This window comes from Pseudomonas anatoliensis (assembly GCF_017976235.1).
Taxonomy (GTDB): domain Bacteria; phylum Pseudomonadota; class Gammaproteobacteria; order Pseudomonadales; family Pseudomonadaceae; genus Aquipseudomonas; species Aquipseudomonas anatoliensis.
This window is the reverse complement of record NZ_JACVHC010000008.1, coordinates 284,598-325,845: the sequence shown is the minus strand read 5'-3', so window position 1 is coordinate 325,845 and position 41,248 is coordinate 284,598. Positions and strand designations below refer to the sequence as shown.

The following is a 41,248-nucleotide window of genomic DNA, read 5'->3' as shown; positions in this document are numbered from 1 at the left end:
AGGCTTCGATGAACTGAAGCGCCCCGCTCTCGAAACCTACTTAACTCATTGAATCTCAAGGAGTTTTCCGTTTCGGCTGCGCCGGAAGTGGGGCGAATTATAGACGTCTGGAATCTGCCGTCAACCGTTAATTTCACTTTTGTTGCAGAACCTGCTTTTTGGGCACTAAACGCGGGATTCGACGAGCCACCGGAGGGACACGCAGCAATAGAAGCAGCCCACCTATAAAGGCATAGATCGCCCATTCCTTAAGATCAGCACGCGCGATCCACAGCATATGCAGAAGACCCAACCCAAGAATCACATAGACCAGCCGATGCAGCTTCTTCCAGCGAACACCTAAACGGCGCTGACTGTAGCGATTGGAGGTCACCGCTAACGCCAACAATCCGAGGAACCCCAGCGCACCGACAATAATGTAAGGCCGCTTGCGCAACTCGACACCCAGTTGAGACCAGTCGAACCCCAGGATGAAAGCCATATAGCTGCAAAGGTGCAAAACCACATAGGCAAAACACCAAAGGCCCAACTGTCGCCGAACAGCAATCCACCCCGCCCAACCGGTCAGTTTCTGCAAAGGCGTCATGCTCAAGGTGATCAACAGCAACACCAACGTGCCAAGGCCCAGCCTATCAACCAGCACCTTGCCAGGATCCGGCCCAAGCAGATCTGCGAAAGCCTGATAAAACCACAGCAATGGCCAGATCGCTGCGGCAATGAAAACACCCACCCGCCAGACCGGATATCGCATCAGTAGTTCTTCCGTAGATCGAGCCCTGTATATAAAGAAGCGACTTCATCCGAGTAGCCGTTGAACATCTGTGTATCGCGCACATTCGGCTTGAACAGACTGTTCGGCAGCCTCCGCTCGCGCGCTTGCGTCCAGCGCGGATGATCGACTGTCGGGTTCACATTTGCATAGAAGCCGTATTCGTCCGCCGCAATGCTTTGCCACGTCGTTTTCGGCTGCTCACTGACCAGACTGATACGCACGATGGATTTGACGCTTTTGAAGCCATACTTCCATGGCACCACCAGCCGCAGAGGTGCTCCGTTCTGATTCGGTAGCTCGCGCCCATACATGCCCACCGCGAGGATCGCCAACGGATTCATCGCCTCATCCAGACGCAAGCCTTCTATATAAGGCCAGTCGATCAGTGCGAAGCCGGAGCGCTGCCCGGGCATGCTTTTCGGATCCTGCAGGGTTTCAAACCGAATGTACTTGGCATTGGAGGTCGGCTCGACCTGCTTGAGCAGCGCCGCGATGGGAAACCCGATCCACGGAATGACCATCGACCAGGCCTCGACACAGCGCAGACGATAGATACGCTCCTCCAACTGGTACGGTTTCATGAAGTCTTCCAGCGCATAACGCCCCGGCTTACCCACCTCCCCGTCCACCACCACACTCCACGGCTCGGTTTTCAGCGAACCGGCATTAGCGGCCGGGTCGCCCTTGTCAGTACCGAACTCATAGAAGTTGTTGTAGTGAGTCGCGTCCTTAAAAGGCGTGATCGCCTCATCCTTGACGTTTACCGCCCCCCATTTAGTAGAGGGGAGTTTTTCGGTAAACCAGGCGGGCGCCTTGCCAGGTTCGACATCGGCATATCGCGCCGCATCGTCAGCACTGGCCCAGCGCGGAAGACTGCTCACGGCGATGCCGGCCGCGGTGGCTCCGAGCAGCTGGCGGCGAGACAGATAGATGGATTCAGACGTGACGTCCGACTCATGGCAGTCAGACGCTTTGGGGATTTTGATGAGCATGGCAACTCCGCAGCTTTGGAGGACAGATGCACCCATAGACTGCGGAGTATGCTGGAAATTACATCACTCGGCGTTTTTGTGACGACGAAGATGCAACAGATACTGGATTGGGCCGGAAGCCGCATAAGCGAGGAACACCAGCAGCAGAATGCGCGGTGGATCGCTGAATACGACAGCGAACACCAGCACTACCGCGAGGATCGCCACGAAAGGCACGCGACCTTTCAAATCCAGCTCCTTGAAGCTGTTGTACTTGATGTTGCTGACCATCAGCATGCCGGCAGCCGCCACCATCAGTGCGACCAGAAACGACATCTTCGAACCCTGGATGCCGTAATCGCTGAACGCCCAGACAATGCCTGCCACCACACCGGCAGCTGCCGGACTGGCCAGACCGATGAAGTAGCGTTTGTCCGCTGTCCCCACCTGAGTGTTGAAACGCGCCAAACGCAACGCTGCGCCCGCTACATAGATGAAGGCGACCATCCAGCCGACCTTGCCCATGTCACCTAGCGCCCAGCCGAAGGCCAGCAACGCAGGCGCTACACCGAAGGCGACCATGTCGGACAGCGAGTCATACTCGGCGCCGAAGGCACTTTGCGTGTTGGTCATGCGCGCGACACGACCATCGAGGCCGTCCAGCACCATCGCGACAAAAATCGCGATTGCGGCGAACGCGAAATACTTGCTCGCGTTGACGGAATCGCCAGCGCTCAAGGCCGCCTGAGCGCTCATCGAGTTGATGATGGAGTAAAACCCGGCAAACAGGTTTGCGGTGGTGAACAGATTCGGCAGCAGATAGATACCACGATGCCGGACTTTACGACCTTCTGCGTCATGCCCTTCTTCGATGTGCTCATCGATGGGCAGCAGGCTTTCGGCGTCTGAAGCCTTGTTCGGCTCTTCGGGACGTTCGCTCATGGACATTACCTTGCAACGGTTTGGAAAAATTCGACAGATGCCTGTGGACGACGGTTCGGCCACAAACGATGCAGCTTTATACCAGAACCACCGACCCAAACGAAAAAACGCGGCCGAGGCCGCGTTTTTCGTACAAGGGACGACGACTTAGTTTTTGGCTTTGTCGACGATCTTGTTGGCACCGATCCACGGCATCATGGAGCGCAGTTGCTCGCCGATGATTTCGATACCGTGAGCGGCGTTGTTACGACGCTTGGCGGTCATCGAAGGGTAGCCGGTTGCGCCTTCGCTGATGAACATTTTGGCGTATTCGCCGTCCTGAATACGTTTCAGGGCGTTGCGCATGGCCTGACGGGATTCGGCGTTGATCACTTCCGGGCCGGTCACGTACTCGCCGTATTCGGCGTTGTTGGAGATCGAGTAGTTCATGTTGGCGATACCGCCTTCGTACATGAGGTCAACGATCAGTTTCAGTTCGTGCAGGCACTCGAAGTAGGCCATTTCCGGCGCGTAGCCAGCTTCAACCAGAGTTTCGAAACCGGCTTTTACCAGTTCAACGGTACCGCCACACAGAACGGCCTGCTCGCCGAACAGGTCGGTTTCAGTCTCGTCCTTGAAGGTGGTTTCGATGATGCCGGTACGACCGCCACCAACGCCTGCAGCGTAGGACAGAGCCACGTTTTTGGCGTTGCCGGAAGCGTCCTGGTAGATCGCGATCAGGTCAGGAATACCGCCGCCTTTCACGAACTCGGAACGTACGGTGTGGCCCGGGGCCTTCGGCGCGATCATGATCACGTCGAGGTCGGCGCGCGGAATAACCTGGTTGTAGTGGATCGCGAAGCCGTGGGAGAAGGCCAGGGTGGCGCCTTTCTTGATGTTCGGCTCGATTTCGTTCTTGTACAGAGCAGACTGGAACTCGTCCGGGGTCAGAATCATGACCAAGTCGGCAGCAGCAACAGCGGAAGCAACGTCGGTCACTTTCAGGCCGTGAGCTTCGGCTTTGGCAACGGTGGCCGAACCTTTACGCAGACCGACGGTAACGTCGACACCGGAGTCTTTCAGGTTGCACGCCTGGGCGTGGCCTTGGGAACCGTAACCGATGATGGCAACTTTCTTGCCCTGGATGATCGACAGGTCGCAGTCTTTTTCGTAATAAACTTTCATGAAATTCCCCTATATATCCAGGCCGTTCAGGCCATTCACTAATTTGGTTTAGATGCTGAGTACTTTGTCGCCGCGGGCAATACCGGTTACGCCACTACGGACGGTCTCCAGAATCGATGCGGTGCCGATGGACTGAATGAAGCTGTCGAGCTTGTCGCTGGTACCGGTCAATTGAACGGTATACACGCTCGCGCTGACATCGACGATCTGTCCACGGTAAATATCGGTGGTGCGTTTGATCTCGGCGCGCTGGGCGCCAGTGGCCTTGACCTTGACCAGCATCAGTTCGCGCTCGATGTGAGCACTTTCCGACAGGTCCACCAGCTTGACCACTTCGATCAGCTTGTTCAGGTTTTTGGTGATCTGCTCGATGACTTCATCATGACCCACAGTGGTCAGCGTCAGACGCGACAGGGTCGGGTCTTCGGTCGGGGCCACGGTCAGGCTTTCGATGTTGTAGTTGCGCTGCGAGAACAGGCCGACTACGCGAGACAAAGCGCCGGGTTCGTTTTCCAGAAGCAAGGAAATAATGTGCCGCATGATTAAGTACGCTCCGTCTTGCTCAGCCACATATCGCGCATGGAGCCGTCTTTGATCTGCATCGGGTAGACGTGCTCGCTGGTATCAACCGAAACATCGATGATCACCAGACGATCTTTCATGGCGAACGCTTCTGCCATCTTCGACTTCAGATCTTTCGATTCGGTGATGCGTACGCCGACGTGGCCATACGCTTCAGCCAGCTTGACGAAGTCAGGCAGCGATTCCATGTAGGAGTGCGAGTGACGGCTGCCATAGCTCATGTCCTGCCACTGACGAACCATACCCAGAACACCGTTGTTCAGGATGACGATTTTCACTGGCAAGCCATATTGCAGGCAGGTCGACAGTTCCTGGATGTTCATCTGGATACTGCCTTCGCCGGTGACGCAGGCAACGTCGTCGTCCGGGAAGCTCAACTTGATGCCCATGGCTGCGGGGAAACCGAAGCCCATGGTGCCCAGACCACCGGAGTTGATCCAGCGATTCGGCTTGTTGAACGTGTAGTACTGCGCAGCGAACATCTGGTGCTGACCCACATCGGAGGTGATATAGGCATCGCCCTTGGTCACTTCGCACAGGGTTTCGATAACGGTCTGCGGCTTGATTTGGCTGCCGTCGCCCTTGTCGTAAGGGAACAGGCCGCGATCACCGCGCCATTCATCAACCTGCTTCCACCAACTGGCCACGGACTCCTTGTTCGGGGTCTCGCCGATTTCCTTGAGGATCGCGACCATTTCGGTCAGGACGCTTTCCACCGGACCAACGATAGGCACGTCGGCCTTGATGGTCTTGGAAATCGAAGCCGGGTCGATGTCGATGTGAATGATCTTGGCATTCGGGCAGAACTTCGCCGGGCCATTGATCACTCGGTCATCGAAACGTGCGCCAACCGCCAGGATCACGTCGGCATGGTGCATCGCCAGGTTGGCGGTGTAGCTGCCGTGCATGCCGAGCATGCCGATGAACTGACGATCGGTGCCTGGGAAACCACCCAGGCCCATCAACGTGTTGGTCACCGGCAGGTTGAGCATTTTCGCCAGTTCGGTCAGCGGAGCGGAACCGTTGCCCAGAATGACGCCGCCGCCGGAGTACAACACCGGGCGCTTGGCCGCCAGAAGCATTTCTGCTGCCTTGCGGATTTGCCCGGAGTGGCCACGAACGGCCGGGCTGTAGGAACGCAGCTTGGCTTTTTTCGGGAAGATGTATTCGAACTTCTCGGCCGGGTTGGTCATGTCTTTCGGGATATCGACCACGACCGGGCCCGGTCGACCGGATTGCGCCAGGTAGAAGGCCTTCTTCATGACTTCCGGGATTTCCGAAGCGTGCTTGATCATGAAGCTGTGCTTCACGATCGGCCGGGAGATACCGATCATGTCGGTTTCCTGGAACGCGTCGGTGCCGACCATGGTGCTTGGCACCTGACCGGAAATGATCACCATTGGAATCGAGTCCATATAGGCAGTGGCAATACCGGTGATGGCGTTTGTGGCGCCTGGACCGGAAGTCACCAATACCACGCCGGCTTTACCGGTGGCACGGGCGTAGCCGTCAGCCATATGGGTTGCCGCTTGTTCGTGACGAACCAGGATGTGAGTCACTTCCGGTTCTTTGAACAGGGCATCGTAAACATGCAGGAGAGCACCACCCGGGTACCCGTAGATATATTTGACGCCTTCGTCACGCAAGAAGCGGACGAGCATCTCACCGCCAGATAAAAGCTCCACGTTGTTCACCTCTAAAACGCCAGAATACCGCCCACGAAAAATGGGACGGGTCTTAATAGGTTTACTTCTCGGCAGAGCATGAGCGACGGTGGTCGCCGACTACGTCAGCACTGACTGAGCAAGTATTGGGATCGTCCCAAGTGTTGCGGGCCTTTCCCACCCAGCGCGAGGTAACGCGTTGCGGGTGTAACAGGTCGGCGCGGGTGTGCGCCTCATGATCTACCGAGTGGGTCTGCTTCTGGCAGTCCCTCTACAGCGGACTTTGGATTCTTCTGTTTCGCCCTCTCCAAGTCAAGTCGTCTGTGTGGTTAATTGTGGGTAAGCACATGAGAACGCAAGAAAAAACCTGAAAACGGCTACTCTGTTAGCGTCAATTGCGCAATTTTGCCAAGGAATCAGCATGCGAATGCTTCTGTTAACCCTGCTGATCGGCCTCAGCCCATGGTGCACAGCCGCTCAGATCTACAAATGGGTCGATGCCCAAGGTGTTACGCACTTCGATGCGCAACCTCCGCCGGGCCAACCATCCACCACCGTACAGACGCACTCGTCACCACCCGCAAAACCTGCAGCAATGCCAGGCAGCGGTGTGCTGGGCGATCAGAAAGCCATCGACGACAAGGTTAAAAAGCAGGTCGACGACCAACAGGCGCAGCTCAAGGCATTTTGTGAGCAGGCGAGGACGAACCTTGCGCAATTGCAGAACAATCCGCGTTTGCGAGAGGAAGTCGGGGGGAAATTGCGGCGGCTGGATGATGCACAACGGCAGGAGCGCACTATCGAAGCGCAGAAACAAATTGCGGAGAACTGCCAGTAGAAAACTGTAGGAGCATTCGAGTGAAACGAGGCTGCGATCTTTTGATCTTGAGTTTAAAGATCAAAGGATCGCAGCCTGCGGCAGCTCCTGCAGGGAGCCGGTGTCAGCGTTCAAGAGCACCGTTCCAGCAAAGGACAGCGTAAGCGTTCTTCAGCGAGAAGCGGTGATCAGCAGGTCAAACTCTTTGAGCAGCACCTGCAGTTGACGATCCCGTCCCTGAACGTTGCGCTGAGCGAAGACCATTTCCGCCATTTCCTGAATACCCGAGGCGTTCGGCAGCGGCAGATCCTGTTCAAGGATCATCTTCATGCGGGGCAGGAAGATCCATTGCAGCCACTGCTCGAAATCGAGCGTGTCGACCGAAAACGGCTCGACACTGCTCAAGGCCTCGGCCGACGGCGAGACCTCATCCCACCAGCCCTGCGTACGCAGCTCACGCTCGATCAGCAATAACTGATCGGCGATTTTCGGGAAACGTGCATCCATCACAGCGTTACCTTGGCCTTTTGACGGGCCAGGGCAGCGCCGGCGGAATCACCTTGTTTCTCACGGGACTGAGCGATGATTTCCCACAGATTGGCCTGCAAATCCGGACGACCATTGGCCATGGTCAACGCACGACGGGCGAACTGCTCGGCCTGCGGCGCATCGCCTTGAGCCATGCGCACCTGAGCCAGACGATAGAGCACTTGCGGCTCACGCGGGGCAACACGCTGCGCGCGCTCAAGGCTCGACGACGCACCGTTGAGGTCGCCACCAGCCTGTTGCTGTTGAGCAGTCGTCAACAAGGCGAGTACCGGACCATCCAGTTGCTCGTCCGCCGACAAACCACCGCCACTGCTGGCCGAAGGAATGCCGCTCGGTGTCGAAGGCATGCTGTAGCTGCCGGAGTTGATCGGCGCCGACTCGACTGGCGACGGGTTGTATGGCCCCGACGTAATGCCGCCGGATGCCGGGCCCGGCACAATTGGCGAAGCGCTGATCGGTGCCGACGTTGTCGCGCCACCGCCCGGCACCATTACTACGACACCGGTATCGCCTTGCGGGATGGCTTGAGGCTGGCCCTGCACAGGACGCTTGACCGTCGTCTGACGGAAACCGCCATTGGCGGAAATGCGTTCGCTGTTGGACACGGCTGAGCCCGAATCCACCACTGGGATCGAACCACGCTGAACGGTAGAGCAGCCGCTGAGCAAAGCCACGGCGGTCACCGCTGGAATCAACCACTTGTTCACTTGAAACCCTCTTTGCTTAATTCATCCAGCCCTTGACCCAATCCATCACCGACTCGCCAGATGCAGGCGTCTCGCTTGCACACGCAGCGCCGGGTGGTGGTTCGCTGCCGCGAATATACGGCATCTGCACCGCACCCGGGCAGTTGGCGTCAGAACCTTGCCCGGTACGCGAATCAACCCATGCCTGCACGACGTTGTCCGGCTGCGGCATGTCCAGCGGCAGCGGATCGGCCTTGCGCATGAAACTGCTCCAGACCTGCAACGCACCGGTCGCACCGGTGAACGGCGTCTTGCCGTTGTCATCACGGCCCAGCCAGACCACTGCCAGCAAGTCCTGACTGAAACCTGCGAACCAGCTGTCGCGCGAATCGTTACTGGTACCGGTCTTGCCGGCCAGCGTCAAAGTCTTCGGCAACACGTTGTAAACCGAGCTGCCGGTACCCTCGCGCATCACACGCTGCATGGCGTTCTGGATCAGATAGATCGACGCCGGATCAAACCGCTGCTCGATCTGGAACGGATAGCGCTTGAGCGGCTCGCCTTCGGCAGTCAGTACGCTGCGAATGCCGCGCATCGGCGTATTGAAGCCACCGTTGGCCAGCGTCTGGTACATGGTCGCCACTTCCATCGGCGTCATCGCGCCCGCCCCCAGCAACATCGACGGGAACGCCGGGAACTCGCGGGTCACACCCAGACGGGCCAGCGTCTTGAGGACATTCGGCACGCCCACTTCCAGACCCAGGCGCGAGGTCGAGAGGTTGTAGGAATGCGCCAGCCCCTGATACAGGAACACGGTGCCGTGGGAACGACGATCATAGTTCTGCGGCTTCCAGACTTGACCGTTCGCGCCTTTGACCGACAACGGATCATCCGACAGCCAACTGGTCAGTGTGTACTGGCTCGGTTTCTCCAGCGCGGTCAGATAAACCGCCGGTTTGATCAACGAGCCGATCGGCCGCACGGCATCCAGTGCCCGGTTGAAACCGGCATAACTGGCCTGGCGGCTGCCGATCATGGCCTGGACTTCGCCGGTCTCCGGATTGGTCACGACCATCGCCGCTTCGACGTCATCGGAGCCCTTGCGACCGGCCAGACGCTTGAAGGTGTCGTTGACCGACGCCTCGGCCTTCATCTGCAGGATGGGGTCAAAACTTGTGAAGATCCGCAGGCCTTCTTCAGTCAAGTCTTCGTCGCGATAGTCTTCGCGCAGTTGACGTTTGACCAGGTCGATAAAGCCCGGGAAGGAGCTATCGGCCAGTTTGCCGCGAGTGGTTACACCCAGAGGCATGTTCTTCGCCGCGGCAACTTGCTCGGCAGTCGCTACGCCTTGCTGCTCAAGCACGTCGAGCACCAGATTGCGACGTTCCAGCGCACGCTCAGGATTGCGACGCGGGTTGTAATAGGACGGGCCTTTGACCATGCCGACCAGCATCGCGACCTGATGCAGTTTCAGCTCGGACAATGGCTGACCGAAGAAGAACTGACTGGCCAGACCAAAACCGTGCACGGCGCGCTGACCATCCTGACCGACAAAGACTTCGTTGAGGTACGCCTCAAGGATTTCCTTCTTGTCGTAATGCAGTTCCAGCAACATCGCCATCATTGCTTCAGTGAGCTTGCGGCTCAGGCTGCGTTCGTTGGTCAGGTAGAAGTTTTTCACCAACTGCTGGGTCAGCGTACTGCCGCCCTGAGTCATCTTGCCGCCAGAGGTGTTGACCCAGATCGCCCGGGCAATCGACTTCGGCGACACGCCCCAGTGGCTGTAGAAGTCCCGGTCTTCGACGGCGACCAAGGTTTCCAGCAGATACGGCGGCACCTGATCCAGTTTGATCAGGATGCGGTCTTCGAGGTTCTTCGGATAAATCCCGCCGATCAGAACCGGCTCCAGACGTACCACGGACAGTTTCGAACCGTTGGTCGCCGACAACTCGGCCACGTAATCGCCCGAGAAGCGCACACGCACAGGTTGTGCCTTCTCAAGCCCTTCATAGAACTGGAAGCCACGGGTATTCAGGTCGACGGTGTTTCCGGAAACTGCGGCAGCGCCGGGGCCATTGCTCACGGCTTCGCGGCGATAGCCGAGTGCGTCGAGTTCGGTGAGGAAATCTTCCTTGCTGAGCTTCTGTCCGACGAACAGCTCAAGCGGGCGCGCGTATACCTTGGCCGGGATGGTCCAGCGCTTGCCGGAGAACTTCTCCTGCACCACGGCATCGAGGTAAACGGCAAAGCCGGCCAGCACTACAAGGCCGACCAGACTGAGTTTAATGGCCCAACCCATCCATGGGCGCAGGCCCTTGGAAGGTGGTTTTTTCTTGGTACGGGGAGATCGAGTTCGAGTCATGGCGGCGGATTATACGCACTTTATTCAGACTCAACAGGCGCGCTCCGAGGTTTGCGTCAAGCGGGCGAGCGGCCATAATGGCGACCTCGAATTTCCCCCAGTCTCTGAAGGATCGCCCGTGAGCCAGTCTCTGATCGCTGCCCTGCAAAACCCGGCCCTGTATCCGCACCCCGTCGAAGGGTTCCAGGTCATCGAAACCCATATTTCGTGGGTGATCCTCACCGGCCCCTATGCTTATAAAGTGAAGAAGCCGGTGAATTTCGGCTTCCTCGACTTCACCGGTCTCGATCAACGCGAACACTTTTGCGCTGAAGAGCTGCGTCTGAACCAGCGTTTGACCGACGATTTGTATCTGGAAGTGTTGCCGGTGACGGGCAGCGTCGACACCCCGCAACTGGGCGGCGACGGCCCGGCAATCGAATATGTGCTGAAAATGCGTCAGTTCCCTCAGACCGGTTTGCTCAGCACCCTGCAAGCCAACGGCGAGCTGACCACCCAACACATCGATGAAATGGCCGAGCAGATCGCGCACTTCCATCTCACCGCGCCGAAAGTCCCGGCCGAACACGACGCCGGCACCCCGGACAGCGTGATGGCGCCGGTCCGCCAGAACTTCGAACAGATTCTGCCGTTCCTCAGTGACAAGAACGACCTGCTGCAACTCGACGCTCTGCAAGCGTGGGCCGAAAGCAGCTTCGAGCGCCTCAAGCCTCTGCTGGCTCAGCGCAAGGCCGACGGTTTCACCCGCGAATGCCACGGTGACATTCACTTGGGCAACGCCACCGTCATCGACGGCAAAGTGGTGATCTTCGACTGCATCGAATTCAACGAGCCGTTCCGCTTCACCGACGTTTACGCCGACACCGGTTTCCTCGCGATGGACCTGGAAGACCGCGGCCTGAAGTCGCTGGCTCGCCGCTTCATCAGCCAATACCTGGAACTGACCGGCGACTATCAAGGCCTGGAAGTGCTGAACTTCTATAAAGCCTACCGCGCACTGGTTCGCGCCAAAGTGGCCCTGTTCAGCATGCCGGCAGACGCGACTCCGGTGCAGCGCGCCACCACCCTGCGCCAGTACCGCAACTACGCCAACCTGGCGGAAAGCTACAGCACCATTCCTTCGCGCTTCATGGCCATTACCCACGGCGTTTCCGCTGTCGGCAAGAGCCACGTGGCCATGCGCCTGGTCGAAGCACTGGGTGCCATTCGCCTGCGCTCGGACGTTGAACGCAAGCGCTTGTTCGGCGAACAAACCGTCGCAAATGATGTACAGGCCGGCATTTATAGTGCCGAGGCCAGCACCAAGACCTACGCGCGTCTGCATGAAATTGCTGAAGTGATCCTGCACGCCGGTTTCCCGGTGGTGATCGACGCGACTTACCTCAAGCGTGAGCAGCGCGACAACGCCGCGAAAATCGCTGAAGCCACTGGCACACCGTTCCTGATCCTCGACTGCAACGCGCCGCAAGCAGTGATCGAGAGCTGGCTGTCGATTCGTCAGGCCGATAAACAGGATCCGTCCGACGCCACGTTGGCTGTGATCGAAGCGCAACAGGCCAATCGCGAAGCGCTGACGCCGGAAGAGATTCTGCGCAGCAAACGCGTTCAGACCAATGAGTCCGGGACGCTGGACACCGTCGTCGCGCAGATCCGTCAACGCCTTCCAGGCCTGTAAGAAACTATTTCGGCCGTGAAGCCCTCGCTCGCTTCACGGCCGCTAAATAGTGGCACTATACTGGCGTCATAAAACCAACAGGTGATGTGACATGAGCCAGCCGAAACTTCTCGACACCCCGCTGTACGCCTTGCTGCATAAAGATGACATCACAGGTTTCAACAAGGAGCGCCCACAAGACGGCCCGATCGACATGGTCGGTGGCGACTTCCGTGGTCTCGATTTGCGCGAATTGAACGCCGATGGCGTGGATTTCCGGGACGCGTACTTCCGTTCTGCCGATCTGCGTGGCATTGATTTCCGCAAAGCGTCGCTTGAAGGCGCCAGCCTGGCCCACGCGCAAATTTCCGGGGCGTACTTCCCGCCGGAACTGAGCGCTGACGAGATACTGATGTCGATGAATTTCGGCACACGCCTGCGTTATCGCACTCGCTGATTGCTTCATTATTCCCTGATACAACACCATCCCTGTAGGAGTAAGCCTGCTCGCGATAGCGGTTTAACTTTCAACACATGTGTGCCTGCCAGTCCGCTATCGCGAGCAGGCTCACTCCTACATTGATATGTGTGTTCCCCCCTCTTTTCTGCGCTCGCAGGCCGTTCCAGTCCCCTTTCTTAGAAGCGTTTGCGTTGAATCCAACCAAACAACCACGCTTTTCCTACTGATGGCTACACTCCTGAGAAGCTCGCCCACGCACCATTCGGCCGTCGCAAGGAGGCTTGATGAATGATGAACTGCAGCACCTGAAGAATCTTGGCAAGACGTCGGCGCAATGGCTGCATGCCGTGGGCATCCACAGCGCCTCGGACTTGCGTCGCCTGGGCGCGGTGGACGCCTACAGGGCCGTGCGAACCCGCGGGTTTCGCGCATCGAAGGTGTTGCTGTATGCGATCGAAGGAGCGTTGATGGATGTGCACTGGAACGACATCCCCGCCGAACGCAAGGACGCCCTGAACAAGCAGCTCGAAGCCATTTCCACACGCCACAAAAACTGAACGGGCGCTGACTGCCATGTACCTGCTTGGGGAACAATCGGCATTGGCCGACGCATTGATCAACCGTTTGCAGAGTCTGCCTGCACAGTGGCTGGAAGGCCTTTTATCGTGCGGGCCGGCAATTGAGCTGGAAGCGACTGATGACCTGTCGGCGCAGTTGCCCGGCGATCAAGTGTTTCTACTGGCAGAAGGGGTGGTCAACGGTTTCATCGGTTCGCGCGCGCTGTTCTATTGGCAGGAAGGCGACTTGATCGGCCTCCAGCAGAGTGACGCCTGGGCCGATTGCCGCTTGCGCAGTGACGGGCCGTTACGTTTGCTGCCTTATCGGCGCAGTGACGTTTTCCAGCATTTATTGGCGGACGCCAGCCGTGCGGAGCAATTTCTCGAGTATCTGCTGGGACAAATGGCCCTCCTCGCCCACGCCGTAGCCGAACTGAAACCGCGGGAGTTTCGCAGTACCAACGGTTTCAAACGGGTCGAGGCCGGGGAAACCCTGATTCACCAGGGCGACCCCGCCGATCACGTGTTCGTAATCATCGACGGGCATGCCGAAGCCTTTGTCGATGGACACAAGGTCGGTGAGGTTCCCAAGGACGAGATCTTCGGCGCCATGGCGCTGTTCACCGGGGAGCCGCGCAACGCTACGGTGGTCACGCGAGAACCTTGCACAGTCATGCTGATTCCCGGTGATCAATTTTTGAGCATGACTCGCAGCAATCCGAAGATCGCCCACAGCCTGATCGAGAGCATGGCGCGGCGCATCGGCCAACTGAACAAACAGATCGCCCAACTGACGACTGACAAAGGGTAGCTCCAACCCTTTATTTACGGGGCATTCCGGCCATTGCAGAGACTAAATCAAATAAATGCAGAATCAGCGATTGACTTGGTAATGAGAATCGCTATGATTATCACAACTGGTCGCGAGATCAGTCGATATTCTGAAAAGCCCTTGGTTCGGACTCTCAGATTATCTCCTCATCAGGCTAATCACGGTTATTTGACCCGGTTTTTACCGGGTCTTTTTTTGCCTGTGGAAAAGTCATTTGCCGAACTGTTTACGCATCTCTTCACAGTAATCGCGCTTCGGCGTGGCGGGGGTGTACCAGACGTAATCGGCCATCGCCTCAGTTACTTCATCGCCCTGCTCTGCCAGCATCAGCACCGTCGGTGCTCGGGACTCGCCCACATCCACGACGTGCAGCGGCACCCCGACATCCTTGCGCGCATGCCAGCCGCCGGCCAACAGCAAGGACGGAGTCGGCGCCGAGAGCAAACGCTCTGCCATGCGTCGATCCCGTTGCTGCTGAACCGCCAGCATCGCCGGCATCTGTGAATCTGGCAGCAGACCACAGTGAGAATCGCCGATCTGCCCCAGCAAAGTTGCTTTCACTGCTTCAGCATTGCTGCGTTCGCCGCTCAAAACGGGCGGACTGCGATAGAAGGCACGGATTTCGCCGTTATCCAGGTTGGCGGCCAGCAGCGGATACGGTTGCGCGAGGGCGAAGCGGACAATTGGTCCGTAGAGATTCCAGTCCCAACCCTCCTGCCAGGCCAATGCGCCGGGAAGGTCAGAGGGAGACGACGCGGACTGGCGAACCGCAGTAACTTTGGCCTGTTGATCCGGCGTGAGCATTTCCAGCAGCAGGCTGCCCTGCGGCCGTAGTTCGCCAAGCGACTGTAAAAGCCATAACTGCGCAGCGTGATGGTCGGCGTTGTCATGCTGCTCACCGACGATCACCCGATCAGGTTCGGCGAGGCGTGTGAGCAATTGCTGCGCGGTCAGCACCTGACCGCTGTGCAGATCACGAATCTGACCACCGATAGGCGGCGCAGCAACATGCTGACACCCGGCGAGCAACAACACAGCCAACAGCCACATCCCACGCATGCGATCACCTTGATAAGAAAGTCAGCGGGCGATGATCAGCGGATGCCCACGCTCCGGGTGCGGCTGCACCAATACCTCAAGGCCGAACACGGCTTTGAGCGTATCCGGCTGCAATACCTGTTGCGGCGTATCCAGTGCTACCGGACGCCCACCTTCAAGCAGCAACACGCGATCACAATAACGTGCTGCCAGATTCAGATCATGCAGGATCACCAGCACGGCGGCGCCACGATCGGCAAACTCGCGCACCGCTTGCAGTGTGGTGTGTTGATGCAGCGGGTCGAGCATCGAGGTCGGCTCATCCAGCAACAGCGTTTGCCCCGCCTGCCCCGGCCAGAGTTGCGCGAGCACCCGCGCCAGATGCACGCGCTGCCGTTCGCCACCGGACAACGCCAGATAACTGCGACCGCTCAGATGCCCGGCGTCTGCGGCCGCCAGTGCCGCGGCGACAATCTCGTCATCGCGCACCCGGCCACTTTGATAAGGCAAACGCCCCATGCCGACCACTTCTTCGACGCGAAAGGCAAAATCCAGCGTCGACACCTGCGGTAACACGGCCAGGCGTTGCGCGCGCTGGGTGCCGGTCCAATGGCTCAACACGTGCGCGTCAAGCGAGACTTCTCCCTCACTGGCCGTCAATTCACCGCACAAAGCGCCGAGCAAGGTGCTTTTACCGGCGCCATTCGGGCCGAGCACACCGAGTACTTCACCCGGTTCAAGCTCAAGGGTGATACCGCTGAGCACGTTTTTACGACCACGGAGGATGTGCAGATTGTGCGCACGCAACATCAGGCACGCCCTCGCAGCAGCAGATATAGAAAGAACGGTGCACCGATAAACGCCGTGACGATACCGATCGGCAATTCCGCCGGCGCCAGGGCCAGTCGAGCCACCAGATCAGCCAGCAACAACAGGCTCGCCCCGGCCAACACCGAGGCCGGCAGCAAGACCCGGTGATCCGGCCCTGCCAGCAATCGCACCAAATGTGGCACCACCAGCCCGACAAACCCGATCATCCCCGCCGCCGCCACTGCCGCACCGACACCCAGCGCCGTACAGAACACCAATTCCCGCTTGAGCCGTTCGACATCGATACCCAAATGCCCGGCTTCGGATTCACCCAGTAACAAGGCGTTCAGTGCTTTCGCCCGACGCGGCAACCACAACGCCACACCGGCACTGATGATCAGCAATGGCCACAACCGCGCATAACTGGCGCCATTGAGGCTGCCGAGATTCCAGAACGTCAGCGTGCGCAGGGTCGCGTCGTCCGCCAGATAAGTGAACAGGCCAACCGCCGAACCGGCGAGTGCCGTCAGCGCGATCCCCGCCAGCAACATGGTCGCGACATTGGTTTGCCCATTGCGCCGACCGAGCCGATAAACCAGTGCCGTAACACCGAGCCCCCCAAGAAACGCGCACGCCGACAACAGATAAGGCCCGAACCATTCCGGCAAGCCGCCAAAAAACGAGCCGCCGACAATCGCAACCGCCGCCCCCAGCGCCGCGCCACTGGAAACGCCAACCAGCCCCGGATCTGCCAACGGGTTGCGAAACAACCCTTGCATTGCCACACCCGACAACGCCAGCACGCCGCCGACCGCGAGCCCGAGCAAGGTTCGCGGCAGCCGAATCTGCCCGAGAATCAGCTCAGCCTGCTCCAGACCTTCCGGTGCCAGCGGTACGCCGATCATGCGCAACGCCGCACGCAGGGTATCGAAGAGCGGCAAGCTGACCGGCCCCAACGCCAACGACAACCAGATCGCCAGCAAACACAGAAGTGTCAGGCCAATGAACAGGCTGCGGGGTTTTACCAGTGTGGTCATTGGCCGCTCTTGGCCGGGTAAAAACCGTCAGACAGGGTTTTCAGCGCTGCCGGCAAACGTGGTCCGAGCCCGCCGACCAAGAGGGTCGGATCGAGCTCCAGCACCCGTCCGGCCTTGGCCGCGCGGCTGGCGTTGAGAATCGGATTTTCCTTGAACAACGCAACCTTGGCCGCTTCACCGGTTAACGCTCGGTCGGAGAACACCAGCACTTCAGGATCGAGGCTGGCGAGGGATTCCACAGAAAACGGCTTGTACCCGGTGTGGGTGGCGAGATTACGCCCGCCTGCCTGTTCCAGCAGCCAGTCAGCGGCGGTGTCCTTGCCAGCAATCAGCGGCTTGCCACCGGCATGCCCGAGCAACAGCAGCACGCCCGGCGCCTTTTGTCTGGATTGCGCGTCAGTCACCCGCGTTTTTTGCGCGTCGAGTTGCTGTTGATAACTCTGCAGCAGTTGCGTGGCCTGTTTTTCCGCTCCAAGTAGCTGGCCCAGATGGGAGACGTTTTTTTCCAGTGTCGGCAGATCCGGTTGGGCCGAGAACAATTCCACTCGAACGTTGGCCGCTTTCACCTGCGCCAGCACTGGTGGCGGGCCCATTTCCTCGGTACCGATCAGAATGTCCGGACGCAAGCTGAGGATGCCTTCCGCAGACAGACTGCGCTGATAGCCGATGCTCGGCAGGGCCTTCAAGGCTTGCGGATGCTGACTGGTGGTATCGACGCCGACCAGTTTCGACTCGCCGCCCAGCGCACTGACCCATTCCGACAGCGCACCGCCGGCACTGACCCAACGTTGCGGCAAATCAGCCGCTGCAGCCTGGTGACTGACCAGAAGTCCGACACACAGCACAGCAACGCGGGTACTCAGGCGCATACACAGCTTCCTTGAACAAGGTTTTCCCGGGCGTCAGGATGTCAGGCCAAGTATCCTCGGCATCTGGCCGGCGCCTTCGGGTGAAGGCCGCCATTTGATAATTGTTTGCATTTAAACGTCAAGCTCGGACATATCCCGACACGACACTAGAGGATAGCCATGAAGTTTCTCTGCGCCGGCACCGATCTGGCCGAGGCCGGCAGTCGCGGTTTTGATGTCGATGGGCAAAAACTGTTTGCCGTGCGTCGCAACGGTCAGGCGTATGTCTACCTCAACCGCTGCCCGCACCGCGGTGTAGGGCTGGAATGGCATCCCGATCAGTTTCTCGATCAGAGCAACAGCCTGATCCAGTGCGCCACCCACGGTGCACTGTTTCTGATCGAGGACGGTGAATGCGTTTCCGGACCGTGTGCCGGGCAATCGCTGACGGCCATACCCTGCCGCGAAGATGCGCAAGGCCTGTGGATAGATGTTTAACCGTTGAGCAGCACGTCGAGGCGGCGGTCGATCACCATTTCTTCATGGCTCAAGCGAACGCCGTAAGCCAAAACCTCAACACCGCAGGCGACCGCTTCACGCAAAGCCTCGGCGTAGGCCGAATCGATTTCTTCGGCCGGACGCACCGCTTCAATCCCGCTGAGATTCACGCAATACAGCTGCACTGCACGAATCCCGTCCCGCGCCAGGTGCGCCAACTCACGCAAATGCTTGGCGCCACGCTGGGTCACGGCATCTGGAAACGCCGCCACGTTCGTGCCATCGAAACCCAGCGTGACGCTTTTCACTTCGACATAGGCCGGGCCGCTCGGGTATTCGAGGCGGAAATCAATGCGGCTTTTTTCCTGTCCGTAAGCCACTTCGCGCTTCAACGCGGTAAAGCCGTTCAACTCGGTAATGACGCCGGCCTGCAACGCCTCTTCAACCAATCCATTGGCTCGTGCGGTGTTCACGCAGAACAACCGTCCCTGCGGGGTTTCACCGATCTCCCAAGTGCCGGGCAGTTTGCGTTTCGGGTCGTTGGAGCGGCTAAACCAGACTTGCCCGCCCTCGACCTGACAATTGAGCATCGAACCGGTGTTCGGGCAGTGAATAGTCAACAACTCGCCGTTAACGGTCTCGATATCGGTGAGAAAACGCTTGTATCGACGGATCAGTCGCGCCTCTTCCAGAGGAGGATAAAAACGCATCAGGCTTGCCAGCTCTTCAAGCCACGGGCAATCCGCTCCACCGCTTCCTGTAAGCGAGGGAGGTTTTGCGTGTAGGCAAATCGCACATGGTGACTGGCCTGATACCGGCCAAAGTCGAGACCCGGCGTGAACGCAACGTGCTCGGTTTCGAGGAAATGACGGCAGAACGCGAAGGCATCGCCGCCGAACTTGCTGATATCCGCATAAAGATAAAACGCGCCTTCAGGTTCTACCGCGATGTTGAAACCCAGTTCGCGTAATGCTGGCAGCAGGAAATCTCGACGTCGGCCGAATTCGGCGCGGCGCTCCTCAAGAATCGCGATGGTATCCGGCTCGAAACACGCCAGCGCCGCGTACTGGGCCATGCTCGGTGCGCTGATGTAGAGGTTCTGCGCGAGTTTTTCCAATTCACTGACTGCCGCATCCGGTGCGACCAACCAGCCGAGACGCCATCCGGTCATGCCGAAATATTTGGAGAAACTGTTGAGCACAAAAGCGCTGTCATCAACTTCCAGAACACTCGCCGCGTCGGTGCCGTAAGTCAGCCCGTGATAGATCTCATCCACCACCAGATGCCCGTGCCGCGCCTTGATGGCTGTGGATAACCCGGCGAGTTCATCGCGGGTCAGGATCGTCCCGGTCGGGTTGGCCGGCGACGCGACCAGTGCGCCAACGCTGTCGTGATCCCAGTGCCGCTCGACCAGATCCGGAGTCAGTTGGTAACGCACCTCCGGCCCTACCGGAACAAGCTGCGCCGCGCCTTCGACCAAGCGCAGGAAGTGTCGATTGCACGGGTAACCCGGGTCCGCCAGCAACCAGTGTTTACCGGGATCGACCAGCAGGGCACTGGCCAGCAGGAGGGCCCCGGAGCCTCCCGGCGTGATCAGGATGCGCCGTGGATCAATGTTCAAGCCGTAACGCGATTGATAAAAACCGGAAATCGCCTCGCGCAGCTCGGGAATACCGCGCGCGGCGGTGTAGCGCGTCTTGCCCGCCGTCAGTGCCGCGTGTCCCGCCTGGATGATCGGCTCGGCCGTGGTGAAGTCCGGCTCGCCGATTTCCAGGTGGATCACGTCGTGGCCCGCGGCCTGCAATTCATTGGCCCGCGCCAGCAGCGCCATCACATGGAACGGTTCGATCGCACGACTGCGCGCACTGTAGGGCTGAGCCATTGGCCTTCCTTCGACGGGGGAAAAGAAACGATTCTACCCATCTGCCGGAACGAGCGAGAACCCGTAGCGGTCACAGCCACAAGAACGCTGGACTGTAACGATACGAACGTACGCTCCAGGATTGACTAAAATCAGTGATTGAACAGGTCTTCAACACCGCCAGACATGGCTTGGCAAACTTTTCCAGGCACCGTCGGCCGCAGCCTCGACATCCGGGAGTAGCGCGGGCCGAATTGATCTGGTAAGTTCGCCCGCTTGCAGCCGCAGGGCCGGCAGGTGTCGGTGATGGAGCAATCCTGCGCAATGGATTACAAGAGTAGAGGCGGTCCATTTCATGCCCACCCAAGCAAAGCAACAGGCTAATCCGACCGTCAGCGGTTTCGAACCTTATGTTCAGGCCAAAGACGAAGAGTATATGGGCGCTCCAATGCGTGCCCACTTCACCAAGATCCTGAACAAGTGGAAACAGGACTTGATGCAGGAAGTCGACCGTACCGTCGACCATATGAAAGACGAAGCGGCCAACTTCCCTGACCCGGCCGACCGTGCCAGCCAGGAAGAAGAATTCGCCCTGGAGCTGCGCGCCCGCGATCGCGAGCGCAAGCTGATCAAGAAGATCGACAAGACGCTTGATCTGATCCAGAACGAAGATTACGGCTGGTGCGAATCCTGCGGCATCGAGATCGGCGTCAAGCGCCTCGAGGCCCGTCCTACCGCCGACATGTGCGTCGACTGTAAGAACCTGGCTGAAATCAAGGAAAAGCAGGTCGGCAAGTAATATCGACCTGAACGAAAAACGGAGCGTGCGAACGCTCCGTTTTTGTTTCTGCCGTTTGCCCCTTGTAGGAGTGAGCCTGCTCGCGATAGCGGTGGGTCAGTCAATTACGATGTTGAATGCCAGACCGCGATCGCGAGCAGGCTCACTCCTACAAGGTGTGGTGTACCCCCCCTGAAAGTAAATCCGCCGCCATGACTGCCAAGACATCCCCCGCCTACATCGGCCGCTTCGCCCCGACACCCAGTGGCCACTTGCACTTCGGCTCGCTGGTCGCTGCCCTCGCCTCGTATCTCGACGCGCGTTCGGTCGGCGGCCGCTGGCTGGTGCGTATGGAGGATCTCGACCCGCCGCGCGAAGAGCCCGGCGCGCAGGTAGCGATCCTCAAGGCCCTGGAAAGCTACGGCTTTGAATGGGATGGCGAGATGGTGCGCCAGAGCGATCGACATGACGCTTATGCCCAAGTGCTCAACAGCCTGTTCAATCACGGCCTGGCCTACGCCTGCACTTGCTCGCGCAAACAACTGGAGCCTTATCACGGGATTTATCCGGGGTTGTGCCGCAACGCGGGCCACGACCAGCAAGACGCGGCGATCCGCCTGCGCGTGCCGGAGCTGGAATATCACTTCATCGATCGGGTGCAGGGCGAATATCGCCAGCATCTGGGCCGCGATGTCGGCGACTTTGTGATTCGCCGTCGCGACGGCCTCTATGCCTACCAACTTGCCGTGGTGCTCGACGATGCCTGGCAAGGCATCACCGATATCGTCCGTGGCGCCGATCTGCTCGACTCCACGCCGCGCCAGCTCTATCTGCAAGAACTGCTGGGCTTGCGTCAACCGCGTTACCTGCACCTGCCGTTGATCACTCAACCGGACGGCAACAAACTCGGCAAGTCCTACCGCTCGCCGCCGCTTGAGGCGGATCAAGCTACGCCGTTGCTGCTGCGGGCCCTGCGTGCATTGGGGCAAAATCCCGGCGCAGAACTCGAACACGCCACGCCGCAGGAACTGCTGAAGTGGGGCAGCGCGCACTGGGATGCCACCAGGATCCCGCGCACACTGACCCTGCCCGAAGCGCAACTGCTATGACGACACTTGCAGTCGCGCAGCCATCCGTTACCATCGCCGCACGTTTTCGGGCACGCGCATAAAAAAGAGAGGCCGGGATGTACATCTATCGCTTGGTCCTGCTTTTGGTCGTGGGGATATATCTGTTTTCGCCCGCCATCATGGATTGGTGGATCGACGCTACGGGCGCCTGGTATCGCCCCTATCTGCTTTGGCTGATCCTGATTGTCGTGACCTTCATCCTGCAGAGCCAAAAAGATGCCGATGAGCTTTAGCCTGACCCAGATGCTGCTGATCAGCGCCGCCTACCTGGCCGCACTGTTTGGCGTGGCCTGGATCAGTGAGCGTGGAATGATTCCACGGGCGATCATTCGCCATCCGCTGACTTACACGCTGTCGCTGGGGGTTTACGCCAGTGCCTGGGCGTTCTACGGCACGGTGGGCCTGGCCTATCAGTACGGCTATGGCTTTCTGTCCAGTTATCTCGGGGTGTCCGGCGCATTTTTGCTGGCGCCGGTGCTGCTCTATCCGATTCTGAAAATCACCCGCACCTATCAACTGTCGTCGCTGGCGGATCTGTTTGCCTTCCGGTTTCGCAGCACCTGGGCCGGGGCGCTGACCACGATTTTCATGCTGATCGGCGTGCTGCCGCTGCTGGCGTTGCAGATTCAAGCGGTGGCCGATTCCATTGGTATCCTCACCGGCGAGCCGATTCAGAGCCGCGTGGCGCTGGCGTTCTGTGCGCTGATCATTCTGTTCACGATTTTCTTCGGCTCCCGGCATATCGCGACGCGCGAGAAGCACGAAGGGCTGGTGTTCGCGATTGCTTTCGAATCGGTGATCAAACTGATCGCCCTCGGCGGCGTTGGCCTGTATGCGCTGTACGGCGTATTCGACGGCCCGCAACAGCTTGAGCTGTGGCTGCTGCAAAACCAGACCGCCCTCGCCGCATTGCACACGCCGTTGCAGGAAGGCCCGTGGCGCACGCTGCTGCTGGTGTTTTTCGCTTCGGCAATCGTGATGCCGCACATGTATCACATGACCTTCACCGAAAACCTCAACCCGCGCTCATTGGTCAGCGCAAGCTGGGGTTTGCCGCTGTTCCTGCTGCTGATGAGCCTGGCAGTGCCGCTGATTTTGTGGGCCGGCCTCAAGCTCGGCGCCACTACCGACCCGGAATACTTCACCCTCGGCATCGGCATCGCCGCCAACAGCAAGCCGCTGGCATTGCTCGCCTATGTCGGTGGTTTGTCGGCGGCCAGTGGCCTGATCATCGTCACCACCCTGGCACTGTCGGGCATGGCGCTGAACCACCTGGTGCTGCCGCTTTACCAGCCGCCCGCCGAAGGCAATATCTATCGCTGGCTGAAGTGGACTCGCCGGGCGCTGATCGTCGCGATCATCATGGCCGGTTTCGGCTTTTATCTGATGCTCGGCGCCGGCCAGGATCTGGCCAACCTGGGCATCGTCGCTTTTGTAGCCACGTTGCAATTCCTGCCGGGGGTGTTGTCGGTGCTGTACTGGCCGACCGCCAATCGTCGCGGTTTTATCGCCGGTCTGTTGGCGGGGATTCTGGTGTGGGTGGTGACCATGCTCTTGCCGCTGGTCGGCAATCTGCAAGGTTTCTACATCCCGCTGCTGAACATGATTTACGTGCTGGACGACACCAGTTGGCACATGGCGGCGATCGCCTCGCTGGCCGCCAACGTGCTGATGTTCACCCTGATCTCGCTGTTCACCAACGCCAGCCCGGAAGAGGCGTCCGCTGCCGAAGCTTGCGCGGTAGACAATGTGCGCCGCCCGCAACGCCGCGAACTGCACGCCGCCTCGCCACAGGAATTCGCCACACAACTGGCTAAACCGCTGGGCGCCAAGGCTGCGCAGAAAGAAGTCGAACAGGCGCTGCGTGATCTTTACCTGCCGTTCGATGAACGCCGCCCGTATGCCTTGCGCCGTTTGCGCGATCGTATCGAAGCCAACCTTTCCGGTCTGATGGGCCCAAGCGTCGCTCAGGACATGGTCGAAACCTTCCTGCCGTACAAGGCCGGCGGCGAAAACTACGTCACCGAAGACATTCACTTCATCGAGAGCCGCCTCGAGGATTACCACTCGCGCCTCACAGGTCTTGCCGCCGAACTCGATGCCCTGCGCCGCTACCACCGCCAGACCTTGCAGGAACTGCCGATGGGCGTCTGCTCGCTGGCCAAGGATCAGGAGATCCTGATGTGGAACAAGGCCATGGAAGAACTCACCGGGATTGCTGCGCAACGCGTGGTCGGCTCGCGCCTGAGCACCATCGGCGATCCGTGGAAAGAATTGCTCCAGGGCTTTATCAACCTGCCCGATGAGCACTTGCACAAACAACACCTGGCCCTCGACGGCCAGACGCGCTGGCTCAATCTGCACAAGGCAGCGATTGACGAGCCGCTGGCCCCCGGTAACAGCGGTCTGGTGCTGCTGGTCGAAGACCTCACCGAAACCCAGATGCTCGAAGACAAACTGGTGCACTCCGAGCGCCTGGCCAGCATCGGTCGCCTTGCTGCGGGGGTGGCCCATGAAATCGGCAATCCGATCACCGGCATCGCCTGTCTGGCGCAGAACCTGCGCGAAGAACGCGAAGACGATAGCGAACTGACCGAAATCAGCGGGCAGATTCTCGAACAGACCAAACGCGTGTCACGCATCGTCCAGTCGCTGATGAGTTTCGCCCACGCTGGCAGCCATCAGCACAGTGACGAGCCCGTCTGTCTGGCCGAAGTCGCGCAGGATGCCATCGGGCTGCTGGCGTTGAACCGACGCAATTTCGAAGTGCAGTTCTACAACCTGTGCGATCCCGATCATTGGGTCGAAGGCGATCCGCAGCGGCTCGCCCAGGTGCTGATCAATCTGCTCTCCAACGCCCGCGACGCATCGCCGCCGCACAGCGCGGTGCGGGTCAAGAGTGAAGCCGGCGAACACACGGTCGATCTGATCGTGGAGGACGAAGGCAGCGGTATTCCGAAGAACATCATGGACCGATTGTTCGAACCCTTCTTCACCACCAAGGACCCTGGCGAAGGCACCGGTCTGGGCCTTGCACTGGTCTATTCCATCGTTGAAGAGCATTATGGACAAATCACCATCGACAGCCCGGCTGATGTACAAAGCCAACGCGGCACCCGTATCCGGGTGACCTTACCGCGTCATGTCGAAGCGACGTCCGCTGTGAACTGAGACCGTCGAGAGTATCGAATCAATGCCGCACATTTTGATCGTCGAAGACGAAACAATTATCCGCTCCGCCTTGCGCCGCCTGCTGGAACGTAACCAGTACCAGGTGAGCGAAGCCGGTTCAGTGCAGGAAGCACAAGAACGCTTCACCATTCCTACGTTCGATCTGATCGTCAGCGATCTGCGTTTGCCGGGCGCCCCTGGCACCGAGCTGATCAAGCTTGGCCAAGGCACGCCGGTGCTGATCATGACCAGTTACGCCAGCCTGCGCTCGGCGGTGGATTCGATGAAGATGGGCGCGGTGGACTACATTGCCAAGCCTTTCGACCACGATGAAATGCTTCAGGCTGTCGCGCGAATTTTGCGTGACCGTCAATCGGCGCCTGCCGCCGGGGAGACCGTTACCGCCAAAACCGCCAATGGCAGCGGCAAATCCGCCGTCGACAACAGCAATGGCGAAATTGGCATCATCGGTTCGTGCCCGCCGATGCAGGACCTGTACAGCAAGATCCGCAAAGTCGCCCCGACCGACTCCAATGTGTTGATCCAGGGCGAGTCCGGCACCGGCAAAGAGCTGGTGGCGCGTGCGCTGCACAATCTGTCGAAACGCGCCAAGGCGCCGATGATCTCGGTGAACTGTGCGGCCATCCCGGAAAGCCTGATCGAGTCCGAACTGTTCGGCCACGAGAAAGGTGCGTTCACTGGCGCCAGCGCCGGGCGCGCCGGGCTGGTCGAAGCGGCGGACGGTGGCACGCTGTTCCTCGACGAGATCGGTGAACTGCCACTCGAAGCCCAGGCCCGCTTGCTGCGTGTGTTGCAGGAAGGCGAAATTCGCCGGGTGGGTTCGGTGCAGTCGCAGAAGGTCGATGTGCGCCTGATCGCGGCCACTCACCGGGACCTCAAGAGCCTGGCGAAAATCGGCCAGTTCCGCGAAGACCTTTATTACCGCCTCCACGTGATCGCATTGAAACTGCCGGCCCTGCGCGAGCGCGGTGCTGACGTCAACGAGATCGCCAGCGCCTTCCTCGCCCGCCAGAGTGCGCGCATCAACCGTACCGACCTGACATTCGCCGCGGATGCCGAACAGGCCATCCGTCACTATTCCTGGCCGGGTAACGTGCGTGAGTTGGAAAATGCTGTCGAGCGCGCTGTGATTCTCAGCGAGAGTCCGGAAATTTCCGCGGAGCTGCTGGGCATCGACATCGAGCTGAGCGATCTGGAAGACGACGAGTTCATCGGCCTGCCACCGCAAACGGGCGGTAACGCCAGCAACAGCAGCCACGAACCGACCGAAGACCTGTCGCTGGAGGACTACTTCCAGCACTTCGTCCTCGAGCATCAAGACCACATGACCGAGACCGAACTGGCGCGCAAACTGGGCGTCAGCCGTAAATGCCTGTGGGAACGTCGTCAGCGTCTGGGCATTCCACGGCGCAAGACCGGGGTTGCCAGCGAGAGCTGAACGTTACCTGTCGAGTGTGCGGGTAACGTTTGAAGATGTGAAAAAACTGTTACCTCAGTCCATTCACGTAACAGAAGCCGGGGTTATCGGTAACGAAACCCCGGCTTTTTTTCGTCCCGACAAAACGGTTATATCGACCTAACCCCTTGTTTTATTGGGCCTCGCAAAAGTTGGCACGCCCCCTGCTATATGTTTGGTACAAGAACAATAACAAGCAATGCACAAGACAATAAAAATAAGACGAATCGACTCACGCACAATAAAAACAAGACGGCGAGAGGCGCAGCTAACTGATTCTTTTGGAGAGGCGTTGTATTTGGGGCTTGCCCCACGACCAGGCCGAGAACAACAAAAACTGTCCTAAGACAGAGCCTGTACTGGTTGGATCGAGAGATCACTGCAATTCAGCGACCAAAGCAATCCGTTTGCTCTTGGCTCCCGATTGGGAGGGTCATGAAGGAAAAGCTTCATGGCGAGGGCACTCAACAAAAACAAGAAGCCCGAATCAACAATAAAAAGAGCACGCAACTACTTTCTTGGGGAGCTTCGGCTCCCCTTGTAGTTTCTCCCTTCTGTAAAAATCCCCGTTTTCATAGCGTCAGAAGCCTGTAGCCCGCGACTTGCACGGCAAATCGGCTGTCTCCTACACCATCCCCTGACTAAATGCTAGAATCTGCGCCCATCATGCGGTCATTCTTTGGTATGGCCGAACATTCCTTCAAACAGTGCATCCCATGCTGAAGAAGTTGTTCCAGTCATTCCGAACTCCCGTGCGTCGTACGCAACACATCCGTAGCACCCCTGAAGTGCTCAACAGCGGTCAACATTCGCTGCAGAAAACGCAATTCAGCCGCTACGCGGTCAACATTGTCGAACGCTTGCAGGGCGCCGGTTACCAGGCCTATCTGGTCGGCGGTTGCGTGCGTGACATGCTTTTGGGTATCACACCCAAGGATTTCGACGTCGCCACCAGCGCCACTCCCGAGCAAGTCCGCGCCGAATTCCGCAATGCGCGGATCATCGGCCGTCGCTTCAAACTGGTGCATATCCATTTCGGTCGCGAAATCATTGAAGTCGCGACCTTCCGCGCCAATCACCCCGTAAACGAAGACGACGAAGACAGTAACCAGTCTTCGCGTAACGAAAGCGGCCGGATTCTGCGCGACAACGTCTACGGCACCCTGGAAGAAGACGCGCAACGCCGCGACTTCACCATCAATGCCCTGTATTACGATCCGGTCAGCGAGCGCATTCTCGATTACGCCAATGGCGTACACGACATCCGCAATCACCTGATCCGCCTGATTGGCGATCCAAAGCAGCGTTACCAGGAAGACCCGGTACGCATGCTGCGGGCCGTGCGTTTCGCCGCCAAGCTCAATTTCGGCATCGAAAAACACACCGTTCAGCCGATCCGCGAACTGGCGCCGATGTTGCGCGAGATTCCCTCGGCACGCCTGTTCGAAGAAGTGCTCAAGCTGTTCCTCTCCGGACACGGTGCGATCACCTTCGAGATGCTGGTCGATCTGCAACTGTTCGCCCCGCTGTTCCCGGCCAGTGCCGACGCGCTGGATCACAACCCGGATTACACCCACACATTGATCAGCGAAGCGCTGACCAACACCGACCTGCGCATCAAGCAGAACAAACCGGTGACCCCGGCGTTCCTGTTTGCCGCGATGCTGTGGCCCGCCCTGCCGGCCCGCGTTTTGCGTCTGCAAGAGCGTGGCATGCCGCCGATTCCGGCGATGCAGGAAGCCGCGCACGAGCTGATCGCCGAACAGTGCCAGCGCATTGCGATTCCAAAGCGCTTCACCATGCCGATCCGCGAAATCTGGGACATGCAGGAACGCCTGCCACGGCGTAGCGGCAAGCGTGCCGATTTGTTGCTCGACAACCCACGCTTCCGCGCCGGTTACGACTTCCTGTTGTTGCGTGAAAGCGCCGGTGAGCAGACCGACGGCCTGGGCGAATGGTGGACTGACTATCAGGACGCCAACGACAGCGAACGTCGCGACATGATCCGCGACCTCAGTGGCAAGGGTGACGATGCCAGCGGTGCGCCGCGCAAACGTCGTCGCAGCGGCGGTTCCAAGCGCAAGCGCGCCGGTGCGCCGAGCGCCACGGGCGAGTAAGGCATGGAACGCATCTACATCAGTATGGGCAGCAACCTCGCTGACCCTGCCGAACAATTGCGCAGCGCGGTCGACGCGCTGGGGCAGTTGCCGCAGACCGCACTCGTCGGCGTTTCCGCGTTCTATCAAAGCGACTCGCTGCTGCCGGGCCAACCGCGTTACACCAACGCGGTCGCCGCGCTCGACAGCACGTTAGCTCCGCTGGATCTGCTCGACGCACTGCAAGCCATCGAAAACGATCAGGGCCGCGAACGCCTTGAGCGCTGGGGTCCGCGCACGCTGGATCTGGATATTCTGCTGTTCGGTGATCGACTGATCGACGAACCAAGACTGAAAGTACCGCACTACCAGATTCAGGAACGCGCGTTCGTCCTGTATCCGATGGCCGAGCTGGCTCCTGCCGATTTGCGCCTTGCCGATGGCCGCAGCCTCGCCGATCTGCTGGCAGCCTGCCCCTTCGTCGGCCTCGAACGCCTCCCCCAAGCCTGAAGCAAATCCCCCTGTAGGAGCTGCCGCAGGCTGCGATCTTTTGATCTTGCTCTTGTTTTAAAACCCCAAGGATCAAAAGATCGCAGCCTTCGGCAGCTCCTACATGGATAGCGTGCGGCATCGCTATTTTTGTCCGACAAAAATTCTCTGATTCAGCCCCGCCGCGCCGCTGAATCGCATCAGTAACGCCGGTAACACTCCCCACGTAACAACGCGGTAACACACGCAATTGACTTCCGCTTGGCTCCTCACGACTATAGGCGTCCCGCTGCCGCCAACCCGGCACATACGGGCGCAATCCAGGCCTTATAAGCACGACAAAAGACCGTGCGCCTGAGTAGATAAAGAATCACGCGCGTTACTCGCAGTAGTTTCCAGAGCGCCTGAACGAGGATTTTTTACATGCCAGCCATCACCCTGACCACGCTCCAGAGCCTCAAGCAGAAAGGTGAAAAGATCACCATGCTGACCTGCTATGACGCGACTTTCGCCCACGCCTGCAACGAGGCCGGTGTCGAAGTGTTGCTGGTGGGCGACTCACTCGGCATGGTTCTGCAAGGTCACGACAGCACCCTGCCGGTGACCACCGCAGAAATGGCCTATCACACTGCCTGCGTCAAACGCGGCAATCGCGATGCCCTGATCATGGCCGACCTGCCGTTCATGGCCTACGCCACGCTTGAGCAAACCATGACCAACGCCGCCATGCTGATGCAGGCCGGCGCGCACATGATCAAGGTCGAAGGTGCGCTGTGGCTGGCCGAGTCGATCCGTCTGCTTGCCGAACGCGGTATCCCGGTCTGCGCGCACATGGGCCTGACGCCGCAAGCGGTGAACATTCTCGGTGGCTATAAAGTGCAGGGCCGCAATGAAAACCAGGCGCGGCAGATGCGTGCGGACGCAATCTCGCTGGAACAGGCTGGTGCGGCGATGCTGCTGCTCGAATGCGTACCGAGTGAACTGGCTGCCGAAATCAGTCAGGCAGTGAAGATTCCGGTCATCGGAATCGGCGCTGGCAGCGCTACCGATGGTCAGGTCCTGGTGCTGCACGACATGCTCGGTCTGTCGATCTCCGGCCGCGTACCCAAGTTCGTGAAAAACTTCATGCACGGTCAGGACAGTATCGATTCGGCCCTCAAGGCCTACGTCAGCGAAGTCAAAGCCGTCACGTTTCCTGGCATCGAACACGGATTCTCTGCATGAACACCGTCAAAACCGTACGCGAACTGCGCGCTGCTGTAGCCCGCGCCCGTAGCGAAGGCAAGCGCATCGGCTTCGTGCCGACCATGGGTAACCTGCACAGCGGCCACGTTGCGCTGGTGACCAAAGCCACGCAACGCGTGGATTTCGTGGTCGCGAGCATTTTCGTCAACCCGCTGCAATTCGGCGCCGGCGAAGACCTCGACAAATACCCGCGCACCCTCGCGGCGGATCAGGAAAAACTGCTGGAAGCCGGTTGCTCGCTGCTGTTCGCGCCGACCGTCGAAGAGATGTATCCCGATGGCATGGCCGGGCAAACCCGGGTCAGCGTGCCGCAACTTTCCGAAGGTCTGTGCGGCGCCAGCCGTCCGGGGCATTTCGAAGGTGTGGCGACGGTGGTCAGCAAACTGTTCAACATGGTCCAGCCGGATCTGGCGATTTTCGGTCAGAAGGACTTCCAGCAACTGGCGGTGATCCGCGCGCTGGTGCATGACCTGAACATGCCAATCCAGATCATCGGCGAACCGACAGTCCGCGCTGACGATGGCCTGGCACTGTCGTCGCGCAACGGTTTCCTCAGCGAAGAACAACGCGCCGTAGCCCCAGTGGTCTATCGCACCCTGAGCACGATTGCCGAGTCGATTCAGCAAGGTGAACGGGATTTCCCGGCACTGATCAGCGCGCAACTGCAGCAGCTCGAAGCCGCTGGCCTGCGCCCGGACTATCTGGAAATCCGCCACGCCGTGACCTTGCGTCCGGCCGCGGCTGAAGACCGTGATCTGGTGATTCTGGTGGCGGCGTTCCTCGGTACTACGCGATTGATCGATAACCTGCACCTGAATCTCGATAGTCCTGTCTGAAAACACCGCCCCCCCTGTAGGAGTGAGCCTGCTCGCGATGAGTACCTGACATTCAGCATCATTGTTGAACGTCAGTGCGCTATCGCGAGCAGGCTCACTCCTACAGTGTTTTCCGGCGTTGTGAAGATTGCATTTCAAGGTTTGTTGCCGCTCTTGAAGACTTCGGGTATACCCCTCCCTCCCCTTTTGTCGGCCAAATCCCATTACTGATGTTAAAAAAGTACAGGGATCGGGTCAGACAAAGTCAAGACAGATTGCAGCGCGAGGTTTACTGTATTCGCCCTGTGTCCAGAAACCGTGACAACGCAGTTGGCCCACGCCCAAACATGGCGTGCAGGCCTGTTCAGTGTTCAAAAGGCCGTTCAAGTAAAAAGGAAAACCGCAGCGATGGCGTATTACCTCAATCCTCAAGACGTTACCGCTCTGCCCGCCTGGCAAGCGTTGAAAGATCACCGCCAAGCCATGCAGGATTTCAGCATGCGCGAAGCCTTTAACGCCGATCCGCAGCGCTTCAATCAGTTCACCCTCAGCAGCTGCGGGCTGTTTCTCGATTATTCGAAGAATTTGATCAACGCCCAGACCCGCGATCTGCTGGTGAGCCTGGCCAATGAAGTCGATCTGAAGGGCGCGATCAAAGCGTTGTTCGACGGCGAAATCGTCAATACGTCCGAACAGCGCCCTGCGCTGCACACCGCCCTGCGCCGTCCGGTCGGCGACAAGCTGTCGGTCAACGGCGTCAACGTGATGCCGGAAGTGCACAAGGTGCTGAACCAGATCACCGATCTGGTCGGCCGCATCCACGACGGTCTATGGCGTGGTTACACCGAGAAGCCGATCACTGACGTGGTCAACATCGGCATCGGTGGCTCGTTCCTCGGCCCAGAGCTGGTGTCCGAAGCCTTGCTGTCCTACGCGCAAAAAGGCGTGCGTTGCCACTATCTGGCGAACATCGACGGCAGCGAGTTCCATGAACTGACGCAAAAGCTGCGCGCCGAAACCACGCTGTTCATCGTTTCGTCGAAGTCGTTCAACACCCTCGAAACCCTGAAAAACGCTCAGGCCGCACGCGCCTGGTATCTGGCTCAGGGTGGTTCGGAAGCCGAGCTGTATCGTCACTTCATCGCTGTCTCGAGCAACAACGCCGCTGCCGTGGCGTTCGGCATTCGTGAAGAAAACATCTTCCCGATGTGGGACTGGGTTGGCGGCCGTTACTCGCTGTGGTCGGCCATCGGTTTGCCGATTGCCCTGGCCATCGGCATGTCCAACTTCAAGGAACTGCTGTCCGGTGCCTACACCATGGACCAGCATTTCCAGACCGCGCCGTTCGAACAGAACATGCCAGTGCTGCTGGCGCTGCTCGGCGTGTGGTACGGCAACTTCTGGGGCGCGCAAAGCCACGCGATTCTGCCGTACGACCACTACCTGCGCAACATCACCAAGCACTTGCAGCAACTGGACATGGAGTCCAACGGCAAGAGCGTGCGTCAGGACGGTACTCCGGTCTCGACTGATACCGGCCCGGTGATCTGGGGCGGCGTCGGCTGCAACGGTCAGCACGCCTACCACCAGCTGTTGCACCAAGGCAGCCAACTGATCCCGGCCGACTTCATCGTGCCAATCGTCAGCTTCAACCCGGTGTCCGACCACCATCAGTGGCTGTACGCCAACTGCCTGTCGCAGAGCCAGGCGCTGATGCTCGGCAAGACCCTGCCGGAAGCCGAAGCCGAATTGCGCGACAAGGGCATGAGCGAGGAGCAGGTGCACCAAATTGCTCCGCACAAGGTGATCCCGGGCAACCGTCCGAGCAACACCCTTGTGGTCGAACGCATCAGCCCGCGTCGTCTCGGCGCGCTGGTGGCCATGTATGAGCACAAAGTGTTTGTGCAAAGCGTGGTCTGGGGCATCAACGCCTTTGACCAGTGGGGCGTGGAACTGGGCAAGGAATTGGGTAAGGGCGTTTACAACCGCCTGGTCGGCAGCGACGAAACCAACGCTGACGATCCGTCTACCCAGGGCTTGATCAACTACTTCCGCGGTCGTCACCGCGGGTGATAGGCTGAAGGGGCGGTTTGCCTGCCCCTACAGCTTGCAACATCGACAGTTCCACGGCACCGGGCTAATCGCAGAATCGGTGGCGTACACGATCTGTGTAGGAGCTGCCGAAGGCTGCGGTCTTTTGATCTGATCTTAAAAACAAGATCAAAAGATCGCAGCCTTCGGCAGCTCCTGCACGAGTCGTACAGCTCCCCTCTTGTCGCACAACAAGAATAAGGAACCGTCATGTTCGATATCAGCACGTTCCCCCAAGCCGATGCCGTCCGCCGGGCTGCTCAGTTGAGTCAGGACGACTATCAGCGCCTGTACCGCGAATCCATTGAACACCCCAGCACCTTCTGGGCCGAACAGGCCACGCGCTTCCTCGACTGGAGCACGCCGTGGCAGACCGTTCAGCGCTACGACCTGAAAACCGGTGAAGCCGCCTGGTTTGCCGGCGGTAAGCTGAATGTCAGTTACAACTGCATCGACCGTCACCTTGCACAGCGCGGCGATCAGACCGCGTTGCTCTGGGAAGGCGACGACCCTGCCGAATCGGCGCAAATCACTTACAAAAAACTCCATCATCACGTCTGCCGACTGGCCAACGTGCTGAAAAGCCGTGGCGTGAAGAAAGGCGATCGGGTGTGCATCTACATGCCGATGATTCCCGAGGCCGCTTACGCCATGCTCGCCTGCACCCGAATCGGCGCCGTTCACTCGGTGGTGTTTGGCGGCTTTTCCCCTGACTCCATGCGCGACCGTATCCTTGATGCCGACTGCCGCACCGTGATCACCGCCGACGAAGGCGTGCGCGGGGGCAAATTCGTGCCGCTGAAAAGCAACGTCGACAAAGCCCTGCAAAGTTGCCCGGATGTCAGCACTGTCATCGTGGTCGAGCGCACGCAAGGCAAGGTCGATTGGGTCGAGGGCCGAGACCTTTGGTATCACCAGGCCGTGCGCGACGTCAGCGACGATTGCCCACCAGAACCAATGGACGCCGAAGACCCGCTGTTCATCCTCTACACCTCCGGTAGCACCGGCAAACCCAAAGGGGTGCTGCACACCACCGGCGGCTATCTGCTGCAAGCGGCGATGACCTTCAAATATGTGCTCGATTACCGCGACGGCGAAGTGTTCTGGTGCACGGCCGACGTCGGCTGGGTGACCGGCCACAGCTACATTGTCTACGGACCACTGGCCAATGGCGCGACCACGCTGATGTTCGAAGGCGTGCCGAGCTATCCGAGCAGCTCGCGCTTCTGGCAGGTCATCGACAAGCACAAGGTCAATATCTTCTACACCGCACCGACGGCACTGCGCGCGTTGATGCGCGAAGGTGCCGAACCGCTGAAGGAAACTTCCCGACAAAGCCTCAGATTACTCGGCAGCGTCGGTGAGCCGATCAACCCGGAAGCGTGGGAATGGTATTTCAACGTGGTCGGCGAACAACGCTGCCCCATCGTCGATACCTGGTGGCAGACCGAGACTGGCGGCATCATGCTCAGCCCCTTGGTCAGCGCGCAGCGGATCAAGCCAGGCTGCGCCACGCAACCGATGTTCGGCGTGCAACCGGTGCTTCTCGATGAACACGGCAAGGAGATCAAAGGCGCCGGCAGCGGCGTGCTCGCCATAAAATCAAGCTGGCCGGGGCAGATCCGCAGTGTCTACGGCGACCCGCAACGGATGGTCGATACCTACTTCAAGCCCTACCCCGGCTACTACTTCACCGGCGACGGCGCCCGCCGCGACGAGGACGGCGATTACTGGATCACCGGACGTATCGACGATGTGATCAACGTTTCCGGCCATCGAATCGGCACCGCCGAAGTGGAAAGCGCGCTGGTGCTGCACAACAGCATCGCCGAGGCCGCGGTGGTCGGTTACCCACATGACGTCAAAGGCCAGGGCATTTACGCCTTCGTCACACCGATGAACGGCACCGAGCCCGGCGATGAATTGAAAAAAGAACTGCTGGCCCACGTCAGCAAGGAGATCGGCAGCTTCGCCAAACCGGATCTGATCCAGTGGGCGCCGGCCTTGCCGAAAACCCGCTCAGGCAAGATCATGCGGCGCATATTGCGCAAGATCGCCTGCAACGAACTCGACAGCCTCGGTGACACATCGACCCTGGCCGATCCGAGCGTGGTGCAAGGCCTGATCGACACGCGCCTCAATCAGTAACCCTGGCGGGCGCGGCCAACCGAGCGCGCCCCTCCTCTCTCACTGAGTGCTCATGGAATTCATCCGCAGCCGTATCGAAAACCAACTCATGAGCCTGACCGGTCTGTCCCTCGGTCAGCTTGATCTGGAAAACCCCAAGGGCGACCCGGGGCTGTTTGGTCCCGAGTCGGTCAGTTGGCAGGTGCACGGTGACTTCAGCAGCATGTTGATCGGCGGTATCAGTGCGCTATTGCTGCAGGCGCTGCATCCGCTGGCGCTGGCCGGGGTCTGGGACCACTCGAACTTTCGTGAAGACATGGTCGGACGTTTGCGCCGCACCAGTCAGTTTGTCTCCGGCACCACTTTCGGTTCACGCCGCGACGCCGACTGGTTGATCGAGAAAGTCCGCACCATTCACCTGCAAGTGGTCGGCACGGCGCCAGATGGCCGGCCTTATGCGGCCAGCGATCCGGATTTGCTGACATGGGTGCATGTGGCGGAAGTCAGTAACTTTCTCGCTGCGCATCTGCGTTATCGCAATCCGCAGTTGTCATTGGAAGATCAGGACCGTTATTACGCGGAAATCGCCGTGGTCGCCGAGCGTCTCGGCGCCCGGGATGTGCCGAAATCGCGGCAGGCCGTGGCGGATTATCTGCAACGCATGCGCCCGCAATTGCTCTGTGATGAGCGCAGCCGCGAAGTTCTGCGCCTGCTGCTCGAAGCCCCGGCCCCCAGCCTGATGGCGCGGCCATTTGGCGATCTGATGATGAAGGCCGGCATCGACCTGTTGCCAGACTGGGCCAGCGACATGCTCGACGCCCGGCAGAATCCGCTGCAACGCCAACTGATCCGCGCCAGCGTCAAGCGCAGCGCGCCGATGCTGCGCTGGGCGATGCGCAATGGCTCGGTGCAACGGGCAAAGCGGCGGATGGGGCTGTTGACCTGACCGGAACCAAAGGCTTGCTCGCGAAGGCAGCACCTCGGTCGCCCGCCAAGCTGCTAAACTCCCGCGCCCCAATTCCCTCCAGCAAGGCGCCCGCATGTCTTCCTTGAATCAGGCGCTGCGCGCCGCCCTCGATCAACGTCAGGACTTGCTCTCTGTACTGCACAGCCAGGGCACCGACTGCTATCGCCTGTTCCATGGCAGCCAGGAAGGCGCCGGCGGCCTGACCATCGACCGTTACGGCCCGCAGTTGCTGGTGCAAAGCTTTCACCAGACGCTGGAGCGTGACGAGTTGCTGCAACTGCACGCCATCGTCAACCAGACCCTGGGCCTGGAGACCTTGCTGGTCTACAACGACCGTTCTCGCGGCAATTCGCGTATCGACCGTGAAGACCACGTCTACCGCGCCGACGACGCTGCACTGGCGGATCTGGTCGGTCACGAATGGGGCCTGAATTACCGAGTACGCGGACGCCATGCCGGGCAGGATCCGCTGCTGTTCCTCGACCTGCGCAACACCCGCGGCTGGGTCAAGGATCACGCCAGAGGCAAAAGCGTGCTCAACCTGTTCGCCTACACCTGCGGCGTTGGCTTGAGTGCCGCGGCCGGTGGTGCCCGTGAAGTGTGCAACCTGGATTTTGCCGAGGGCAATCTCGCGGTCGGTCGCGAAAACGGTTTGCTCAATCCGCAGTTGCCGGAAATGGAGTTCGTCCAGTCCGACTACTTTCCGGCCATCCGCCAACTGGCCGGTCTGCCCATCAGTCAACGACGCGGGCAGAAACTGCCGAGCTATCAGCGCCTGGAACAGCGCCAATACGATCTGGTGCTGCTCGATCCGCCGGCCTGGGCCAAGAGCGCGTTCGGCACCGTCGACCTGCTGCGCGACTATCAAAGTCTGCTCAAACCAGCCCTGCTGACCACCGCCGACAACGGTGTACTGATCTGCTGCAACAACCTGGCGAAAGTCAGCATGGACGACTGGCGCGAACAGGTCCTGCGTTGCGCCGAGAAGGCCGGGCGCCCGGTGCGTGAGTGGAGCGTGATGACCCCGGGCGCGGATTTCCCGTCGCTGGACCAACAGCCGCCACTGAAAACCCTGATCCTGCAACTCTGAACACATTCCCATGTAGGAGCTGCCGCAGGCTGCGATCTTTTGACTTTGTTTTTTTTGATCAAAAGATCGCAGCCTGCGGCAGCTCCTACAAAATTGCAGACAAATCTGAACAATCCTGCTCCACACCAGGTACTTCGGAACCAGAATCGCGTGCCATACTCCAAGGCACTCCGATTACGACAGATGAAGCCGCACATGCCCAAAGGATTGATTCGCGCGATTGGCGCACTGTTGACCGTTCTGGCCCTTTACAGCTTGCTGGGGTTTCTGATTTTACCGGGCATCGCCTTGCGTGTTGCCAACCAGCAACTGGCCAACTACGCGGCGGTGCCTGCGCATATCCAGCGCATCGAACTCAATCCGTTCAGCCTTGAAGTCACCTTGTGGGGCCTGGTCATCGGTGAGCCCGGCAAAGAACAGGTCGGTTTTGAACGCCTGTACGCCGACCTGGAGCTCGACAGCCTGTGGACGAAAGCAGTCCATCTGTCCAACATCGAACTGGACAAACCGAAGACCGAAATCCTCTTCGCCAAAGACGGCAAGCTCAACCTGCTCGGTCTGTTCAACATACCCGCCAGCGAACCGACACCCGTCGATCCCGAAGCCAAGCCGTTTCCTCTGCGCATCGACCAGATCAAACTCGCCAACGGTGTCGTGCACTTTCAGGATGTGCGCCCGAGCGAACCCATCGAATTCCTCTACGACGATCTCAACTTCGAGCTGAAAAATCTCAGCACCCTGCCCGAAGACAGCGCCGACATGACTCTGGTCGCGATTGGCCCCAACGGTGGCCGAATCGACTGGAGCGGCAATTTCAGCCTGATCCCGATCGCCTCCGAAGGCACGCTGAAAATTACCGACGGCAATATGAAAGCGTTTTGGCCTTACGTGCGAGACGCAGTGCCCTTGGTTCTTGAAAACGGCGTAATGAACCTCAGCACCGAATACAAACTCAATCTGTCGAAACAAACCGAGCTGCAGTTGAACAACGTTGCGGTGAGCATCGCGCCGTTCGCGATCAAGGCACCCGATGGACGCCCACTGGCAAAACTCGAACGCCTCGACATCAGCGAGACCTCGGTGGACCTGGCGAAACAGCAAGTGGTAGTCGGCAAGATTCGCAGCCAGAAACTCGAAACCTGGGCCGCTCTGGAGGCCGACGGGCAACTGGACTGGCAGAAACTGTTCGCCAGCCAGCCGTCGAAACCTGCCGCCAAAGCCGCCGCCGAACCGGCCAGCACACCCGCAACCGCCGATTCGCCGAAACCTGAACCGAGCGCGCCAGACAAGCCATGGCAAGTACTGCTCAAAGATGTGCAACTGCGCAACTACACCGTCCATCTGGCCGACCGGTCGGCCAATCCACCGGTGACACTGGATGTCACCCCGCTGAACGTCGATCTGCAGGATTTTGACAGCCTCAATGGCTCACCCTTCAAGCTCAAGCTCGATACCGGGCTGGGCAAGCAGGGCAAGATCCTCGCCGATGGCACGGTCAATCTGGCGCCGGTCAACGCCCAGCTCAACGTTAAAACCCAGGACATCGACCTGCGTGTCGCGCAGTCCTACATCAATCCGTTCATTCGTCTCGAATTGCGCAGCGGCATGCTCGGCAGTGACCTCAAGGTCAACCTCAAGAGCACCGAACCGCTGGCGCTCAGCGTGACCGGCCGCGCGCAGATCGATCAACTGCACACCCTCGACACCCTGAAAACCCGCGACTTCCTCAAGTGGCAGCAAGTGGTCGTGGAAGGCCTGAACTACCAGCACGGCGACAGCCTGTCGATCGACAAGGTCAACCTGTTCCAGCCGTACGTGCGCTTCATGATCAACGATGACCGCACCACCAACATCGATGATCTGCTGATTCCGCAGCCTGCCGACAGCGGCGCAAAAACCGCCGCCGCCAAACCGGCCAGCAAAGACAAACCACTGGGCATTCGCATCGGTGGTATCGCCATCAACGACGGCTCGGCCAACTTCGCCGACTTCAGCCTGACGCCGAATTTCGCCACCGCTGTCCAGCAACTCAACGGCCAGATCGGCACCATCGACAGTCGACAGTCGAAACCGGCCACTGTCGATATCAAAGGCAAGGTTGATCGCTATGCGCCGGTGACTATCAAGGGTGCGGTCAATCCGTTCGACCCGATGGCCAGCCTCGACATCACCACCAGTTTCAAACGGGTCGAGCTGACCACCCTGACGCCCTACTCCGGCAAATTCGCCGGATACCGCATCCGCAAGGGCCGGCTCAACCTCGACCTGCATTACCTGATCACCAAGGGCCAACTGAAGGCCGAGAACAAAGTGGTGGTCGAGCAATTGCAACTGGGTGAGAGAGTCGACAGTCCGGACGCGACAAGCCTGCCGCTGAAACTGGCAATCGCGTTGCTCAAAGACGTCGACGGCAAAATCTCCATCGAATTACCCGTAACGGGCGACTTGAACAATCCGCAATTCAGCGTGATGCCGATTGTCTGGCAGACCCTGCGCAATCTGATCGTCAAAGCCGCTGCGGCGCCATTCAAGATGATTGGTGGATTGGTCAGTGGTGGCGGCTCCCAGGATCTCGGCACAGTGTCGTTCGCGCCGGGCTCCAGCGAGTTGAACAAGGATGCCGAGGGTGCGCTGATCAAGCTGTCCCAGGCACTCAAGGAGCGTCCGGCCCTGCGCCTGGAAATCGAGGGTGTCGCCGCCAAAAGCAGCGACGGCCCATTGCTCGCCGAACAGCGCCTGGAACGTGAATACCAATACAACTACTACAAGATGCTCCAGCGCCGCGGCGATAAAGTCCCGGCTCAGGCGTCCTTGATTGACGTGCCGGACAGCGAGAAAGGCCCACTGCTCGAAGGCATTTATCGCACCCGTCTGAAGACTCAGCCGCCGGCCGAATGGAAGGATCTGGGCAAGGAAGAACGCACAGCGAAAATGCGCGCAGGCGTGATCCAGTTCTGGAGTACCAGCGATGTGCTGCTGCGTCAGTTGGGTCAGGACCGTGCCAGCAGCATCAAGGATTTTCTGGTGGACAAGGGCCAACTGGCTGACGACCGCGTGTACTTCATCGACACCAATCTGGGCGAGGCTGAAAGCGACGGTCGGGTAGTGACGCAAATGCATCTGGATGCCGAATGAGCAAACGCAAATGGCTGGCGGCAATGGCACTGACATTCGTTGCTGGCCAGGCGTTGGCCTCCGATACGCTGCGTTGCGGCAGCCAACTGATCAGCCTCGGCGACCGCGCAAGCGAGGTGCTACAGAAGTGCGGCGAGCCGGTGAGCCGCGATGTGCTGGGTTACAAACGCAGCGCCAATCGCCGGGAAGAGTTTCAGGTCGAGGAATGGACCTACGGCCCGAGCAACGGCATGTATCAATACCTGCGTTTCGAAGGCAATCGCCTGAAGCAGATCAATAGCAAACGCGGTAACTGAACAGATCAAAAGATCGCAGCCTTCGGCAGCTCCTACAGGGGAACCACATTCCTGTGTAGGAGCTGCCGAAGGCTGCGATCTTTTTGCTTCTACAAAATAAAACAGGCCCCGACACAAAGTGCCGGGGCCTGTAATGGTCACATCCGTGTGACCGGTCGCATGAACTCTAAAGTTGCGGCAGACGTATTGCTCGGCCCGTCTGTCGCCCCTTCTCCCGGTCCAGGCGAGAAGTCATGC

36 protein-coding genes are annotated in these 41,248 nt (G+C 59.3%); 21 read left to right on the top strand and 15 right to left on the bottom strand.

The features are described 5' to 3' along the window. Positions 1-133: 133 nt before the first annotated feature. The 6 genes from msrQ to ICA16_RS25225 all read right to left on the bottom strand — a co-directional run bounded on the left by msrQ (position 134) and on the right by ICA16_RS25225 (position 6,116). The gene (gene msrQ / locus ICA16_RS25250) at positions 134-751 is read right to left on the bottom strand and encodes a protein-methionine-sulfoxide reductase heme-binding subunit MsrQ (protein ID WP_150602249.1); all 618 of its coding nucleotides are present in this window, start codon (positions 749-751) and stop codon (positions 134-136) included. Next, positions 751-1,764 carry a protein-methionine-sulfoxide reductase catalytic subunit MsrP gene (msrP, locus tag ICA16_RS25245; RefSeq protein WP_210554929.1) on the bottom strand — a complete coding sequence of 338 codons (1,014 nt, stop codon included), beginning with the start codon at positions 1,762-1,764 and terminating at the stop codon, positions 751-753. Before msrP ends, msrQ begins: the two co-directional genes overlap by 1 nt. A 63-nt stretch (positions 1,765-1,827) precedes the next feature. After that, positions 1,828-2,685, bottom strand: coding sequence for a CDP-diacylglycerol--serine O-phosphatidyltransferase (gene pssA / locus ICA16_RS25240; RefSeq protein WP_042561080.1), 858 nt, complete (start codon positions 2,683-2,685; stop codon positions 1,828-1,830). Positions 2,686-2,832: 147 nt separating this feature from the next. Next, positions 2,833-3,849 carry a ketol-acid reductoisomerase gene (gene ilvC, locus ICA16_RS25235; RefSeq protein ID WP_042561081.1) on the bottom strand — a complete coding sequence of 339 codons (1,017 nt, stop codon included), beginning with the start codon at positions 3,847-3,849 and terminating at the stop codon, positions 2,833-2,835. Between the two features lie 48 nt (positions 3,850-3,897). Continuing rightward, positions 3,898-4,389, bottom strand: coding sequence for an acetolactate synthase small subunit (ilvN, locus tag ICA16_RS25230; RefSeq protein WP_003176102.1), 492 nt, complete (start codon positions 4,387-4,389; stop codon positions 3,898-3,900). 2 nt (positions 4,390-4,391) lie between these two features. Beyond that, positions 4,392-6,116: an acetolactate synthase 3 large subunit gene (locus tag ICA16_RS25225; RefSeq protein ID WP_150602247.1), complete on the bottom strand. Its 1,725-nt coding sequence runs from the start codon at positions 6,114-6,116 to the stop codon at positions 4,392-4,394. 400 nt (positions 6,117-6,516) lie between these two features. On the opposite strand from ICA16_RS25225, the gene ICA16_RS25220 reads away from it, so the two are divergent. Next, on the top strand, positions 6,517-6,933 hold the full coding sequence (locus ICA16_RS25220) for a DUF4124 domain-containing protein (RefSeq protein ID WP_210701871.1): 417 nt from the start codon (positions 6,517-6,519) through the stop codon (positions 6,931-6,933). Positions 6,934-7,083: 150 nt separating this feature from the next. On the opposite strand, the gene ICA16_RS25215 is transcribed toward ICA16_RS25220, so the two are convergent. The 3 genes from ICA16_RS25215 to mrcB are packed head-to-tail and all read right to left on the bottom strand — an operon-like array spanning position 7,084 to position 10,509. After that, on the bottom strand, positions 7,084-7,419 hold the full coding sequence (locus ICA16_RS25215; protein WP_150595353.1) for a YqcC family protein: 336 nt from the start codon (positions 7,417-7,419) through the stop codon (positions 7,084-7,086). Further along, entirely contained in the window at positions 7,419-8,168 is a 750-nt protein-coding gene (locus ICA16_RS25210; RefSeq protein WP_210701870.1) for a tetratricopeptide repeat protein, read from the bottom strand. Before ICA16_RS25210 ends, ICA16_RS25215 begins: the two co-directional genes overlap by 1 nt. A 16-nt stretch (positions 8,169-8,184) precedes the next feature. Then, positions 8,185-10,509 carry a penicillin-binding protein 1B gene (mrcB, locus tag ICA16_RS25205; protein WP_150602244.1) on the bottom strand — a complete coding sequence of 775 codons (2,325 nt, stop codon included), beginning with the start codon at positions 10,507-10,509 and terminating at the stop codon, positions 8,185-8,187. 118 nt (positions 10,510-10,627) lie between these two features. On the opposite strand from mrcB, the gene ICA16_RS25200 reads away from it, so the two are divergent. The 4 genes from ICA16_RS25200 (at position 10,628) to ICA16_RS25185 (ending at position 13,991) form a co-directional block, all read left to right on the top strand. Continuing rightward, entirely contained in the window at positions 10,628-12,184 is a 1,557-nt protein-coding gene (locus ICA16_RS25200) for a bifunctional aminoglycoside phosphotransferase/ATP-binding protein (protein ID WP_210701869.1), read from the top strand. Positions 12,185-12,275: 91 nt separating this feature from the next. Next, entirely contained in the window at positions 12,276-12,620 is a 345-nt protein-coding gene (locus tag ICA16_RS25195; RefSeq protein WP_077574553.1) for a pentapeptide repeat-containing protein, read from the top strand. Between the two features lie 287 nt (positions 12,621-12,907). After that, positions 12,908-13,180 (top strand): TfoX/Sxy family protein, encoded by a 273-nt coding sequence (locus tag ICA16_RS25190; protein WP_042561087.1) that lies wholly within the window; start codon positions 12,908-12,910, stop codon positions 13,178-13,180. Positions 13,181-13,196: 16 nt separating this feature from the next. Further along, positions 13,197-13,991, top strand: coding sequence for a Crp/Fnr family transcriptional regulator (locus tag ICA16_RS25185; protein WP_210554925.1), 795 nt, complete (start codon positions 13,197-13,199; stop codon positions 13,989-13,991). Between the two features lie 231 nt (positions 13,992-14,222). Here the strand turns inward: ICA16_RS25185 and ICA16_RS25180 are convergent, their stop codons facing one another. From ICA16_RS25180 to ICA16_RS25165, 4 genes are read right to left on the bottom strand one after another with little or no spacing between them, the layout of a single operon-like run. Continuing rightward, positions 14,223-15,071, bottom strand: a complete 849-nt coding sequence (locus ICA16_RS25180; protein WP_210701868.1) for a ChaN family lipoprotein — start codon at positions 15,069-15,071, stop codon at positions 14,223-14,225. A gap of 21 nt (positions 15,072-15,092) precedes the next feature. Further along, on the bottom strand, positions 15,093-15,860 hold the full coding sequence (locus ICA16_RS25175; protein ID WP_210701867.1) for a heme ABC transporter ATP-binding protein: 768 nt from the start codon (positions 15,858-15,860) through the stop codon (positions 15,093-15,095). Continuing rightward, complete coding sequence (locus tag ICA16_RS25170) at positions 15,860-16,843, bottom strand: FecCD family ABC transporter permease (protein WP_191627705.1); 984 nt, start codon at positions 16,841-16,843, stop codon at positions 15,860-15,862. The genes ICA16_RS25175 and ICA16_RS25170 overlap by 1 nt, the downstream gene beginning before the upstream one ends. Positions 16,844-16,893: 50 nt before the next feature. Further along, a complete protein-coding gene (locus tag ICA16_RS25165) occupies positions 16,894-17,766 on the bottom strand; it encodes a heme/hemin ABC transporter substrate-binding protein (RefSeq protein ID WP_210701866.1) in 873 nt (290 codons plus the stop codon). A 159-nt stretch (positions 17,767-17,925) separates the two neighbouring features. Here ICA16_RS25165 and ICA16_RS25160 point away from each other — a divergent pair, with 159 nt between their 5' ends. After that, positions 17,926-18,243 (top strand): Rieske (2Fe-2S) protein, encoded by a 318-nt coding sequence (locus ICA16_RS25160; protein ID WP_150602237.1) that lies wholly within the window; start codon positions 17,926-17,928, stop codon positions 18,241-18,243. Here ICA16_RS25160 and sfsA read toward each other — a convergent pair. Then, the gene (sfsA, locus tag ICA16_RS25155; protein ID WP_047303250.1) at positions 18,240-18,953 is read right to left on the bottom strand and encodes a DNA/RNA nuclease SfsA; all 714 of its coding nucleotides are present in this window, start codon (positions 18,951-18,953) and stop codon (positions 18,240-18,242) included. The two genes, ICA16_RS25160 and sfsA, sit on opposite strands and share 4 nt — an antisense overlap. Beyond that, entirely contained in the window at positions 18,953-20,125 is a 1,173-nt protein-coding gene (locus ICA16_RS25150) for a pyridoxal phosphate-dependent aminotransferase (RefSeq protein ID WP_210701865.1), read from the bottom strand. Before ICA16_RS25150 ends, sfsA begins: the two co-directional genes overlap by 1 nt. A gap of 334 nt (positions 20,126-20,459) precedes the next feature. On the opposite strand from ICA16_RS25150, the gene dksA reads away from it, so the two are divergent. From dksA to ICA16_RS25075, 15 genes are all read left to right on the top strand, one after another. Beyond that, complete coding sequence (dksA, locus tag ICA16_RS25145) at positions 20,460-20,903, top strand: RNA polymerase-binding protein DksA (protein ID WP_042561095.1); 444 nt, start codon at positions 20,460-20,462, stop codon at positions 20,901-20,903. Between the two features lie 191 nt (positions 20,904-21,094). Continuing rightward, entirely contained in the window at positions 21,095-21,991 is an 897-nt protein-coding gene (gene gluQRS / locus ICA16_RS25140) for a tRNA glutamyl-Q(34) synthetase GluQRS (RefSeq protein WP_210701864.1), read from the top strand. A gap of 77 nt (positions 21,992-22,068) precedes the next feature. Then, positions 22,069-22,245 carry a hypothetical protein gene (locus ICA16_RS25135; RefSeq protein ID WP_003176118.1) on the top strand — a complete coding sequence of 59 codons (177 nt, stop codon included), beginning with the start codon at positions 22,069-22,071 and terminating at the stop codon, positions 22,243-22,245. Further along, positions 22,229-25,183 carry a sensor histidine kinase gene (locus tag ICA16_RS25130; RefSeq protein WP_162184591.1) on the top strand — a complete coding sequence of 985 codons (2,955 nt, stop codon included), beginning with the start codon at positions 22,229-22,231 and terminating at the stop codon, positions 25,181-25,183. Before ICA16_RS25135 ends, ICA16_RS25130 begins: the two co-directional genes overlap by 17 nt. A gap of 22 nt (positions 25,184-25,205) precedes the next feature. Further along, the gene (locus ICA16_RS25125) at positions 25,206-26,642 is read left to right on the top strand and encodes a sigma-54-dependent transcriptional regulator (protein WP_150688187.1); all 1,437 of its coding nucleotides are present in this window, start codon (positions 25,206-25,208) and stop codon (positions 26,640-26,642) included. 734 nt (positions 26,643-27,376) lie between these two features. Next, on the top strand, positions 27,377-28,777 hold the full coding sequence (locus tag ICA16_RS25120) for a polynucleotide adenylyltransferase PcnB (RefSeq protein ID WP_042561099.1): 1,401 nt from the start codon (positions 27,377-27,379) through the stop codon (positions 28,775-28,777). Between the two features lie 3 nt (positions 28,778-28,780). Further along, a complete protein-coding gene (gene folK, locus ICA16_RS25115; protein ID WP_210701863.1) occupies positions 28,781-29,266 on the top strand; it encodes a 2-amino-4-hydroxy-6-hydroxymethyldihydropteridine diphosphokinase in 486 nt (161 codons plus the stop codon). A gap of 402 nt (positions 29,267-29,668) precedes the next feature. Continuing rightward, positions 29,669-30,469 (top strand): 3-methyl-2-oxobutanoate hydroxymethyltransferase, encoded by an 801-nt coding sequence (gene panB / locus ICA16_RS25110; protein ID WP_150602232.1) that lies wholly within the window; start codon positions 29,669-29,671, stop codon positions 30,467-30,469. Beyond that, positions 30,466-31,326 carry a pantoate--beta-alanine ligase gene (gene panC, locus ICA16_RS25105; RefSeq protein ID WP_210554918.1) on the top strand — a complete coding sequence of 287 codons (861 nt, stop codon included), beginning with the start codon at positions 30,466-30,468 and terminating at the stop codon, positions 31,324-31,326. The genes panB and panC overlap by 4 nt, the downstream gene beginning before the upstream one ends. 387 nt (positions 31,327-31,713) lie before the next feature. Beyond that, positions 31,714-33,378 carry a glucose-6-phosphate isomerase gene (gene pgi, locus ICA16_RS25100; protein ID WP_150617385.1) on the top strand — a complete coding sequence of 555 codons (1,665 nt, stop codon included), beginning with the start codon at positions 31,714-31,716 and terminating at the stop codon, positions 33,376-33,378. A 228-nt stretch (positions 33,379-33,606) separates the two neighbouring features. After that, positions 33,607-35,544, top strand: coding sequence for an acetate--CoA ligase (acs, locus tag ICA16_RS25095; RefSeq protein ID WP_210701862.1), 1,938 nt, complete (start codon positions 33,607-33,609; stop codon positions 35,542-35,544). A 52-nt stretch (positions 35,545-35,596) separates the two neighbouring features. Next, entirely contained in the window at positions 35,597-36,469 is an 873-nt protein-coding gene (locus ICA16_RS25090) for an oxygenase MpaB family protein (RefSeq protein WP_210701861.1), read from the top strand. A 94-nt stretch (positions 36,470-36,563) separates the two neighbouring features. Continuing rightward, entirely contained in the window at positions 36,564-37,580 is a 1,017-nt protein-coding gene (locus ICA16_RS25085) for a class I SAM-dependent rRNA methyltransferase (RefSeq protein ID WP_150602227.1), read from the top strand. Between the two features lie 183 nt (positions 37,581-37,763). Further along, positions 37,764-40,715 (top strand): DUF748 domain-containing protein, encoded by a 2,952-nt coding sequence (locus ICA16_RS25080; protein ID WP_210554915.1) that lies wholly within the window; start codon positions 37,764-37,766, stop codon positions 40,713-40,715. Next, complete coding sequence (locus ICA16_RS25075) at positions 40,712-41,011, top strand: DUF2845 domain-containing protein (protein WP_150602225.1); 300 nt, start codon at positions 40,712-40,714, stop codon at positions 41,009-41,011. Before ICA16_RS25080 ends, ICA16_RS25075 begins: the two co-directional genes overlap by 4 nt. The last annotated feature ends 237 nt before the right edge of the window (positions 41,012-41,248 follow it).

Coding starts and splice junctions, on each gene's coding strand:
- mrcB (WP_150602244.1), bottom strand. CDS start 10,509: ATGACTCGAACTCGATCTCCCCGTACCAAGAAAAAACCACCTTCCAAG.
- ICA16_RS25175 (WP_210701867.1), bottom strand. CDS start 15,860: ATGTTGCGTGCGCACAATCTGCACATCCTCCGTGGTCGTAAAAACGTG.
- ICA16_RS25185 (WP_210554925.1), top strand. CDS start 13,197: ATGTACCTGCTTGGGGAACAATCGGCATTGGCCGACGCATTGATCAAC.
- ICA16_RS25135 (WP_003176118.1), top strand. CDS start 22,069: ATGTACATCTATCGCTTGGTCCTGCTTTTGGTCGTGGGGATATATCTG.
- ICA16_RS25160 (WP_150602237.1), top strand. CDS start 17,926: ATGAAGTTTCTCTGCGCCGGCACCGATCTGGCCGAGGCCGGCAGTCGC.
- ICA16_RS25075 (WP_150602225.1), top strand. CDS start 40,712: ATGAGCAAACGCAAATGGCTGGCGGCAATGGCACTGACATTCGTTGCT.
- ICA16_RS25090 (WP_210701861.1), top strand. CDS start 35,597: ATGGAATTCATCCGCAGCCGTATCGAAAACCAACTCATGAGCCTGACC.
- ICA16_RS25085 (WP_150602227.1), top strand. CDS start 36,564: ATGTCTTCCTTGAATCAGGCGCTGCGCGCCGCCCTCGATCAACGTCAG.
- folK (WP_210701863.1), top strand. CDS start 28,781: ATGGAACGCATCTACATCAGTATGGGCAGCAACCTCGCTGACCCTGCC.
- ICA16_RS25195 (WP_077574553.1), top strand. CDS start 12,276: ATGAGCCAGCCGAAACTTCTCGACACCCCGCTGTACGCCTTGCTGCAT.
- ICA16_RS25165 (WP_210701866.1), bottom strand. CDS start 17,766: ATGCGCCTGAGTACCCGCGTTGCTGTGCTGTGTGTCGGACTTCTGGTC.
- ICA16_RS25080 (WP_210554915.1), top strand. CDS start 37,764: ATGAAGCCGCACATGCCCAAAGGATTGATTCGCGCGATTGGCGCACTG.
- ICA16_RS25220 (WP_210701871.1), top strand. CDS start 6,517: ATGCGAATGCTTCTGTTAACCCTGCTGATCGGCCTCAGCCCATGGTGC.
- msrQ (WP_150602249.1), bottom strand. CDS start 751: ATGCGATATCCGGTCTGGCGGGTGGGTGTTTTCATTGCCGCAGCGATC.
- ICA16_RS25125 (WP_150688187.1), top strand. CDS start 25,206: ATGCCGCACATTTTGATCGTCGAAGACGAAACAATTATCCGCTCCGCC.
- ICA16_RS25150 (WP_210701865.1), bottom strand. CDS start 20,125: ATGGCTCAGCCCTACAGTGCGCGCAGTCGTGCGATCGAACCGTTCCAT.
- panB (WP_150602232.1), top strand. CDS start 29,669: ATGCCAGCCATCACCCTGACCACGCTCCAGAGCCTCAAGCAGAAAGGT.
- dksA (WP_042561095.1), top strand. CDS start 20,460: ATGCCCACCCAAGCAAAGCAACAGGCTAATCCGACCGTCAGCGGTTTC.
- panC (WP_210554918.1), top strand. CDS start 30,466: ATGAACACCGTCAAAACCGTACGCGAACTGCGCGCTGCTGTAGCCCGC.
- ICA16_RS25130 (WP_162184591.1), top strand. CDS start 22,229: ATGCCGATGAGCTTTAGCCTGACCCAGATGCTGCTGATCAGCGCCGCC.
- acs (WP_210701862.1), top strand. CDS start 33,607: ATGTTCGATATCAGCACGTTCCCCCAAGCCGATGCCGTCCGCCGGGCT.
- ICA16_RS25215 (WP_150595353.1), bottom strand. CDS start 7,419: ATGGATGCACGTTTCCCGAAAATCGCCGATCAGTTATTGCTGATCGAG.
- gluQRS (WP_210701864.1), top strand. CDS start 21,095: ATGACTGCCAAGACATCCCCCGCCTACATCGGCCGCTTCGCCCCGACA.
- ilvN (WP_003176102.1), bottom strand. CDS start 4,389: ATGCGGCACATTATTTCCTTGCTTCTGGAAAACGAACCCGGCGCTTTG.
- ICA16_RS25180 (WP_210701868.1), bottom strand. CDS start 15,071: ATGCGTGGGATGTGGCTGTTGGCTGTGTTGTTGCTCGCCGGGTGTCAG.
- ICA16_RS25190 (WP_042561087.1), top strand. CDS start 12,908: ATGAATGATGAACTGCAGCACCTGAAGAATCTTGGCAAGACGTCGGCG.
- pgi (WP_150617385.1), top strand. CDS start 31,714: ATGGCGTATTACCTCAATCCTCAAGACGTTACCGCTCTGCCCGCCTGG.
- ICA16_RS25120 (WP_042561099.1), top strand. CDS start 27,377: ATGCTGAAGAAGTTGTTCCAGTCATTCCGAACTCCCGTGCGTCGTACG.
- sfsA (WP_047303250.1), bottom strand. CDS start 18,953: ATGCGTTTTTATCCTCCTCTGGAAGAGGCGCGACTGATCCGTCGATAC.
- ilvC (WP_042561081.1), bottom strand. CDS start 3,849: ATGAAAGTTTATTACGAAAAAGACTGCGACCTGTCGATCATCCAGGGC.
- msrP (WP_210554929.1), bottom strand. CDS start 1,764: ATGCTCATCAAAATCCCCAAAGCGTCTGACTGCCATGAGTCGGACGTC.
- pssA (WP_042561080.1), bottom strand. CDS start 2,685: ATGAGCGAACGTCCCGAAGAGCCGAACAAGGCTTCAGACGCCGAAAGC.